The 57,671-nt window shown below is 51.7% G+C and carries 57 protein-coding genes, 1 pseudogene and 1 other annotated feature (2 of these 59 cut by a window edge); of the genes and pseudogenes, 12 read left to right on the plus strand and 46 right to left on the minus strand.

Annotated features, from left to right (window positions below; translation table 11 throughout):
- From O9139_RS05240 to cymR, 5 genes are all read right to left on the minus strand, one after another.
- On the minus strand, positions 1–261 hold the 5' end (the start) of the coding sequence (locus tag O9139_RS05240) for an AI-2E family transporter (protein WP_270878398.1). Its footprint begins 810 nt before the window's first position; 261 of the gene's 1,071 nt are visible here — the first part of the coding sequence; its start codon is at positions 259–261; its stop codon lies beyond the left edge, outside the window.
- Positions 262–535: 274 nt separating this feature from the next.
- Positions 536–739, minus strand: coding sequence for a hypothetical protein (locus O9139_RS05245; RefSeq protein ID WP_270878399.1), 204 nt, complete (start codon positions 737–739; stop codon positions 536–538).
- A 10-nt stretch (positions 740–749) separates the two neighbouring features.
- Positions 750–1,271 (minus strand): PRC-barrel domain-containing protein, encoded by a 522-nt coding sequence (locus O9139_RS05250; RefSeq protein ID WP_270878400.1) that lies wholly within the window; start codon positions 1,269–1,271, stop codon positions 750–752.
- A 28-nt stretch (positions 1,272–1,299) separates the two neighbouring features.
- The gene (locus tag O9139_RS05255; RefSeq protein WP_270878475.1) at positions 1,300–2,448 is read right to left on the minus strand and encodes a cysteine desulfurase family protein; all 1,149 of its coding nucleotides are present in this window, start codon (positions 2,446–2,448) and stop codon (positions 1,300–1,302) included.
- Between the two features lie 9 nt (positions 2,449–2,457).
- A complete protein-coding gene (gene cymR, locus O9139_RS05260) occupies positions 2,458–2,877 on the minus strand; it encodes a cysteine metabolism transcriptional regulator CymR (RefSeq protein ID WP_270878401.1) in 420 nt (139 codons plus the stop codon).
- Positions 2,878–3,117: 240 nt separating this feature from the next.
- Here cymR and mnmA point away from each other — a divergent pair, with 240 nt between their 5' ends.
- Together mnmA and O9139_RS05270 are read left to right on the plus strand one after the other, a co-directional pair.
- Positions 3,118–4,206 carry a tRNA 2-thiouridine(34) synthase MnmA gene (mnmA, locus tag O9139_RS05265; protein WP_270878402.1) on the plus strand — a complete coding sequence of 363 codons (1,089 nt, stop codon included), beginning with the start codon at positions 3,118–3,120 and terminating at the stop codon, positions 4,204–4,206.
- A gap of 34 nt (positions 4,207–4,240) precedes the next feature.
- Positions 4,241–4,927, plus strand: coding sequence for an AlkZ-related protein (locus O9139_RS05270; protein WP_270878403.1), 687 nt, complete (start codon positions 4,241–4,243; stop codon positions 4,925–4,927).
- Positions 4,928–5,143: 216 nt separating this feature from the next.
- On the opposite strand, the gene rpoN is transcribed toward O9139_RS05270, so the two are convergent.
- Positions 5,144–6,445 carry an RNA polymerase factor sigma-54 gene (gene rpoN, locus O9139_RS05275; RefSeq protein ID WP_270878404.1) on the minus strand — a complete coding sequence of 434 codons (1,302 nt, stop codon included), beginning with the start codon at positions 6,443–6,445 and terminating at the stop codon, positions 5,144–5,146.
- Positions 6,446–6,726: 281 nt separating this feature from the next.
- Between rpoN and O9139_RS05280 the strand changes: the two genes are divergently transcribed.
- Positions 6,727–7,104 (plus strand): DUF3889 domain-containing protein, encoded by a 378-nt coding sequence (locus O9139_RS05280; RefSeq protein WP_270878405.1) that lies wholly within the window; start codon positions 6,727–6,729, stop codon positions 7,102–7,104.
- Here the strand turns inward: O9139_RS05280 and O9139_RS05285 are convergent.
- The 5 genes from O9139_RS05285 to O9139_RS05305 form a co-directional block, all read right to left on the minus strand.
- On the minus strand, positions 7,099–8,418 hold the full coding sequence (locus O9139_RS05285) for a replication-associated recombination protein A (RefSeq protein WP_270878406.1): 1,320 nt from the start codon (positions 8,416–8,418) through the stop codon (positions 7,099–7,101). The two genes, O9139_RS05280 and O9139_RS05285, sit on opposite strands and share 6 nt — an antisense overlap.
- Positions 8,419–8,736: 318 nt before the next feature.
- Entirely contained in the window at positions 8,737–9,486 is a 750-nt protein-coding gene (locus tag O9139_RS05290) for a tRNA threonylcarbamoyladenosine dehydratase (RefSeq protein WP_270878407.1), read from the minus strand.
- A 24-nt stretch (positions 9,487–9,510) separates the two neighbouring features.
- Entirely contained in the window at positions 9,511–11,289 is a 1,779-nt protein-coding gene (gene aspS / locus O9139_RS05295) for an aspartate--tRNA ligase (RefSeq protein ID WP_270878476.1), read from the minus strand.
- Positions 11,290–11,325: 36 nt separating this feature from the next.
- Positions 11,326–12,585 carry a histidine--tRNA ligase gene (hisS, locus tag O9139_RS05300; protein WP_270878408.1) on the minus strand — a complete coding sequence of 420 codons (1,260 nt, stop codon included), beginning with the start codon at positions 12,583–12,585 and terminating at the stop codon, positions 11,326–11,328.
- 460 nt (positions 12,586–13,045) lie between these two features.
- Positions 13,046–13,351, minus strand: a complete 306-nt coding sequence (locus O9139_RS05305; protein WP_270878409.1) for a winged helix-turn-helix transcriptional regulator — start codon at positions 13,349–13,351, stop codon at positions 13,046–13,048.
- Positions 13,352–13,464: 113 nt separating this feature from the next.
- On the opposite strand from O9139_RS05305, the gene O9139_RS05310 reads away from it, so the two are divergent.
- Positions 13,465–13,866 (plus strand): DoxX family protein, encoded by a 402-nt coding sequence (locus tag O9139_RS05310; RefSeq protein ID WP_270878410.1) that lies wholly within the window; start codon positions 13,465–13,467, stop codon positions 13,864–13,866.
- Between the two features lie 310 nt (positions 13,867–14,176).
- A complete protein-coding gene (locus tag O9139_RS05315) occupies positions 14,177–14,509 on the plus strand; it encodes a hypothetical protein (protein WP_270878411.1) in 333 nt (110 codons plus the stop codon).
- Positions 14,510–14,591: 82 nt separating this feature from the next.
- Here the strand turns inward: O9139_RS05315 and O9139_RS05320 are convergent, their stop codons facing one another.
- The 5 genes and pseudogenes from O9139_RS05320 to O9139_RS05340 form a co-directional block, all read right to left on the minus strand.
- Positions 14,592–16,532 carry an FAD-dependent oxidoreductase gene (locus O9139_RS05320; protein ID WP_270878412.1) on the minus strand — a complete coding sequence of 647 codons (1,941 nt, stop codon included), beginning with the start codon at positions 16,530–16,532 and terminating at the stop codon, positions 14,592–14,594.
- A gap of 22 nt (positions 16,533–16,554) precedes the next feature.
- Positions 16,555–18,095 (minus strand): annotated as a pseudogene (locus O9139_RS05325) (coproporphyrinogen III oxidase).
- Between the two features lie 157 nt (positions 18,096–18,252).
- A complete protein-coding gene (locus O9139_RS05330) occupies positions 18,253–18,426 on the minus strand; it encodes a hypothetical protein (RefSeq protein ID WP_270878413.1) in 174 nt (57 codons plus the stop codon).
- Positions 18,427–18,496: 70 nt separating this feature from the next.
- A complete protein-coding gene (gene dtd, locus O9139_RS05335) occupies positions 18,497–18,937 on the minus strand; it encodes a D-aminoacyl-tRNA deacylase (protein WP_270878414.1) in 441 nt (146 codons plus the stop codon).
- A gap of 18 nt (positions 18,938–18,955) precedes the next feature.
- Positions 18,956–21,139 (minus strand): RelA/SpoT family protein, encoded by a 2,184-nt coding sequence (locus O9139_RS05340; RefSeq protein WP_270878415.1) that lies wholly within the window; start codon positions 21,137–21,139, stop codon positions 18,956–18,958.
- Positions 21,140–21,370: 231 nt separating this feature from the next.
- On the opposite strand from O9139_RS05340, the gene O9139_RS05345 reads away from it, so the two are divergent.
- The gene (locus O9139_RS05345; RefSeq protein WP_270878416.1) at positions 21,371–21,838 is read left to right on the plus strand and encodes a DinB family protein; all 468 of its coding nucleotides are present in this window, start codon (positions 21,371–21,373) and stop codon (positions 21,836–21,838) included.
- A 71-nt stretch (positions 21,839–21,909) separates the two neighbouring features.
- Here O9139_RS05345 and O9139_RS05350 read toward each other — a convergent pair whose 3' ends face one another.
- From O9139_RS05350 to O9139_RS33170, 6 genes are all read right to left on the minus strand, one after another.
- Positions 21,910–22,422, minus strand: coding sequence for an adenine phosphoribosyltransferase (locus tag O9139_RS05350; protein ID WP_270878417.1), 513 nt, complete (start codon positions 22,420–22,422; stop codon positions 21,910–21,912).
- Complete coding sequence (recJ, locus tag O9139_RS05355; RefSeq protein WP_270878418.1) at positions 22,419–24,866, minus strand: single-stranded-DNA-specific exonuclease RecJ; 2,448 nt, start codon at positions 24,864–24,866, stop codon at positions 22,419–22,421. Before recJ ends, O9139_RS05350 begins: the two co-directional genes overlap by 4 nt.
- Positions 24,867–24,933: 67 nt before the next feature.
- Positions 24,934–25,887 carry a cation diffusion facilitator family transporter gene (locus O9139_RS05360; protein WP_270878419.1) on the minus strand — a complete coding sequence of 318 codons (954 nt, stop codon included), beginning with the start codon at positions 25,885–25,887 and terminating at the stop codon, positions 24,934–24,936.
- A 68-nt stretch (positions 25,888–25,955) separates the two neighbouring features.
- Positions 25,956–26,879 carry a protein translocase subunit SecF gene (gene secF, locus O9139_RS05365; RefSeq protein ID WP_270878420.1) on the minus strand — a complete coding sequence of 308 codons (924 nt, stop codon included), beginning with the start codon at positions 26,877–26,879 and terminating at the stop codon, positions 25,956–25,958.
- Positions 26,869–28,101, minus strand: a complete 1,233-nt coding sequence (gene secD, locus O9139_RS05370) for a protein translocase subunit SecD (RefSeq protein ID WP_270878477.1) — start codon at positions 28,099–28,101, stop codon at positions 26,869–26,871. Before secD ends, secF begins: the two co-directional genes overlap by 11 nt.
- 113 nt (positions 28,102–28,214) lie before the next feature.
- Entirely contained in the window at positions 28,215–28,832 is a 618-nt protein-coding gene (locus O9139_RS33170; protein WP_333742451.1) for a post-transcriptional regulator, read from the minus strand.
- 172 nt (positions 28,833–29,004) lie between these two features.
- Here O9139_RS33170 and spoVB point away from each other — a divergent pair, with 172 nt between their 5' ends.
- Positions 29,005–30,570: a stage V sporulation protein B gene (spoVB, locus tag O9139_RS05380; RefSeq protein ID WP_270878421.1), complete on the plus strand. Its 1,566-nt coding sequence runs from the start codon at positions 29,005–29,007 to the stop codon at positions 30,568–30,570.
- A 3-nt stretch (positions 30,571–30,573) separates the two neighbouring features.
- On the opposite strand, the gene O9139_RS05385 is transcribed toward spoVB, so the two are convergent.
- The gene (locus O9139_RS05385) at positions 30,574–31,254 is read right to left on the minus strand and encodes a DUF421 domain-containing protein (RefSeq protein WP_270878422.1); all 681 of its coding nucleotides are present in this window, start codon (positions 31,252–31,254) and stop codon (positions 30,574–30,576) included.
- 133 nt (positions 31,255–31,387) lie between these two features.
- A complete protein-coding gene (locus O9139_RS05390) occupies positions 31,388–32,740 on the minus strand; it encodes an ArsB/NhaD family transporter (protein ID WP_270878423.1) in 1,353 nt (450 codons plus the stop codon).
- A 97-nt stretch (positions 32,741–32,837) separates the two neighbouring features.
- Here O9139_RS05390 and O9139_RS05395 point away from each other — a divergent pair, with 97 nt between their 5' ends.
- Entirely contained in the window at positions 32,838–33,227 is a 390-nt protein-coding gene (locus O9139_RS05395; protein WP_270878424.1) for a TIGR04086 family membrane protein, read from the plus strand.
- 94 nt (positions 33,228–33,321) lie between these two features.
- Positions 33,322–34,158, plus strand: coding sequence for a phosphatase PAP2 family protein (locus tag O9139_RS05400; RefSeq protein ID WP_270878425.1), 837 nt, complete (start codon positions 33,322–33,324; stop codon positions 34,156–34,158).
- A 59-nt stretch (positions 34,159–34,217) separates the two neighbouring features.
- Here O9139_RS05400 and yajC read toward each other — a convergent pair whose 3' ends face one another.
- The 8 genes from yajC to O9139_RS05440 all read right to left on the minus strand — a co-directional run bounded on the left by yajC (position 34,218) and on the right by O9139_RS05440 (position 42,407).
- A complete protein-coding gene (yajC, locus tag O9139_RS05405) occupies positions 34,218–34,535 on the minus strand; it encodes a preprotein translocase subunit YajC (RefSeq protein ID WP_270878426.1) in 318 nt (105 codons plus the stop codon).
- 15 nt (positions 34,536–34,550) lie between these two features.
- The gene (tgt, locus tag O9139_RS05410; RefSeq protein WP_270878427.1) at positions 34,551–35,690 is read right to left on the minus strand and encodes a tRNA guanosine(34) transglycosylase Tgt; all 1,140 of its coding nucleotides are present in this window, start codon (positions 35,688–35,690) and stop codon (positions 34,551–34,553) included.
- A 17-nt stretch (positions 35,691–35,707) separates the two neighbouring features.
- Positions 35,708–36,784: a tRNA preQ1(34) S-adenosylmethionine ribosyltransferase-isomerase QueA gene (gene queA, locus O9139_RS05415; protein ID WP_270878428.1), complete on the minus strand. Its 1,077-nt coding sequence runs from the start codon at positions 36,782–36,784 to the stop codon at positions 35,708–35,710.
- 9 nt (positions 36,785–36,793) lie between these two features.
- A complete protein-coding gene (locus O9139_RS05420) occupies positions 36,794–39,013 on the minus strand; it encodes a SpoIID/LytB domain-containing protein (RefSeq protein ID WP_270878429.1) in 2,220 nt (739 codons plus the stop codon).
- Between the two features lie 142 nt (positions 39,014–39,155).
- Complete coding sequence (gene ruvB / locus O9139_RS05425; RefSeq protein WP_270878430.1) at positions 39,156–40,163, minus strand: Holliday junction branch migration DNA helicase RuvB; 1,008 nt, start codon at positions 40,161–40,163, stop codon at positions 39,156–39,158.
- 18 nt (positions 40,164–40,181) lie between these two features.
- Positions 40,182–40,811, minus strand: coding sequence for a Holliday junction branch migration protein RuvA (ruvA, locus tag O9139_RS05430; RefSeq protein WP_270878431.1), 630 nt, complete (start codon positions 40,809–40,811; stop codon positions 40,182–40,184).
- Positions 40,808–41,311: a crossover junction endodeoxyribonuclease RuvC gene (gene ruvC / locus O9139_RS05435; RefSeq protein WP_270878432.1), complete on the minus strand. Its 504-nt coding sequence runs from the start codon at positions 41,309–41,311 to the stop codon at positions 40,808–40,810. The genes ruvA and ruvC overlap by 4 nt, the downstream gene beginning before the upstream one ends.
- Positions 41,312–41,726: 415 nt before the next feature.
- A complete protein-coding gene (locus O9139_RS05440) occupies positions 41,727–42,407 on the minus strand; it encodes a BofC C-terminal domain-containing protein (protein ID WP_270878433.1) in 681 nt (226 codons plus the stop codon).
- A gap of 117 nt (positions 42,408–42,524) precedes the next feature.
- On the opposite strand from O9139_RS05440, the gene O9139_RS05445 reads away from it, so the two are divergent.
- Complete coding sequence (locus tag O9139_RS05445; protein WP_270878434.1) at positions 42,525–42,746, plus strand: hypothetical protein; 222 nt, start codon at positions 42,525–42,527, stop codon at positions 42,744–42,746.
- A 122-nt stretch (positions 42,747–42,868) separates the two neighbouring features.
- Positions 42,869–43,480, plus strand: coding sequence for an RNA polymerase sigma factor SigW (gene sigW, locus O9139_RS05450; RefSeq protein ID WP_270878435.1), 612 nt, complete (start codon positions 42,869–42,871; stop codon positions 43,478–43,480).
- A gap of 402 nt (positions 43,481–43,882) precedes the next feature.
- On the opposite strand, the gene O9139_RS05455 is transcribed toward sigW, so the two are convergent.
- The 6 genes from O9139_RS05455 to O9139_RS05480 all read right to left on the minus strand — a co-directional run bounded on the left by O9139_RS05455 (position 43,883) and on the right by O9139_RS05480 (position 50,462).
- Positions 43,883–45,499, minus strand: coding sequence for a LysM peptidoglycan-binding domain-containing protein (locus O9139_RS05455; protein ID WP_270878436.1), 1,617 nt, complete (start codon positions 45,497–45,499; stop codon positions 43,883–43,885).
- Positions 45,500–45,688: 189 nt separating this feature from the next.
- Positions 45,689–46,573, minus strand: a complete 885-nt coding sequence (gene pheA, locus O9139_RS05460) for a prephenate dehydratase (RefSeq protein WP_270878437.1) — start codon at positions 46,571–46,573, stop codon at positions 45,689–45,691.
- Between the two features lie 3 nt (positions 46,574–46,576).
- Positions 46,577–47,569: a homoserine kinase gene (gene thrB / locus O9139_RS05465; RefSeq protein WP_270878438.1), complete on the minus strand. Its 993-nt coding sequence runs from the start codon at positions 47,567–47,569 to the stop codon at positions 46,577–46,579.
- A 7-nt stretch (positions 47,570–47,576) separates the two neighbouring features.
- Positions 47,577–48,641 (minus strand): threonine synthase, encoded by a 1,065-nt coding sequence (gene thrC / locus O9139_RS05470; RefSeq protein WP_270878439.1) that lies wholly within the window; start codon positions 48,639–48,641, stop codon positions 47,577–47,579.
- A gap of 27 nt (positions 48,642–48,668) precedes the next feature.
- Positions 48,669–49,955 (minus strand): homoserine dehydrogenase, encoded by a 1,287-nt coding sequence (locus O9139_RS05475; protein ID WP_270878440.1) that lies wholly within the window; start codon positions 49,953–49,955, stop codon positions 48,669–48,671.
- 24 nt (positions 49,956–49,979) lie between these two features.
- Entirely contained in the window at positions 49,980–50,462 is a 483-nt protein-coding gene (locus O9139_RS05480) for an ACT domain-containing protein (RefSeq protein WP_270878441.1), read from the minus strand.
- Positions 50,463–50,630: 168 nt separating this feature from the next.
- Here O9139_RS05480 and O9139_RS05485 point away from each other — a divergent pair, with 168 nt between their 5' ends.
- Positions 50,631–51,140 carry an NUDIX domain-containing protein gene (locus O9139_RS05485; protein ID WP_270878442.1) on the plus strand — a complete coding sequence of 170 codons (510 nt, stop codon included), beginning with the start codon at positions 50,631–50,633 and terminating at the stop codon, positions 51,138–51,140.
- A 44-nt stretch (positions 51,141–51,184) separates the two neighbouring features.
- Here the strand turns inward: O9139_RS05485 and O9139_RS05490 are convergent, their stop codons facing one another.
- The 8 genes from O9139_RS05490 to O9139_RS05525 all read right to left on the minus strand — a co-directional run.
- Positions 51,185–52,237 (minus strand): C40 family peptidase, encoded by a 1,053-nt coding sequence (locus tag O9139_RS05490; RefSeq protein ID WP_270878443.1) that lies wholly within the window; start codon positions 52,235–52,237, stop codon positions 51,185–51,187.
- A gap of 252 nt (positions 52,238–52,489) precedes the next feature.
- The gene (locus tag O9139_RS05495) at positions 52,490–53,563 is read right to left on the minus strand and encodes an anthranilate phosphoribosyltransferase (protein ID WP_270878444.1); all 1,074 of its coding nucleotides are present in this window, start codon (positions 53,561–53,563) and stop codon (positions 52,490–52,492) included.
- A 223-nt stretch (positions 53,564–53,786) separates the two neighbouring features.
- The gene (gene obgE, locus O9139_RS05500) at positions 53,787–55,088 is read right to left on the minus strand and encodes a GTPase ObgE (protein WP_270878445.1); all 1,302 of its coding nucleotides are present in this window, start codon (positions 55,086–55,088) and stop codon (positions 53,787–53,789) included.
- Between the two features lie 25 nt (positions 55,089–55,113).
- Entirely contained in the window at positions 55,114–55,893 is a 780-nt protein-coding gene (locus tag O9139_RS05505; protein WP_270878446.1) for a Spo0B domain-containing protein, read from the minus strand.
- Between the two features lie 140 nt (positions 55,894–56,033).
- On the minus strand, positions 56,034–56,345 hold the full coding sequence (gene rpmA, locus O9139_RS05510) for a 50S ribosomal protein L27 (protein ID WP_270878447.1): 312 nt from the start codon (positions 56,343–56,345) through the stop codon (positions 56,034–56,036).
- 4 nt (positions 56,346–56,349) lie between these two features.
- Positions 56,350–56,703, minus strand: coding sequence for a ribosomal-processing cysteine protease Prp (locus tag O9139_RS05515; RefSeq protein WP_270878448.1), 354 nt, complete (start codon positions 56,701–56,703; stop codon positions 56,350–56,352).
- A gap of 12 nt (positions 56,704–56,715) precedes the next feature.
- Positions 56,716–57,027, minus strand: coding sequence for a 50S ribosomal protein L21 (gene rplU / locus O9139_RS05520; protein WP_270878449.1), 312 nt, complete (start codon positions 57,025–57,027; stop codon positions 56,716–56,718).
- A gap of 12 nt (positions 57,028–57,039) precedes the next feature.
- Positions 57,040–57,125 (minus strand) — a sequence feature (ribosomal protein L21 leader region).
- A gap of 52 nt (positions 57,126–57,177) precedes the next feature.
- On the minus strand, positions 57,178–57,671 hold the end of the coding sequence (locus O9139_RS05525; protein WP_270878450.1) for an Rne/Rng family ribonuclease. The gene runs 670 nt beyond the window's last position; only the last 494 of its 1,164 coding nucleotides appear in the window; its start codon lies off the right edge, out of view; it ends in the stop codon at positions 57,178–57,180.

A 57,671-nucleotide genomic window follows, 5' to 3' on the forward strand; every position in this document is an offset into this window, starting at 1 on the left:
GACCAATGAGGAGATGAATACGCTATAAATCAGCAAAACCGCGATCGTTCTAGGCACTTTGCGATGATTGAGAATATTGACGATCGGGTTCAAGATGTACGAGATAATGACCGCAATGAAGAAAGGCGTAAGAATTGCTTCCAAGAAGCGGAACACGGCAAGCAAGATCGGTTTGATCTGCAGCAGCATATATAAGGTAAGTAGGCCAAGCAGCGTATAGACAAGCATGACGAACCATTTATTTTTCCATAAGCTTTCCATCAGTTCCCCCTGGTTGTTGGCAGACTCTTGCACTTTCAGTATATGTACAACCAGTGGAAATTAACCCGCAGAGCATGAATCTGCCTTATCTCACAAAACTTTCATGACCCTCGACTGGGTCACAAGCTATGATGAAAATCCCATAGCGTTCGGCAATAAGTGTGCTAACTCGGACTGGAGCGCATGGGGCTGGCCTGGCACTATTTGCACAAAAAAAAGCCATACCCACAACGCTTGTAAACAAGCGCTTGAGCATGGCGTTCTGTCGATGTGATTAATTGGCGTGCAGTTGAGCCTGAGGAATTTCTTCCTCAAAAAATAAATCATCAAGCGAACTCAGCGTTCCGTCTTCCTCCACTTGATACACGGACATTTTATCTCCGTTGACACTTAGCTCGATAAAGCAGCCCCAGCAGTAAAATTGATGGGAACCGATTTTCCCGATATCTTTGGAATTGCAATTTGGACAACGCATCATGTTACTCACCCTATTCTTCTTTGGATACGAAGAGCTCTTCCAGATCCTGAGTACAATGTACAGGCACGATAATGGCATCTTCCCCTTTGGTCGCCGATTCCGGCATGGGCAACCATCTTCGTCCCTCTTTTAAATCAGAGATAAACCCCTCGGACAATTCATAGCCTACTATTTGTTTTCCCCATTCTTGCTCTAAATAAACATCTTCTACCATGCCTAGCTGTTGACCGCCTACCGTGACCACTGGCAAACCTTTGATCTTCTGGCTTCCTTCCAGCAGAGCATACAAGCCTTCAGCTTGTTCCGGCTCTCGAATGACACTGTCGTTCGGTATAGTAACGGCATCGCTCCCGGCCGCCACGATCTCCTCCCACGGTATGTACCGAAGGGAAGAGAACCAATGCTTGGTCTCCAGGGCGATCCCTTGAATGTGCCATGTCGCGTCTAGCAACAAATCCTTGACTTGGCCTACTTGCTTACCGGATTCAACCGTAATGACGGGAAGTCCGATGAGATCGTGCGCCTTGCGCAACGTCAATCCCTCCTAGAACCACCCGGTACTATTTAGTACGTAATCGCTTGACAATAGTTGCAAGTTTGTGGGCAGCTGATTCAATTTGTTCTTTAGAATTCCCCATTCCAAAGCTAAATCGAACCGCGGAGTTTGTGACATTTTCTGGTAGATGCATCGCTTGGAGCACATGCGAAACTTCCAGCGAGCCTGATGTGCAAGCTGAACCGCTGGCTGCAGCAATTCCTTCCAAATCCAGATTCATCAGCAGCGTTTCTGTGGAAACGCCCGGGAAACTGATGTTCAAAATGTTAGGGACGTGCTGTTCCTTGTGACCGTTCACCACAAAGCCATCCCAGCCTAAATGCTGATCTAAAGTGTCTATCATCAATTGACGTAATTCGGCAATCTCAGGTTGCATATTTAGCAAATTTGGTACGCAAATTTCGACAGCTTTGGCAAAACCAGCAATACCCGCCACATTTTCTGTGCCGGCTCTGCGCTTTCTTTCTTGAGCCCCGCCGAACATGTAAGGAGTCAGCATCATATGTTTGGCTACATACAATGCCCCTACACCTTTGGGGCCGTTGATTTTGTGGGCGGAGATGCTCAGCAAATCAATAGGCAGCTCGCTTAAATTCAAAGGCAATTTGCCTAATGCCTGTACGGCATCTACGTGAAAAGGAATGTTATGGCTGCGCGCCAAATGTCCGATCTGCTCAATAGGCTGTATCGTACCCACTTCGTTATTGACATACATAACTGAGATGAGGGCTGTGTCGGGACGAATGGCAGCCTCCACATCTTCCAATTGAATAAGACCGGTCTGACCTACTGGCAGGTATGTCACTTCGTAACCGAGGCTCTCCAGCCGCTCGCACGGATGCAAGACGGCGTGATGCTCGATCTGAGTCGTAATAATATGCTTCTTGCCTTCTTTATTCGCATGAACCGTCCCGAAGATAGCCATGTTGTTGCTTTCCGTTCCGCCGCTTGTATAAATAAGCTGGGCGGGCGGACAGGACAGAGACCGCGCCATCGAATCCCGGAACCGGTTCAGCGCCGTTCGGGTCGTGCGGCCAAAGCTATGCGTGCTCGACGGATTGCCGAAAAAACCTGTATAGTAAGGAAGCATCGCTTCCACGACTTCGGGATGTACCGGCGTAGTTGCCGCGTGATCAAAATAGATGGGATTCATCATTCACCTTTAGATGTAGAACATGTAATTGTCTTGCTTTCCTTGGTCTTGGAAGGAAATGAGCTGTGCCAGCGTCGTAGAATCCAGCACATCCGCGATGCTGTCCCGGATTCGGATCCAAAGATCCCGTTTCGCCGGGTCATCTTCTTCCGTAAAGTCTACGGGACTGATCGGACCTTCCAGAACACGAATAACTTCGCCTGCGGATACTTGTTCAGGCGATTTAGAAAGTATATATCCACCATATGCTCCGCGAATGCTCTTCACCAGGCCAGCATTGCGTAGTGGAGCCACGAGTTGTTCCAAATAATGCTCAGACAGCTGATGTTTTTCCGCGATGCTTTTAAGCGATGTCGGTCCTTCACCGAACCGGTTGGCCAGCTCCATCATAATCGTTAATCCGTAGCGGCCTTTTGTGGAAATTTTCAACAATAACACCTCATTTAACATTTATACCATGTAGGTCGTCCCTATCTTGCTTACAGCGTTTCCATTTTAAGCAAAAACATTCCTATATATCCGTGTATCGAATATATGTTATCACAATTCCTTGTTCTTTTGGGGGAAAACCGTGACATTCTCATGAAATATTTTAATTTTTTACAAGAGACATGTATAATAAGTAGAGTTTCACACAGATTTGCTTGAAAGAAAAGAGGTCATACAGCTATGAGCAAAAAAACACGGGTCATTCTCGGCATGTCCGGCGGTGTCGATTCTTCGGTCGCTGCGCTTTTGCTTAAGGAGCAAGGCTATGAAGTCATCGGCATTTTCATGAAAAATTGGGACGATACCGATGAATTTGGCCATTGTACAGCGGAAGAAGACGCAGAAGATGTCAGACGGGTCTGCGACCAGCTCGACATCCCTTTTTATACAGTCAACTTTGAAAAGCAGTATTACGATAAAGTGTTCGCCTATTTCCTCGACGAATACACGAAGGGCCGCACACCGAATCCCGATGTCATGTGCAATCGCGAGATTAAATTTGGCGAGCTGCTGCAGAAGGTCATCGACCTTGGCGGCGACTACCTCGCGACAGGCCATTACGCGCAAGTAAAAGAACAGAACGGCGAATACGTGCTGCTTCGCGGGAACGACGCCAACAAGGATCAAACTTACTTCTTAAACGCCTTGACGCAGCAGCAGCTTTCCAAAGCGATGTTCCCGATCGGGCATCTGCCGAAGCCGAAGGTGCGCGAAATCGCAGAGGCTGCAGGGCTGGCCACAGCCAAGAAGAAAGACAGCACGGGGATCTGCTTCATCGGGGAGCGCGATTTTAAAACGTTCCTCAGCCAATATCTCCCTGCCAAGCCGGGCAACATGGTCGACATCCGCAATGGTGAGATCAAGGGCAGACATGACGGGCTGATGTACTACACATTAGGCCAAAGGCAAGGTCTGGGCATTGGCGGTTCCGGCTCAGGAGAGCCATGGTTCGTCGTGGATAAGGACCTGGAGAAGAACGAGTTGCTCGTCGTTCAAGGCGAACAGTATCCAGGTCTGTACTCCAAGGGGTTGACTGCCACCGATGTCAACTGGATCAGCCCGCACAAGCCTGCCGGCGCGATCACATGCACGGCGAAGTTCCGCTACCGCCAGCCGGACCAAGGCGTGACGCTTACGCTGAACGACGACGGGACCTGCGAGGTCGTTTTCGACAAGCCGCAAAAAGCGGTGACCCCTGGACAATCGGTCGTGTTCTATGATGGCGACGTCTGCTTAGGCGGCGGCGTGATTCATCGAGTACACAAGTAAGATCAGTGTTATTACCAGGGAGAAGGTTGAAGCGATGACTATACGTCAGGCATATCAAGCTAACACTTATCAGGAAGCTGCAAATGTGCTCCGAGAGGTCGGAATCCTTCCCCTCTCTTCTTTGATCCCGGAGCATCCTTCGCTGGAGTCCATCACCACCAAAGGTCAGTGGCATACTGGGGAATTGACCGACCCCTGGCTATGGCGGGATCGTTTTCCTGCGGAGGGGCTGGGGGCGTATGGGCGCTTCTTTGCGAAAAAGCCTATGCTCATTTCGGCCGAAATGTTTCCTTTAGTCAAAAATTTACTGGAAGATCCTTATACCGTTCAAGAACGGTATGATGACGGGCTGCTCGCGAAATCGGCGGTAGACGTGTATACCGTCATTGCGGCGCAGGAGGGCATTGACACCCGCGAGCTCCGGGCAAAGTCCGGGCTGAAAGCGAAGGAAGCTAAGGCGGAGTTCGACCGGGCGTTAATCGACTTGCAGAGCACGACGGACATCGTCATCGCCGGCATCAGTGACCGCCTGCAAGATAGCGGCGTCAAAAGCGGCTGGAACAGCTCCTGCTATATGACAGCCGCGCATTGGATGGACCTGCATCACCTCCAAGCGGATGCGTCACCGACGCCGGAAGCGAAGAAGAAGATGCGGGCTTATGTGCAGGAACGCTGCAGCGAGGCGGCTGCGGGGTATTTGACGAAAATATTTAAGCTGTAACATATAGAGGTGTCCTAGGAGCCGTGAATCGGCGGCCTGGGGCACCTTTTTCTTGCCCTGAGCTGGTGCAGTCTGATTTGCCCAGATATTAAGGGCATGTGATGACTTACGCTGTCTATAGTCGACTTTGCCCATTTATTTCGGCATTTCTACACCATGAAATGAATCACTCTGCGACCCGCTCTCCAGTTGGACAATCTCCAAATATATTTCTACTTAGGAGCGCAGCCGGGACGAAAGAATATTCATCTCTTCGCGGTATTTCATCACGGTGCGGCGCGAGATTTGGACGCCTTCCTGCTGCAGCAGGCTGGTTAATTGCTGATCCGATAATGGCTGTTGTTTGTCCTCGTCATCCACCAACTGGCGGATCCGCGATTTGATGCTTGCAGCGGAAGCTTCGGCGCCTTCTGCCGTTTTTACGCCGGAGGGGAAGAAAAACTTCAGCTCATACAAGCCTTGCGGCGTTTGCACATATTTGTGCTGGACGGCCCGGCTGATCGTCGACTCGTGCAGCCCCAACTGCTGCGCAACCGCTTTAAGCACCATCGGCTTTAGCCAAGCGACGCCAAGATCGAAAAAAGCTTTCTGCTCGCTGATGATGATTTCGATCACCCGGCGCAGCGTCGTCTTCCGCTGCTCCAGCCCTTTGAGCAGCTGCTGGGCGTCGCGGGCTTGATGCCGGACATAAGCGGCCGTCTCGCCGCCAGCCGCTGATTCGGTTAACGCGGCATAGTAACTTTCATTCAGCGCCACCTTGGGCAAATAAGCGTCCGTCATGATCAGCGCATAGCTGCCCTGCACGCGTTGAATTATCGCATCCGGGCGGATATAGGGGGCCTGCTGCTGGCTGAATGCGAGTCCCGGCCGCGGATTTAAGGAGCGAATGTACGTCAAGGACTGCCAGAGCGTATCCTTGGAAATGCGCAATTTCTCGGCGAGCGGCTTCGTTTTGCCTTCGGCCAACTCCTGCATATAGCCGCTGATGAGTGTTTCAGCCCATGGATCCGGGCTCGGGTCACGGCGAATTTGCAGCAGCAGACACTCCTGCAAGTTCCTCGCGGCAATACCGGCGGGCTCCAAGCGCTGCAAAATTGCAAGCGCATTCAAAACATCGCCTTCCGGTACGCTGCAAACATTCGAAGCTTCCTGGACCGTCATGTCCAGATACCCCGAATCGTTCATATTACCGGCCAAGTAACTTGCGATTTGATAGACGCTTTTCGGTAAGTTCATCATGCGAAGCTGTGCATGCAGCATGGTTTCTATCGTCTCTTCCGCCGCAGTTCCCGGCAAGCTCGACCGGGAACTGCTATACTCAAAACTGCTTATCGCCGATGGTTTCGCTCGACTGAACGTCCATTCAATCTCAAGCAGCGGATTGTCGACGGCTTTGGCTTGCAGAAACTCCGCCAACTCTTCCGCGGACAGCTGCAGCATGTGGATCGACTGCTTTAGGGTTGGCGTTATATTCAAATGGGTTGTCTGTGCAGTTTCAGCTTTTAGATGGATTTGCATGATGAAACCTCCCCATATGTATTCATACTTCATTATAATACGAGATTAGCGATTCAGACTGTAAAAATTCAGCTCGCATACGTGAACAACCTGTGGTCCCGAGGGATCACAAGCTTGGGATTTACAGCTTCAGAGCTTGGGGTAGTCATCTGCCAAGTCGGATTCATCTATCAACTGGCGAAAGTGGGGCTGAATTGTCGAAATTGCTTTTATTTGCCGCCACCTCTACCTGAATGCAGGCTTTGCGGAACGCACATGATAGCGTGGAAGGGTGTGAGTTCATGAACAAAGCAGCCGCCATATTTGTCATTCTATCTGCGTGCTGGTGCGGAAATCCGGCAGATCAAATCAAATTGGATCATGTACCCGTTCTTGCTCCGGCTAAGAAAACGCATGGAACCTCTGTTGAACAGGAATATGCCAAATGGAGCCGGATGGCTTTTCACGAAGCAGGGAAAGTTCATACATTACTTGATTATAAATATTTGGGCCACAGCCATGTGGCGCCTGGGGTCGATCAACAGCAGTTTCGTTTCTGGGCCAAAAAGAACGGCAGCGAATTTCCACTGATCGTGTCAATCCGTTACAACCCGATCACCGGTAAAGTATACGTTTTTCACATGGAACAAGAAAGAAGAGGCGACTTGCGGGACTTATAGCCCGCCGGTCCGACCTCTTCTTTTTTGTTGATTTTGCCTCATTTTCTCTTCCGTTCCTTGCTCGCTTGCCTCAAAAATGACCTGATGACGAATCGCATCCGGCAAATATTGCTGGTCCACATAATGCCCGGGATAATTGTGCGGATACATATAACCTTTATGCCCCAGCTGCTCCGCGCCCTTGTAATGGGTATCCCGCAGATGCAGCGGCACTTCGGCGGATCGAATCTGCTCCATCAACTGCATCGCCTTCTCAATGGCAATCGGGATGGAATCCGACTTGGGACTTTCAACGGCGAAAAGTATTGCCTGGGAAATTACGTATTTTGATTCCGGCCAGCCGATCTTATGGTACGCGTCCATGGCCGTGACAGCCTGAATCATGGCCTGCGGGTTTGCCAGGCCAATGTCCTCACTGCAGGCGACGATCAGGCGGCGCAGGAACGTCATCGGATCCATGCCGAGCTTCTCGACGGCATAGAGGAACCAGAACAGCGCGGCGTCGCTGGAGCCGCGCACGCTCTTGTGGAAAGCGGACAGGACGTCATACTGCGTCGACTCGTCCGCTTTCACGATCGGGCGGCGGATCGACTCTTCCGCCACCTCCAGCGTAATCTGAACCGTGCCATCCGGTTCAGGTGAAGTCGTCAGCGCTGCCAGCTCCAGCGCATTCAGTGAGCGGCGGATGTCGCCTGCGGCCATCCGCGCGATATGCTCCAGCGCCTCCTCGTGCGCTTGGAGGTGCATGAAGCCGAGCCCTTTGACGGGATCGGCGAGCGCTCTTCGCATCGCGATGAGCGCGTGCCCGGCCGTAAGCGGCTCGAGCTGGAACAGCGTGGAGCGCGACAAGAGGGCCCCGTTCACATGGTGGAACGGGTTCTCCGTCGTCGCGCCGATGAAAATAAGGATGCCCTGCTCCACCGCGGGCAGCAGCGCATCTTGCCTGGAGGTGTTGAAGCGGTGCACCTCGTCTAGAAAAAGCGTTGTTTTGCGTCCGTACAACGCTTTGTTCGTCTTCGCTTGCTCAATCACATCGCGAACATCCTTGACCGATGCGTCAACCGCGTTCAGCTTGACGAATTCGCCTTGCGTCCGGTTCGCGATTATATTGGCAAGCGTCGTTTTGCCCGTGCCCGGCGGGCCGTACAGCAGGATCGAAGTGACTTGATCCGCTTCGATTGCCCGCCGCAGCAGCTTGCCAGGCCCGACAATATGTTCCTGTCCTATATATTCGTCCAGCGTGGTCGGCCGCATGCGGTCAGCCAGCAGCTTGCTGGACGGTTCTTGCTGGGAAGCGTAAGTGAATAAGTCCATAGTGATAATTCCTTTTCTTAGCACTAGATTCAAACAGGTCTATTATAACCTGTCCGCGCAGCCGTGTCATGCGGATTTGGCCACCGTGCGCCGCTAACAGGAGCGCCTATCTCTTGCTGCATAGGCTCAGGAGCGCCTGTAGTTTCTTCAAAGCGGCTTTTGGCTTTAGCGCACACTCTCACGCGCCGCTCAGCACCTCCAACTCAACTTTCCCGCCATAGATAAGAATCCGCTAATCGCATGGAGCATCACACCTGCACAAACACAAAAAAGACGTTTCCATCCCACCATCAGGTGGCTATGGAAACGTCTCTGCAATCACTTCTGCGCGTTCTCCAACAAGTCCTTAACCGCGACGCTGACCATAATCAGGCCCGCTACCGGCGGCACAAAAGCGTTGCTGGCCGGCGGCATTTGCGCCTTGCGGATTTCCGGAGCATTCTCGGGAACGATCATCTGCGTGACGTCCTCGCGCGGCTTCATCGGCGGTTCCGTAGAGAACACGACCTTGACGCCTTTCTTAATTCCTTCCTTGCGCAGCTTCGTGCGGATGACGCGGGCAATAGGATCCATCGTCGTTTTCGAAATATCCGCAACTTTAAACTGCGAAGGGTCCATTTTGTTGGCTGCACCCATGCTGGACACGATCGGAATCTTGCGCTCCAAGCACTGTTTGATCAAATGGATTTTATAGGAAATCGTGTCACTCGCATCCAATACATAGTCCAATGGATACTTGAAAATCTCTTCATACGTCTCTTCGGTATAAAACATGCGCAGCGCAATGACGTCGCACTCCGGATTAATAAGCTTAATCCGGTCGCGCATCAAATCCGCCTTCGGCTGGCCTACCGTCGTAGTTAATGCATGAATTTGACGGTTAATGTTCGTGATGTCGACGACATCCTTGTCAATCAGGATGAGTCTGCCCACACCTGTGCGCGCCAAGGCCTCAGCGGCGATAGAGCCTACGCCGCCGATCCCGAGCACAGCTACAGTACTGTTTTTCATCACTTCGAGGCCTTCCGGGCCAATCGCTAATTCCGTCCGTGAAAATTGATGAAGCATGGGACACTTCCTCTTTCTCTGTTGTTAAGCTTTGGCAGCAGGTTGTTTCAAAGCCAAGCGAATGGACAGCTGCTCCAATTGTTTATCGTCAACGGTTCCAGGCGCATCCATCAACAGATCCGTTGCACTCGCTGTTTTCGGGAATGCAATCGTTTCTCTCAAATTCGTGCGGCCTGTAATCAGCATCACCAAACGGTCAAAACCGAAGGCAAAACCGCCATGAGGAGGCGTACCGTATTCAAAAGCATCCAGCAGGAAGCCGAATTTCTCCGCCGCTTCTTCTTTGGAGAAACCAAGCGCTTTGAACATTTGTTCCTGTACTTCACGCTTGTAAATCCGCATCGAACCGCCGCCTACTTCATAGCCGTTCAATACCAAGTCATATGCTTGCGCGCGGATTTGGCCAGGGTCTGTATCGAAGAAGTGGAGGTCCTCTTCTTTCGGACGCGTGAACGGATGGTGCTCCGCAACGTAACGCTTCTCTTCTTCATCGTAGCCAAGCAGCGGGAAGTCTACAACCCAAGCATATTTGAACTTCGAGTCGTCGATCAGACCGAGGTCGCGGCCAATTTTCAAGCGCAGGTTGCCCAGTACATCAGCAACGACTTTCTTCTTATCTGCGGAGAACAGCAGCAAGTCGCCTTCTTCTGCACCGAGACGTTCTCTCAGCGCAGCGATTTCCGTTTCGTTGAAGAACTTCACGATCGGCCCTTTGAACTCGCCGTCTTTCACTTGAATCCAGGCCAAACCTTTCGCACCGTAACGAGCGGCAAAAGGCCCCAGATCATCGATGTCCTTACGGCTCCAAGTGCCGCAGCCTTTGGCGTTCAGCGCTTTGACCTGGCCGCCGTTCTTAATGACGTTGGCAAACACTTGCACGCCGGAGTTCGCCACAAGGTCGGATACGTCTTCAAGTTCCAGACCGAAACGCAGGTCCGGTTTGTCGGAACCGTATTTACCCATTGCATCGGCATAAGTGATCCGTTGGAATGGACGCGGAATATCAACGCCGGCTGTATCTTTCATCAGTTTAACCACAAGCTCTTCCAAAATATCCAGGAGCTGATCCTGCGCCAAGAAAGAAGTCTCGATGTCGACTTGCGTGAATTCCGGTTGACGGTCTGCACGAAGGTCTTCGTCACGGAAGCAGCGCGCGATTTGGTAGTAGCGCTCAAGACCACTAACCATCAGCAATTGCTTGAAAATTTGCGGCGATTGCGGCAGCGCAAAAAATTCGCCTGGATGCACGCGGCTCGGCACCAAATAATCACGGGCGCCTTCCGGTGTGCTTTTCGTCAAGACTGGAGTTTCCACTTCGACGAAGCCTTGCTCATCCAGGAAGTTGCGGAAAATATTCGCCGCTTTGGAGCGCAGCATCAGTGTTCTTTGCATTTCCGGACGGCGCAGGTCCAAATAACGATATTTCAAACGAAGCTGCTCATCGACCTCAATACCGTCTTCGATGAAGAACGGAGGTGTTTTCGCTGCATTCATAATTTCAATTTCGGTTACTTGAATTTCGATTTCGCCTGTCGCCAAGTTTTTGTTCACCGTTTCGGCGTCGCGCTCTACAACTTTACCTTTAACGGCAAGCACGTACTCGCTGCGCGCACGATCTCCGGTAGCCAGCGCATCGCCGGAGAAATCGGGGTTAAATACGATTTGCACGATACCGCTGCGGTCGCGCAGATCAATGAACAAGACGCCGCCAAGGTCGCGTCTGCGTTGCACCCATCCATTTAGTGTAACAGTCTGTCCTACATGGGCTTTCGTAAGCTGCCCGCAATGATGTGTTTTGAGCATCATAATTTGTTAGTCCTCCTTATTGGTAAATGGAATCTAGGCAAAAAGCGTCTTGGCTGCATTCGCGGCCAGGTCCGCCAAGCTTACAGTTAATTGATCGCCGGTGGCCATCTTCTTCAACGTGATTTCACCGCGAGCCAGCTCATCGTCTCCAAGAATGGCGACGTAAGTGGCCTGGAAGCGGTCTGCGGATTTCATCTGCGCTTTAATTTTGCGGCCTTGATAATCTTTCTCGGCGGCGACGCCTTGTTGTCTCAGCTGGTACAACAGCTTCGTGACTTCTTTCTCCGCCGCTTCGCCAAGCCCGATCAAGTATACATCAAGTGGATTCGGCTTCGGCACGTCTACGCCTTGGGCCTGCAGCACGAGCAAGATTCGCTCCACTCCGAGGCCAAACCCGACACCCGGCTGATCGTTACCGCCGATTTGCTCGACGAGGCCGTTGTAACGGCCGCCTCCGCCGATCGTATCGATCGCGCCGATCCCTGCCGCTTTATATTCAAAAGCAGTGTGCGTGTAGTAATCCAGGCCGCGCACAAGGCGAGGATTGATGCGGTATGGAATGTCCATACCGTGCAAGTGCTCCAGCACCGATTGGAAGTACGATGTGGACGCCTCATCGAGGTATTCCAAAATGTCCGGCGCCCCTTCAGTGAATTTCTGATCGGTTTTGCAATCGAGAATTCGCATCGGGTTGCGATCATAGCGGGACTGGCAGTCTTTGCAGAGCAGATGTTTGACAGGCGCGAAAAACTCCTGCAATTTCTGGCGGTACACCGTTCTATCTTCCGGCGTGCCTACGGAGTTGATCTCCACCGTGACTTCCTTGAGTCCGATTTCTTTATAAAAAGAATACCCAAGCGCAATCACTTCCGCGTCCAAGCTTGGATCGACAGATCCGAAGGCTTCGATGCCGAACTGGTGGAATTGGCGGTAGCGGCCTGCTTGCGGCTGCTCATAACGGAACATCGGGCCGATATAGTACAGCTTGCTGACGTCCGGCTCCCCGTACAATTTGTTCTCGACATAGGCTCTAACCACGCCTGCTGTGCCCTCCGGGCGAAGCGAGATGCTGCGGTCCCCTTTGTCCAGAAACGTGTACATTTCCTTCTCGACGATATCCGTCGTTTCGCCGACGCCGCGGGAGAATAATTCGGTGTGCTCGAAGATCGGCGTGCGAATTTCTTTGTAGTTAAACTTCCGGCAAATCTCTCTGGCCTTGGACTCGACGTACTGCCATTTCTCGACGTCACCCGGCAGAAGATCCTGCGTACCTTTCGGCTTTTGAATACTCATCTTGGTTCAGCCCCTTTGTCATACCTCATCATTCTTCATGCTATAAGCAAAAAATCCCCCGCCCCGGCTGTCAAGCCTGGGACGAGGGATTCAATAAACGATCACCCGTGGTACCACCCACATTCAGGATAGGTTTATCATCGGCAACCCGCTGAAAACTTATCCACTCTACGGTTAACGCCCGTCACACGCCCAACAACTACTAAGCATTCGACTTCTTCACACGAATTGCCGATTGCCTTTCCCTGCAGGTTCTCGGGGAGGTCTTTCGTTCGCTCATCATAAGGAAGCTTACAGCCTGGACTTCCCTCTCTGCTTATGTGGGGGCGAATTACTTTATCCCTTCATCGAATCACAGAAATATCGAAATACATTATGGTTTATTGTAATCATTGCCAGCTGCAAAGTCAAGTATGAGTAGCGGAGACACATCGGGATCCTCCGCTATCATATTGAACTATTAATAATGGTCAGCCCATTTCTGCAATTCATCCATAACAGGCTGTAGACCTTTCCCCTTTTCCGTTAACTCGTACTCTATGCGCACAGGCGTTTCCGGGTATACGTGACGGATAATGATTTCAGCTGCCTCGAGCTCTTTGAACCTCTCGGACAACATCCGGTCGCTCATCGTCGGGATGAGTTCGGAAATATCTTTAAACCGCTTAGGTCCGGTCATCAGCACATGAATGATAAGCCCTGTCCATCGTTTGCCCAGCAATTCAAAAGCATGCTCGAATTTGGGACACAATTGATAGTCTTCCATATGAATCATCTCCTTAAAATCAATTTTATCATAGTTGCTTGACAAAAGTAAGTGATTCGTAATAATATACTTACATAAAGTAAGTTATTAAATAAAATTTATCTTATAGGGAGATGTTAGCAATGGCATTAGGTTTACTTATTATTCGTTTATTTGTTGGGTTGGCGATCGCCGCCCACGGTTCTCAGAAGGTTTTTGGCTGGTTCGGCGGTTACGGCCCTAAGGGAACAGGCGGCTTCTTCGAATCCATCGGCATTAAGCCAGGCGTCATGATGGCGGTTCTTGCCGGTTTGGCCGAAATCATCGGCGGATTGCTCTTTGCAGCAGGACTTTGGACTTCTGTCGGTGCTGCGCTGATCGTTCTAATCATGCTGGGAGCTATCTTTAAAGTCCACGGCAAGAACGGCTTCTGGGTCACTTCGAACGGTTACGAGTTCAACTTGTTCCTGATTGTAGTCGCCATTGGCGTTGCATTGATCGGCGCCGGAGCGTATTCCATTGACGCATTATTATAATATGATTGTTCTAGCCGCGACAGCTACAGCTGTTCGCGGTTTTCTTTTATTTCTGTCAGTTTACCCAAGAAAATAGCCTGCAACACACCGGTTGCAGGCCTCAAAGTCGATCTATATTTTAAAGGGGGTCGAAGATTATTATATCCAAGCTTGATTAATGCTACATGAAGTTTAAATTACAATTCGATTACAAACTTTTACCCATCTTCATACATTTTTCATGATATTGTCCCCGTATATTCAGCCTCTTTTCACATATACATGTACAACAAGGCAACGACCTTGAATCCTAATCAGGAGGCTGTATACGATGACAACACAAAACGAGTTTCAAGAAGAACGGCAAGATCTGTTGGTGCTCTTCTCCGAAGAAGCCGAAGACGAAGTTGCTGAAGTAGCTGAAGAAGCGGATGAAGAAGCAGCCGAAGACGAGGCTGTAGAAGAAGCAGCGGAGGACGAGGCTGCCGAAGAAGCTTCAGAAGAGGCCGATGATGAGGTCGAGGCGGAAGATGATGGGGACGCGGAAGAGGAAGCAGCAGACGAGGACGAAGAAGAAGCAGTAGAGGAATCCGAAGCGGACAGTGAAGAGGTTGAAGAGGAATCCGCTGAAGCTGAAGCGGATGCCCCAGATACGGCCGAATAAATGTAAGCGCAAACACCCCCATCTAACAAAAAGCTAAGAGCCTTGCTACCTTCTTGACCGGTAGTAAGGCTCTTATTCATCATTATGGTTTGCCCGTCAGACCTGCTTGTAAATCTTTAATCATCATGTAGGTGTCGGCATTCGTTAACTTTTGCTTATCGACGATAAGATTGAGCGACGCGTCTGTCAGCAGCTTATTAGTCACCAAAGTCTGCTGCGCTTGTTGAACAGCCGCCGGCATCCCCAAGGCTTGCGTAATCGTGTAGCTGGCCTGATCGATCGTCAGCGCGATTTTATCCGCGCCTTCCAGCTTCGCAATCGCCGCGCTGGCGTCACCTTTGAAGGCATCCGGCTTCATTTTCTTCGATCCGAGAATCAAATTCACCATGCGCTTCGGATTCGATTGCACATCCAACTGGAAGTTGTTATCGTAAGCGCCTGAGGCCAAGCCCAGCATCATGGCAGCTTTCAAGCCTTCGTACTCCTTATGCTCCATAAAAGCAGCAGGCTTGAGCGTCATCGGCTGCACCTCCATGCCCTGCTTATTCAGCTGCGCCTGCAGCTTCGCAACGGCGTCTTTGGAGGCCGACAGCTGTCTGAACGTCACCTTGTCATCCAGTGCAATCTTGGCTGCTGCGCCAGCCGCTTCGCCTTCAGCCATGCCCGTTGGAATAACGCGGGCGCTGCCGTGCGGAAGCGTATCGTAGCTGGCCGCGCGGCCGACGACGAGCAGGCCGTCAACCTTCTGCGGCACCAGGCTGCGGAACGGGATGGCATACTGCGTCGGATGACAGACGACGTTGCCGTTATCCGTTGGCGATGTCCGCTGGATATCGACAGGGTACGAACCGAATCCGATCCGATCCCATTGATCCGCATTGGAACATACGTCCACGATGTTCAAGCGGTATTCCCCTTGCATATGGCGGGTTTCCCGCACATACAGCTCAGAGGCGGTTCCAGCCAGCTCCACATTCGCCAGCTCAGGGAACGTTGTCTTCATGTAAGCCACGACATTAGGCAGCTCTTTATTGGCAATCTCGAACGCTTCTTGAACCGATTGCGGGTTGAATGTATCTACATTGAAAATTTGCAATGAATTGATAAGGACAGTGTCGTCATTCTCGCGGCCGACGTTGAGGCCTCTCATTTTGGCCCGTTCTTTGTTCACCGGCGGGTAATTGCTCATATCCCTATAGCCCCAAATGCTGACATCATTGGCGCCGCCGCCCGGCTCTGTCTTGGCGCGTGCTGACATCTTGTCCCACACGTCAGGGGTTACGTGCTTCAGGCGGAATACGACGGTGACCGCCATTCTCGATTTCGGATCACCCAGATCTTGACGTCCAAACGTGAACGGCACGCCTGCCGCAGCTGCGAAGTCGCCATCTTGGGTGGCATCAATGACAGAGGAAGCTTGGACCGCTTGCTTGCTGCCGTCCGCTAGGGTGATCTCTGCTCCCTGCACCGCGCTGCCGCCTGCTTTCACGAGTGGATCGATCTTTTGCGCTTTGAGCAGCACGTCGATATTCTTCTCGCCCCGCACCAGATCGTAGAACGCATTGGCCGCCGTATTGACGTCAAAAGAATCGCCTTCCAGCTTGGCATACCATTCAGAGAAAAAACCTTTGTTGAACACTTCCGGCCTCCCTAGCGGGTTCGTTTTTGGCGCATAATTCATATCGATCGTATTCAGCTCACCAAGCGTCATCAGACCGCCGAGACGGTCCCGATTGCGGCCGTCCACGAGCAAGGTCGATAGACCATTGCGCGCCGCGGATACAGCTGCCGCAACGCCTTCAGGATCCGTACCGACAACGATAACGTCGTAAGAGTCCTTCGGCTTTTTCACCGATTTCACTTCTTCTATGCTTTGTTTCTTCGCACTATGCCCGCTATAGGCCGGATGCTGAGTCTGGTAATACAGCGCCGCCGCACCGGCTGCCACAGCAAGCAGGATTAGCGCCCACATCAGGACTAGCCAGCCTTTGGAATTAGATTGGTTACGTCTGGAACTGCTCATGAATTAAAAACACCCGCCTCGTTTACTTCTGCTCCTGCAGCTTACCTATTAGGGGTTGATAAGCTTCATCCAACAGTTTGATTTTTTTCTCGATATACGCCATATACGCTTGATTGTACACACTCGGTTCCTTCGGATTAGGGAAGCGCTCGATACGCACTGGCTCTTGCTCTCCCGCCGCGTCACTCTCGGCGCGTTGCTAAAAGATTTTGCTTACCGCACCGCAGCCCAGCCCAATGATCGTCTGACGCTCTTCCATCATCAAAATGTTATACAAGCACTCGCGGCCTTCGAGGGCATATCCAACATTTTCTAAATTACCAAGAATGTTTTTCTGCCTGTACAAATAGTAAGGCACATACGCGTGCTCTTCGGTCCAGGCAATCGCCCGTTCCATCATGTCCGCGATTTCATCCCGCTCAGCCACCTCATACTGGTCGCGGTTCTTCGTCATCTTCGACGCCCGCTTGAACGATAAGGTGTGCACGGTCAACGACTCCGGCATCAGCTTATCGGTTTCGTTCAGCGAATGCTCAAGCTCCTTCATGCCTTCATTCGGCAAGCCGATGATGAGGTCCATGTTGATGTTATCCAGGCCCATCTCCCGCGCCAGCTTGAATTTCTCCACGGTGTGGTGGCGCCCGATGGCATCCAGCGTCTCCTGCGTGAAGCTCTGCGGGTGATGCTGATACGGTCCACGCTCCACTTCTTCATCACTTCGATTTTGTCCGGCGTAATCGTATCCGGCCTACCCGCTTCTACGGTCAGCTCACGCATCGCGCTCATCCGCGGGAACGATTCGTGCATCGTCACAAACAGCGCATCCATCTCTTCCGCCGTAATGCTGGTCGGCGTACCGCCGCCCCAATAAATCGTCGTAATTTTAAGTCCTGCATCTTTCATCCACTGCCCCATGATCCGCAGCTCTTCATGAAGCCCGTGCAGGAACGAATGAACCGAACCATTATTGCCTCGGATATCGAAAGCCGGGAACGTGCAATACGCACATTTGGTTGGGCAGAAGGGAATGCCGATATAGACGCTGACTTCATGCTCCAGATGAAAAAGATCCGGAATGACCCGCAGCTGCCGTTCGGCTACGTCTAACAGCAGGTTAGCCTTCTCCTCATTGACCAGATACTGCTCGCGCAAAATGTCAAAGCACTCCGTCCGATCATGCTTTTGCAGCAAATTATGCATGAGCTTGGTCGGGCGCACGCCCGTCAAAATGCCCCATGGCTGCTCCAGCCCCGTCATCTCCTGCAGTGCTTGCAGCAGCGCCGTGCATACGGAACGGCGGATCGCCGCTTTGCGCGCCAGCGCATCGCTTCTGTCCGCGATTCTGACGTTGCTTCCCGTCCACGTTGCACCGTGCTTCATATCCTTTACGCAAACGGTCGCCGTGACGTTTCGCTCTTCTTGCTGCAGCTCGATCTCCATACGTAAATACGCCGCTTCCAGCGGGGAATATTGAATATCCACATCTTCAAAAAACAATCGGCTTATATGAAAAATTTCCGTTGTCAGCTCGCTAAAGCCTATACGGTTTACTTCAATTTGCAAGTATAACCCTCCATTACTCCCTGTTCAGCCATTACCTTGATGTAAAATGCCAAAGTTAAGTTTACCACATTTTCAAAAGCTAGAGAAATGAATGGCTTGGCCGTAAGCGAAATAAAAGCCCCGCAATTCTGCTTTGGCGCAGATTGCGAGGCTTTGCTTAACGGTACGTTTTTTTCGGAATACTTCTTAGCTTCTCCTGAACGGAAGTAAACTCCGCGCTCATTTCCACATCGGACAGCATTGGCGTCTGGCTCATGCGCTCTGCCATTGTTCCATGCAGCAGCTGCTGTTCTGGTGATGTCATCGCTTTGTGTTTGATCGATTGCCGCATCTGGATGCTCCTAACTGGGTGAATTATACACCACTAGGATATCCAAGAAATGAAATCTATAAACACCAATTTACACGCTGTCTACGATCAAGGTCACCGGTCCCCAGTTGACGAGCTGCACGTCCATCATGGCGCCGAATACCCCGGTCTCCACGTGCAGGCCTTGCGCGCGAAGCAGCTCATTAAACTTCTCGTACAACGGCTCTGCCTGCTCGGGTCTGGCCGCAGCCATGAAGTTCGGCCGTTTGCCTTTGCGGCAGTCTCCGTACAGCGTGAATTGCGATACGGATAAAATTTGTCCGCCCGTCTCCAGAACGGATAGATTCATTTTGCCTGCTTCGTCTTCAAAAATGCGCAAGCCGGACACTTTGTCCGCCAAATACTTGGCGTCCTGCTCCGTATCCTCGTGCGTGATGCCGACGAGCAGCATCAGTCCTTGACCAATGCGGCCGACGACTTCATGATTGACCGTCACATCGGCCTGCTTGCAGCGTTGAACGACTACTCTCATGTGTAACTCCTTCTCCGCTTAGGTCTGCATGATCCGATGCACGGAATACACGTCTTTGACCCGTTTGATCTTCTCGACGACAGCTTGCAGATGCTCAATGTTTTTGATCACAATGGTCATATGAATGGTCGCCATTTTATTCTTATCCGAACGGCCGGACACCGCCGAAATCATCGTTTTGCTCTCGGATACCGCTTGGAGCACTTCGTTCAGGAAGCCACGGCGGTCATGCCCCGTAATCTCAATCTCCACATTGAAGTTGGACTCGACGACATCCGCCCAATCGACTTCAATCACGCGCTCTTCTTCGCCCATGCTCGTCGGGATGTTCGTACAATCCGCGCGATGGACGGATACGCCCCGCCCGCGCGTGATATAGCCGATAATGTCATCGCCCGGCACCGGATTGCAACAGCGCGCAAAACGAACCAACAGATTATCGACGCCCTTGACGCGCACACCATTCGTCGGGCGGCTCTTGCGCTCCGGCAGCGGCGCCTTGACTTCCTTCACTTCGCTGGTCAGCTGCAGCACTTGCGCTTCTTCCGCTTCCTTGCGCAGCTTCTCGGTCAGTTTCGTGCAGATTTGCGCAGCGGTGATGCCGCCAAACCCGACAGCGGACAGCATGTCTTCAATGTCGTTAAAATTGAACTTCTTCGCCGCTTCCAGCAGCTTGTCGTCGCTCATAAGCGTCGGCGGATCGATCGCTAAGCGCTTCAGCTCGCGCTCGATCGCTTCCCGGCCCTTCTCGACGTTCTCCTCGCGCTTCTCTTTCTTGAACCACTGCTTAATCTTGCTTCGCGCATGCGAAGATTGGGCAATTTTGATCCAATCCTGACTTGGTCCATAGGAATGCTTGGAAGTGAGAATCTCGATAATGTCCCCGGTTTTCAACTTGTGATCGAGCGGTACGATCCGGGAATTGACTTTGGCCCCGATCGTCCGGTTGCCAACCTCCGTATGAATCCGGTAAGCGAAATCGAGCGGCACTGAACCTGCAGGCAGCTCGATCACTTCCCCTTTCGGCGTAAAGACGAAAACAAGGTCGGAGAAGAAATCCATCTTCATGGATTCCATGAATTCGGAGGCGTCGTTCGTCTCCTGCTGCAGTTCCAGAATCTCCCGGAACCAGGTCATTTTATCCTCAAATGTGCCAGACGGCACAACGGAACCGCCTTCTTTGTAAGCCCAGTGCGCGGCGATACCGAACTCCGAGGTCTTGTGCATCTCCCACGTGCGGATTTGCACTTCGAGCGGCTCGCCCTTCGGTCCGATCACTGTCGTATGCAGCGACTGGTACATGTTCGGCTTCGGCATGGCGATATAATCTTTGAACCTGCCAGGCATCGGCTTCCACAACGTATGAATGATTCCAAGCGATGCATAGCAGTCCTTAATATTGTCCACAATCACGCGCAGCGCCATAAGATCGTAAATCTCGTTAAACTGCTTGCCGCGTGAGCTCATTTTTTTATAAATGCTGTATAAATGCTTAGGCCGGCCGGAAATATCGCCTTGAATGCCCATTTCTTCCAGCTTATCTTTGATGCTTTGAATCACATCTTCGATATATTGCTCGCGCTCGGCGCGTTTCTTCTGCATCAAGTTCACAATCCGGTAGTATTGCTGCGGATTCAAGTAGCGGAGGGCAATATCTTCCATCTCCCACTTGATGGTAGAAATACCGAGGCGGTGTGCGATCGGACAAAAAATCTCCAGCGTCTCTTCCGCAATGCGGCGCTGGCTTTCCTCCGATTGATATTTCAGCGTACGCATGTTGTGCAAACGGTCGGCCAGCTTGATCAGAATGACGCGGATGTCCTGGGCCATCGCCACGAACATTTTGCGATAATTCTCGTTCTGCTGCTCTTCCTTGGATTTGAACTTAATTCTCTCCAGTTTGGTGAGACCGTCAACTAGCATCGCGCAAACTTTGCCAAATTTATCGTTTACGGCTTCAAGTGAAACCGTTGTATCTTCGACGACATCGTGCAGCAAGGCAGCAATCACCGAGGTGACATCCATTTGCATGTTCACCAGTATGTCGGCAACAGCTAAGGGATGCAGAATATAAGGTTCCCCTGATTTGCGCACTTGGCCTTCATGGGCTTTGTCGGCAAAATCATAGGCCTCCCTAATCCGTTGCAAGTCATTTTCTTTTAGATAGGTGGCGGCCTTCTCCAGCAGCTGCTCTATACCCATGCATCTACCCATTCCCTTTAGTCGATTTTTATTCATTATGCCTTCAAGGCAGGCTCCGCGTCAACTGCCCGTATACTGTCATTCGACAAATTTTACGTTTTTTCCCGCGCAATAGAAGAAATTTTACTAGTATAATCCATTATTTTACTTCATAATCGCGTTCCTCTTCTCAAAACTATCTCAATGCCTGTACAATAAAATGGAATAATTGCCCAAAGGAGCCGTATGGACATGATCCTTAAAACCGAATTCATTCAACGCATGGAGCCTTATCTTGATTTTGTACAATCACTCGAAACTATTGCCGAAGGTGCGTGGACATCCCCGCTTGCCGAAGGCAAGTGGCGGGTGTGCGATGTCATCAGCCACATGATGTTGTGGGACCGCAGATTCATGGAAATGACCATTGAACCGATTGCCCTAGGCACACCGCTAACCTACAAGAGCACGGATTTTCATGCTTTCAACCGTAGCGCAGCCGTCTATGCATCCCAGGTGAGCAAAGACCAGCTTCTTGGGGAGGCCCTGCGCGTTAGAGAGCAGATCCTCGCTTACCTGCGCGATATCCCCGAAGCCAAATACGCGGAGTCATTCCTCGATGGCGACGGACATCCTTTCACACTCCCCGCTTATGTTGAGGATTTTGCCGAGCACGACCACCACCATAGCGAACAAATCCGCCAGCTGCTGAACTTATAACCCAAGTCTTCATACTAGAAAAAAAGGGCAATCCCGGTCATGACGACCTGATGGGAATGCCCTTTGAATCATTAATATTTAACGAGCGAAACGACGTCCATGCCGTCCAGCTTATCTTTTCCATCCAAATAGGAAAGCTCAATCAAGAATGCAGCACCTACGATGTCGCCTCCGAGACGCTTAATCAGCTCGATCGAAGTTTGGATCGTGCCGCCTGTTGCGAGCAGGTCATCGGCAATCAGCACCTTTTGGCCCGGTTTGATCGCGTCTTTGTGCATCGCCAGCTTATCTTTGCCGTATTCAAGCGCATAGTCGGCTTCGATCGTTTCGCCAGGCAGCTTGCCGCTCTTGCGGATCGGCACAAAGCCAACCCCCAACGAATAAGCGAGGGGCGCCCCTACAACAAAGCCACGGGCTTCCGGTCCGGCAATGACGTCGATTTCTTTTTCCTTCACCATTTCACGGAGTTCATCAATAGCTTGTTTGTAAACGGCTCCGTCTTGAAGCAAGGTCGTAATATCTTTGAAACGGATTCCTGGTTGCGGGAAGTCCGGGATTACGCGAATATAGTCTTTGAAATTCATACAATTTCCTCCATCACTTGGTTTTGTGGTTTGATCTGACTGGTGATCCATTGCTCCAGCTCTTTGGCCGATGAATACATCACAACCGATTCAACTTCCTGGAGCTGCAATCTATCTTGATACTTGCGTGAGGTCGTTAAATCCCGCTTGGCCGGCGCAGCTTGAAGCTTCACAACCGCGCCCAGCCGCTCGATAAAGCCTAACTCTTCAAATACCGATATGATGAATTGTATCATAGCTGGAGATAAACCTGAACGCCGGCTCCACGCTTGCATCAGACGAGTATCCTGAAGATTGAGCGAACCTTCTTTTTGCAGCGTGCCGTACAACAGCTTGAACATATCCCGTGACGGCATCGTCGTATCGCTGCCCGTTCCTAGATCCGTAAAGACCGTGTAGCAGCGCATCATGCCCGCAGCCAGCCGCAAGATACACTGGAGTGCTGCGAGGTTCCGCGGGACCGTGTAGAGCACGATATCCGTCATGGCGGCAAAATCAAGCCTGTGCGCAGACGGATTACCCGGCAGCAGTTCTCCGGATTCTTGCAGAATCCAGTAAGGCTGCGCTTCGCCCAGCTGCAAAGCGGTGGACGCGAAGGGGCGGTCATCCGCGTCGTGGAACAGCACGATCGCGGGCTCCCGCGATGCGCCCGCTGTTCCTGCCGCCAGCGCCTCCTTGAGCGCTGCCAGCTTTATCTGCAGCTGCGGGGCGCCGCGCCAATCGAACAGCTGCACATGATTGATCCGCAAATCCTGCATCATGATTTGCGGCTTACGCACGCCGTTCCATTCGTTGATGGACAGCTCACCCAGCACATCCAGGCGCGAAGCCGGCGCGATCAGCCCCGCAAGGCCGCCTCGGCCGAAGCCGACCGCTTCCACGGTGCAGCTCACCTCGTTCAGCGCTTGCGTCAGCGCGAGCTTCAGGTGCTGCTTCTCTTTGCCCATCGTCCGGACTTCGTTCAGCGACAAGTCCGTGAACACGAACCTCGGCGCCGGATTGCCCATACCGAACGGCGCCAGCTTCTCCAGCTGCTCGATGCAAGAGATCGGTACCTCGGACAAACTGCATGCCGCATCCGCCTTCAGCAGCGGGATGTAATCCTCCGCTGTCAGCGTCATAGCGGCGAGTTCATTCAGCTTCAGCGTGAATGCCTCCAGATGGCTGCGGTCCAGGCTCATGCCGGCCGCTGCCTGGTGGCCGCCGTAATGGTCCAGCCACGCCTTGCATTCGGTCAACGCTTTGTACAAATCGAAACCCGCGATGGAACGTGCCGATCCTTTGGCCATTCCAGTTTGGGGGTCAATACTCATCACCAATGTTGGACGGTAATATTTTTCCACAATTTTGGAAGCTACAATACCGACAACCCCAACATTCCATTCTTCCTTGGCAACAACGATGACTTTATCCAGTCCTTTGGCGATTTGCAGTTCAGCCAACTCCATGGCTTCCTTCGCCATTTCTTCCACGATGCGCTGCCGCTCTTTGTTTAGCATATCCAGTTCGAAAGCAATTTGATCCGCTTCCTGTTCATCTGTTGTCGTCAACAGCCTGACGGCATCGTCGGCACATTCCAACCTCCCGCTGGCATTGATGCGGGGGGCGAGGGAAAAACCGATGTGCCCGGCGGTGACTTCCTTCCGCTCTATGCCCGCCACGCCGATCAAGGCGCGGAATCCCGGATATGCGGATGATTGCATCCGGATCAGCCCCTGCTTAACGATAAGCCGATTCTCGCCGGTTAACGGCATCAGATCGGCCACTGTGCCGAGCGCTGCAAACTCCAGCAGCTCTTCAGGCAAGCGGCCCAACAGCGCGTGCGCCAGCTTCAGGGCTACGCCTACGCCTGCAAGATGCTTGAAGGGATAAGGACAGCCCGGCTTCTTCGGATTGATGACGGCGAGCGCATCCGGCAATACTTCCGGCGGTTCGTGGTGATCCGTCACAATAACGTCCATGCCGAGCTCTTGAATATACTGAACTTCCTTAACCGCACTGATACCGGTATCCACGGTGATGATCAGACTTGCGCCCTGCTCCTTGGCCAACTCGATGGCGCCCAGATTCAGTCCGTAGCCTTCACGAATCCGGTGCGGGATATAGGTATCAAAGCGCGCGCCCAAACCACGCAGCAAATGCGCCATCAACGACGTGCTGCTGACGCCGTCGGCGTCATAGTCGCCGTAGATGCGGATATGCTCGCCACGTTCCAGCGCTTGACGAATGCGTTCCACGGCCGGCTGCATTCCATCCAGCAGAAACGGATCATGAAATTGATCCGCTCCGCCTTGCAGAAATTGCTCCGCCTCGTGAACCGTGTGAATATCGCGGAGAACGAGCATCTTGGCGACCAGCGGGTCGAGCTGCAAATCGCGTACGAATGTCTCGACTAGGGTTTCATCCGCTTGGCCAATGCTCCATCTTGCCTTAGGGGATAACACCTGCTGTGTCCTCCTTCATGTTTTCCGGTAGGAAACCTGCTTCCTTATTTTCGTAACTGCAATCCGTTTAGTGGAAAATGCTCGGAACATCCAACAGCTCCGAATCCGCATTACTCTTATAGGGATACCCGCCATCATAGGGGTTCACATGGACGAAAACGTCCGAGACATGCTGGAATCGTTTCATGAGCTGCTGTTTGACGCTTTTGGCAATTTCATGGCCTTCATAGACCGAAATTCTCGGGTTGACGCTAATTTTAATATCAACAATCACATAATGGCCATGTTCTCTGGCACGCAGGTCGTCGACCGTAATGACACCTTTGATGTTCTGCACGGCCGCGATCAGATCCGCCGCATCTTCCTTATGCAGCACATGATCCATCGTCGTATGTATGGCCTCTTTGACCAGCTTATAGCCCATTTTCAAAACGAGGACCGATACAAACAGCCCTGCGATCGGATCCATATAATAGAGCAGTGGAATGCCCAAATAATCGCCTAATATCGCTCCAAAAATGCCGGCAAGAGCCGCAATAGAAGAGTATACATCGGAACGGTGTTCCCATGCATTGGTAATTAATGCCTGCGACTTCAGGCGCTTGCCCAACCTGTATTTATATTGAAACATCGCTTCTTTGACAATTAAAGAAATAACAACTGCAATAAGTGCGTAAGCTCTGGGAGCTGTTTCAACCCCGCGCCATATGGATTTTACGGCCGAAATGCCGATTTCCACACCAACCACTAACAAAAGCACCGAAACGACGATGGAGGCGATGGACTCCGCCTTGCCATGGCCGTAAGGATGATCGGCATCCGGCGGCTTTGCCGCTGCCCGCAGCCCAATCAGCACTGCAATGGAGCCAGCCACGTCAGATGCGGAGTGCGCACTGTCGGCGAGCAGCGCTTTACTTTGCGCCATGAAACCGATAACGCCCTTGAGAAGCGCAAGAGCGAGATTGCCAATAATGCCTACCCAGGCAGCGAACTCGGCCTTTTCGAAACGCTCTTCATTCACGTATTGCCCACTCCCCCTGAACCGATACAAAGGCCGCGTTAGCATCACGCGGCCGGTTATTATGGTTATTACGCTGCAGCTTTCTTTTTAGAACTTAAAGATTTACGTTTGAGTAAATACCAGAGCGAGCAAGCGATAAAGATCGAAGAGTACGCTCCGCTTGTCAAACCGACCAGTTTCGCCAGGGCGAACAGCTTGATCGACTCACTGCCGAAAATAAAGAGACATCCCGCGGCCAGCAAGACGACGAGAACTGTATTAACGTTCCGCGCCATCGTTTGCCAGATACTGTCGTTCACCAACGCCACAAGATCCTCGTCCGTTTTGAGCTTGCTAAAGCGCAAGTTTTCGCGGATCCGGTCAAAAATAACGATCTTATCGTTAATGGAATAACCGATTGTCGTCAATACCGCTGCCAGGAACGGCAGATTCACTTCCAGTCGGAAGATGGAGAAGATCGCAATAACGATCCAAGCGTCATGCAAGATCGCAATGATCGCGGCAATCGCGAAGCGCCATTCGAAGCGGATGCTGACATAAACACAGATCAGCACGCTGGCAATTCCGACGGCGTAAACCGCCTTCATGAGCAATTCTTTAGCCAGCTGAGGGTCAACGGTGTTGACCTCTTTCGAAACGGTTGCGCTATAAGCCGTTGCAAAGGCATTTTGAATCTTATTGATCACATCGTCCGTCAATACGTCGTCAAAACGGATGGATACCCGATCGCTGTTGGTGCCGCCGATTGTCGGCTCGGCAAAGCGGGATTTCAAATCTCCGCTGGACTTCAGCCCGTTCATAATTTCATCGACTTTAGCCTTGTCCATCTGTTTGCCGACGACGAGGTCAATGTTCGTTCCTGCTTTGAAATCGACCCCGAAGTTCATACCTGCGAACAACATCACAGCCAAACCCGCGATGCAGACGAGAATCGAAATCGCAAAAAAGGTATTGCGGTTCTTAACAAAACTATATTGTCTCTTAGAGAGCACGAATGTCTGCCTCCTTCACACCAAAATAACTTGGCTTTTTCAGCAAGTTGCCCCGTATGATCAGATGCAGCAGCCATCTGGATAAGATCACGTTCGTCAGGATACTGATGATGATACTCATCATCGTAATTACGGCGAATCCGCGAATCGCGCCATTTCCGACATAGTACAGAACAATACCGGCGATTAAGTTCGTCACGTTGGCATCCATAATCGTCCGGAAGGAATGCTTGGATCCTGCCTTCAATGCGGACAGAACGCTCTTGCCCGCACGAATCTCCTCGCGGATCCGCTCGTAGGTGATAATATTCGCATCGACGGCCATCCCGGCGCCAAGCACAAGGGCGGCAATACCCGGCAGCGTCAACGTTGCATTCATGAAATCAAATACGGCAAGAAGTACCCAAATATATGTAATCAGTGTAAAAGCAGCGACCAGTCCAGGCACGCGATAATAAATGACCATGAACAGGAAGATCAAAATGGAAGCGATCAGCCCCGCTCTCGCGGTTTGATGCAAGGACGCAGTACCCAGCGTCGCGTCTACGCGTTGGATATATTTCTCCGTCAGTTTAAGCGGCATTGCGCCGAGGTTGATCAATTTGACCGTTTTGGTCGCTTCATTGACATTCGTTTGGCTGATGATCGCCGAATCGCTATCGATCGGATAGTTCACTGCAGCAGACGATTGCAGCTGGTCATCCAAATAAATGGACAGCGTGCTGCCTGTCAGTTTCGTCGTTACATCTTTGAATTTCTGTCTATCCTTCAGCTTGATCTCAACGATTGGCTGTTTCGTATTCGGATCGTAGCTTAATTTCGCCGCGTTCTCTACGAAATCCGTACCGTTCAAATAGATCGTGCCATCTGGACCTCTAAATGTAAGTACAGCTGGTTTGGACATCAGGCTTCTTACTTCTTCTTCATTCTGAACGCCAGCAAGACGTACGCGGATACGATCCGTACCCTCCGTGCTCACTTCAGGCTCAGCAACGCCAAGGCTGTCCGCACGTTTGGCAAGGCTGTCTGCCGCTTGCGTAAGCGTTTCCTTCGTTAGGGGCTGTCCGGCTGTCAAAGGTTCTGCGGTATACAAAATTTCAAATCCACCTTTTAGGTCCAGCCCAAGCTTAATTCGTTCCACCAGTTTCGGACTCGTTGCCGCAATACTGCCCAACACAACGATGACCGTTAGAAAAAAGAACGAAATTCTTTTCCAATCCAGCATCTCTTGCTTGTCTCCCTTCCATACTCAATATTCCTATTATACTCAGGCGTGAAAATCGAGTCAATTTACGTCATATCCTGTAATTTGCCATAAAAAAATAAGCCCTATTCTTAGAATTGGGCTCCTTTATAAACACTGAGGGTCATCCAGTTCATAAACTGCGTAGATTTAAGCGATAAAATGTCATTGACAACTTGATACAACGGCGGAACTCCTTTTTTCTGATACTTATCACTGACGCATTCCCATATGTCTTTGCCGGTCACCTGCCTGTATCCGAGCATCACGAACTCCTCCGCTTTACTGGAGCATAAGACCTCAATCATTTCATTGAGCTCTTGTTCCGTGAGCTCATGGCTCTCCTCCATGGCGTCGTCCCCGGTAAAAACCATTGTCTCCTCCTCGAAGACATGGTCTGTGACCGCTTCGTGCTCTTGTATGCCATAGGTTGCCATAGCGCCCTCCACGGTAGCTTCCATGACAGCTTCCAGGGCATTGGCCTCGGGGGGGGCTGTTAGGCTTTCCGTGGAGCTTTCCCCGGAGCTTTCCAGCGTTGTCTCCACGACAGTTTCCAGCGCAGCAGCCTCCTCGGCCAGGAGCTCGGCCTGGGTTACTTCGGTCCGTATGCTTTCCTCAGCCTCGTCTTCGGCAATGGACTCCTCGGCAGCAGGCACGCTGCCATCAGCTTCAGGAACCTGATTTCTTCGTTCGTTTTCTTCTTCATTCATGGGAGTCCCTCCTTCGCGTTTTCCTGAGGAAAACACTTTTCATCCGTGCATCTATTCGCTGCCGCTCCATCATTTTCCTGCCTGCCGCTAACATGTCCATAAAATGTTAGCATGAGCTTGGACGATCCCTGCATATCCATAAAGTATATAAGTATGGGAAGAGGGAATCGCATTGACCAAGCAGTCATTTATCCGGGGTACGATGATTCTGTTGGCCGCTGGCATTATCAACCGCATTCTCGGCTTCATTCCGCGAATTACGCTTCCGCGCGTCATCGGGCCGGAGGGCATCGGGCTGTATCAAATGGGATGGCCTTTCCTCTCTGTCATCCTGACGATTGTTACAGGCGGAATCCCCGTTGCCATAGCCAAGCTGATCGCTGAAGCCGAAGCCGAGAATAATGAATCCCGCGTACGCAGCATATTGCGGATATCACTAGCACTCACGATCGGGCTCAGTTTGATATTTACAGCTGTCTGTGTGCTCGGCGCCTCCTGGATTACCAGTCATCTGCTGACGGATTCACGGGTCTACTACACGTTTCTTTGCATGAGTCCTTTAATTCCTGTCATTGGCCTCTCCGCGGTGTTTCGCGGCTATTTCCAAGGCAGACAGAACATGATCCCGACCGCGACTTCACAGACGGTAGAAACGCTGATCCGCATCGTCATGGTGCTGGTCTGCTCATATCTCATGCTTCCATATGGGATCGAATATGCAGCGGCTGGAGCGATGATCGGTGTGCTGGCTGGCGAAATTGGAGGGCTGCTCTTACTTGCCTTACATTTCAAGTTGAATAAACAAACGCCGTTAACGATGGACAAAGTACAAATCGGCATCCACAAAACCAGTGGCAGATTGTCCAACCTGCGGCGCATTCTGCGCATCTCAGTCCCAGTAACCGGGAGCAAGCTGATCGGGGCCGGCTCCTACTTGTTTGAATCGATTCTAATTGCCCAAAGCTTAGCCATAGCCGGCATCTCCGTGTCCATGGCAACATCGCAATACGGAGCGCTGCAGGGCATGGTCATTCCCATTATTTTGCTGCCCAGCGCCTTAACGATGTCCTTGTCGGTATCCTTGGTTCCTTCGCTGAGCGAGGCGCTCGCCCGCAAGGATATGAAAACCATCCATATGCGGCTGCACCAGTCCTTGCGGCTCGCACTTGTTACCGGCGCGCCATTTGCGGTGTTGATGTTCGTCCTCGCCGAACCGATTTGCCGGTATATGTACAATCAGCCTGATGTCGGCGTCATGCTGAAGATCATGGCCCCAATTGCGCTGTTCATTTATTTCCAGGCTCCGCTCCAATCAGCGCTTCAAGCATTGAACAAGCCTGGGGCCGCCTTGATCAACACTTTGATCGGTTCAACGGTCAAACTGACGCTCATCTACTTTCTGGCGAGCAGACCAGAGCTGGGCATACGCGGCGCGATTTTTGCCATCAATGTAAACATCGTTCTCGTCACGCTGCTGCACTGGAACAGTGTCGTCCGTTTATTGAAATTCCGCATGGAAGGCAGTGACTTCGGCAAAATTATCGCGGCTATGGCCCTTACTGGAGTTTGCATCTACGCCGCGATGTACATGCCCTGGTCAGAGACCGAGTGGCTGCGCTTCAGCACTGCCTGCTTGATCGGCATCCTCATGTACTTGTTATTCATCGTCTGGTTCAAGCTGATCAATCAGGACGACCTGCTACGTGTATTCCGCATCGGCAAAAAAATCATTCGCTAGCCGTCAGCGCTTCTTGTCGATGAAGAATCGGCCCCGGTGGTCAATTGAACAGTAGAACACTTCTTTAAAATCCTTGAGGCCTTTCGCTTGCAGCTGATTTTTTAGCCAGAAACGGGTCTTGCCAATTTTATCTAAATTATCATCTTGAACCTTTCCGTCCATAATGAGAGGCAGCGGCAGCCCTTCGTACCTGATCGTCCCTTTCGGAAGATCGTGCTGGCCCGCCGTCTCTTTCCCTTCTTTTTCCACCACACTCAACTTGCCCGAAGGCTCCAAAATCGCGAATTCCACATCCGCCACATTCATGACTCGGTTCTGTCTCAATTGCAGCATCAAATCGTCCAGGTTGTACCGGTGCTTCTTCATCTCCTCCCGGTTGATCTCCCCGTTTTTAATCAAGACACTCGGTTCCCCATCGAACAGCACGCGAATCGTTCTGCTTTTGAGCGTAATATAGGCGAGAACGACTTGGATCAAGACAAGCGTAGCCATCGGAATGATCCCGTCCATTAACGGTTTTCTCGAGTCCTCGAGCACAAACACGGCAATTTCCGCAATCATAATCGAGATGACTAAATCAAAGAGCGATAGCTTCCCTATCTCACGTTTCCCCATGATGCGGAGCATGAGAAACACCACGAAATAAATCAGCACAGTACGCAAAAAAATGGTCAGAATATCCATTGGATCTAGCCTCCCCAAGCGTATGCTTACGATGCTAGCTTTCCGGTAGAAAGCCTTACTTCTCGGAGTTCAATGGTATTCTGACCGCTGATGTACTTGATCATGCAGTTTTTACTTATTCAATTGTTGGCAATTACAGCAGAAATAAGTTGACATAAATCGTAGCGACGATGATGAGCAAGAGCGCAATCGGTGCGGCGATCACCATATAATCCCGCTGCGAGAAGCGCGCTTCGTGATGTGCCGCGAGTCCCGCAGCCAGCATGCCCGCAGCCGAGCCTAGAAGCGTCGCGCCGCCTCCAACTGCAGCGCCGATCAAGAGCGACCACCATAGTGGCGTCACTGAGACTGGGGCCGAGCCGGAACTGGCCAGCATCAGCATCCCCTGCATGTGCTGCAGCACAGGCGTGATGGCGGCCACATACGGGACATTGTCCAACATGGCCGAGCCGAAGCCTGTTAACCACAACACGAGCATGGACATGAACGTAATGCTGCCTTGCCCGATCTCAAGCCCTCTGGCCGCTATGTATCCGCTCACGCCTGCGTGCGCAAGTCCCCCTGCCATGATGAACAGGCCGAGGAAGAAGAACAGCTGCGAGTCCAGCAGGAGATTCGCCGCGCTGCGATAATCTTTGCTCCGCGCCAGCGTTACGATTTCCTTGTAATTCAGCGCAAGCATGACTACAGCCCCGCCTAGGGCAATATAAGCGGCACTCCAGCCGAGCAGGCCCTGCAGGATGAATAAAATCAAGGTGACAGCTGCTGCTATGCTGCTGCCGATAAGCAGTACGCGATCTTTGGTCAGATAGGATGAGGGCTGCAGGTTCGATAAATCCTTTTTATAAGATTCAGCGGGAACAAGCTTTTTGCCATAGATCAGCCACATGATCACATAAATGACGACGAGCATGACAATGACGAGCGGTGTCAGCACGAGAAGGAACTGCGCCATCGTCAGCGGCGCTGCCAAGCCGACCATGCGATTCGGCATATGGCCAAGCATTGTCGCCGCACCGCCGATATTAGCCGATAAGATCAGCGAGATCAGAAACGGAACCGGGGACAGCTTCATTGATTTCGATAAACTGAGTACGGCAGGAACGATAATGGCAATAGCCAGCAGGCTATCCAGCAAAGCCGAGACGACGGCCGTCAGCAGAGATAAACCTATTAAAATCGTAAATGGCTGAAACCGGTATTTTTGGATCACCGAACTGGCGGCGTATGCGATCAGCCCTGTTTTCTGAAAAACCCCGGAAATCGCGAATAAGCTCACGATGAACAGGATCGTCTGCCAGTTGGCATAAGACGACAAGGCTTGGCCGACCGGAACGTTGCCCAGCACGATCATAAGCAAAGCCCCGCCTAATGCGGTATAAGTTCGGTTCCATTTTTCAATCAACAGACAAACGTAAGCGGCGGCGAATATGACGATCGCCATCATCGCCTGCCATAAGACAGGCCCTTGTGAAAATTCAGACATCCTCACATCTCCCTTCCAACAGTTTGTACTAATTCTATGTTTGGCCCCATACAATGATGTTAACGGAAAAATTGAATATAAGAAAGGAAAGATGCCTATGAACCCCATCAAAACGGTTAGCCAGGTTCGCGTTACATCTCCTTTAATGTCCGGCCTTGTTTATGCATTTATTATGACAACGATCGGAACGCTAGTCACATCCTTGTTCTTGCTGCTATCCAACGCACAAGAGAGCTCCTTACATACGTTAACGACAATTATTCATGCCGTTTCCCTGTTTATCGGCGGATGGGTATCCGGCAAACGGGCTGGCAACCGCGGCTGGTACTATGGCGGCATGGTCGGGCTCGTGTATTTCATCCTGATCTTCCTGGTTGGCTTTCTCGCTTTTGATGCCGGTTTCAACCTGCAATCTCTGCAGCTTCTGGGGATTCTCTTCGCAGCTGGCGCGCTTGGCGGCATGCTGGGTGTGAATACCCGCAAATAAGACGTTTCCGTGAAGTTAACACCATCCTCCATAAATTATGGTATAATGTCATAGTCCTTCACAAACCATTTCCAATTTTTAGGGGGAAACCATCATGAATCCCTTCGGGTCTATGACACATGCAACAGTTTACATTGTCATAACCGTCTGTGCCTTCCTCATACTAGCGGTACGCGCCAATCCTTTTACCATAGCCGGCAGCTTTGTTCAAGAGATATTCACTTCCCGTAAATATCTGCTTCATTTCACTGCGATGATCACCATACTCTTCTTTAATAAACTAGAGATGTGGGTCGAGAAAGGCATGAAATACCGCGCCGATTTCACAGGGGCGATCTACCGTATTGAAGGTAATTTTGTCGCCAACATTCAACACTGGTTCCACCAAGATCTTTTGACTTATGTCAGCAGTTATTTCTACGTGGTCGTTTTTCCCGCAGTCATGATTACATCGATTGCTCTATATACGTATCAGAAAAACTATAAGCTCTTCTATGCCATTTGCTATGCGATTATGTTTAATTATATGATTGCGATTCCGTTCTATCTGTTCTTCCCGGTTAACGAAGTCTGGTCGTTCCACCCGAACGTGAAGCTGCTTATCCTCGATGTCTTTCCTACGTTCGAACAGGATTACAGACCGTTGTCCGGGCTCGATAACTGCTTCCCGAGCCTGCATACGTCGATCTCGGTTTCCATGGCCGTCATTGCCGTTCAAAGCCGTAATAAGTTCTGGAAGTATTTTGTTCCCTGCTCTTCGGCTTTCATTATCTTCACAATCTTCTACCTCGGCATCCACTGGTTATCGGATATGTGCGCCGGCGTCATTCTAGGTGTGGTGGCTGCGAGAGTCGCTCTCCGGATCGCCGAAGATCGCCTCGTGCTTGGCGAGCACGCACTGATGCAGCCATTTAACAAAAATGAATATTAACTAAGCCAAACAAAAAGCGAGAACCTGAGTGAAGGATCTCGCTTTTTGTTGTTATCGGACTATTCCTTAGCCGCAGCACTCTGTGTAACAGAGTTAATCGCAGATCGGTCAAACGTCATTTTCGTTGCATCGTTGACGCGAAGCACGCAAGTGTCTTCAGTGATCTCCATAATCGTGCCATGAAGACCTCCAATCGTCACGACCTTATCGCCCTTTTTCAACGCGCCAAGCATCTGGCTACGAGTCTTTTGTCTTTTTTGCTGTGGACGGATAAGTAAGAAGTAAAGAACGACAAACATCAGCACCAGCGGGCCGTATGTATACAAATAACCTACTGCGCCAGTATTTGTTGTAGCAGCATCAGCCAATAGAAACATGGGTTCCCTCCTTTCTTAAAATCCTCTTTCATTATCATTCAGCCCATATGATTCGAAGAAGGCATCACGGAAATCGAGCAGACGATCATCCATAATGGCTTGTCTCACATCGCGCATGAGCTGTAGCAGAAAGTGAAGGTTATGATAAGTCGTCAGTCTAATGCCAAAAGTTTCATCCGCTTTTATTAAGTGCCGAATATACGCCCGGCTGTAGTTCTGGCAGGTATAGCAGGAACAATTAGGATCAAGCGGCCCGAAATCCTCCGCATACTTCGCATTGCGAACCACCAGACGGCCTTGGCTCGTCATACAGGTTCCGTTACGGGCGATGCGCGTTGGCAGCACACAGTCGAACATGTCAATACCACGGATCGCTCCCTCAATCAAGGCATCCGGTGAACCGACTCCCATTAGGTAACGGGGCTTGTTCGCTGGAAGCAGAGGCGTCGTGTAATCCAGCACTTCGTACATCAAGTGCTTAGGTTCACCGACACTTAGTCCACCAATAGCATACCCCGGGAAATCCATGGAAGTCAACTGTTCCGCGCTCAAACGGCGCAAATCTTCGTGCATGCCGCCTTGGACGATAGCGAACAAACCTTGATCATGCGGCCTTGCATGAGCGTTGAGGCAGCGCTCCGCCCAGCGGGACGTGCGCTCCAGCGAATTTTTCAAATAGCTGTACTCAGCCGGATACGGCGGGCACTCGTCAAAGGCCATCATAATATCGGAACCGAGCGCGTTCTGAATCTCCATCGCCTTCTCCGGCGACAAGAACAGCTTGTCCCCATTCAAGTGCGATTTGAATTGTACACCTTCTTCCGTAATTTTGCGGATATCGCTTAAGCTGAACACTTGGAAACCGCCGCTGTCTGTCAGGATTGGACGATCCCAGTTCATGAACTTATGCAGGCCGCCGGCCGCTTTCACCAGCTCATGACCAGGGCGCAGGAAGAGATGATACGTATTGCTCAAAATGATATGAGCGTCCATCGTTTTTAATTCCTCAGGGCTCATCGTTTTCACTGTTGCTTGCGTGCCTACCGGCATGAATGCCGGCGTTTCGATCACGCCGTGCGGCGTATGCACGCGTCCGAGACGCGCACCGGACTGCTTGCATGTTTTGATCGCTTCGTAAGTTACTGCTGGTGCCACTATCTTCACTTCCTATTCTAGTAAATAAACATTGCATCGCCGAAGCTGAAGAACCGGTATTGCTCTTCGACCGCCTGGCGGTAAGCCTCCATCACATGCTCCTTGCCGGCTAATGCGCTGATCAGCATCAGCAGCGTTGACTTCGGCAGATGGAAATTGGTGAGCAGCGCATCGACAACCTGAAACTGGTAGCCGGGATAAATGAAAATGCTGGTCCAGCCGGATGCAGGCTTGATGACTAGCGGACCGTCGCTTGCTCCAGACGACTCCCTGCTCAAACCGGCGACTGTCTCCAACGTCCGGCACGAGGTAGTGCCTACGGCAACGACCCGCTTCCCGCTCGCTTTCGTACGGTTGATCAGCTCCGCCGTCTCCGCTGTTAATTCAAAGTATTCCGCGTGCATTTGATGCTCTTCGACCTTATCAACAGACACAGGACGGAATGTTCCGAGACCCACGTGCAGCGTCACAAAGGCAATCTGCACGCCCTTGGCGCGCAGCCGCTCCAGATATGCTTCCGTAAAATGCAGCCCAGCCGTCGGTGCAGCCGCAGAGCCTTCGTGCTTCGCATAGACAGTCTGATAGCGCTCTTTCTCTGGGAGCTGCTCCTTAATATAAGGCGGCAGCGGCATTGTTCCCAGCTTATCCAAAATTTCATTGAAGATACCGCTGTAGCGGAATTGCAGCACCCTCGCGCCCATCTCGCCTTCCTCCAGCACTTCGGCAGAGAGGAGAGGCTCCGCATCCGATCCGGCATCCGTGCCGAACACGACGACAGCTCCCTGTTTCATCCGTTTGCCGGGTTTCACCAGCGCTTCCCAACGGTCATCGCCTAACGGTTTGAGCAGCAAAATCTCAACCTTGGCGCCGGTATCCTTCTTCAAGCCAAAAAGCCGGGCTGGAATGACTCGCGTATCGTTCATCACGAGCAAATCCCCGGCTTCCAAATATTCAGCCAAATGCTCAAACATGCGGTGCTCAATCGCCCCCGTCTGTTTGTTGAGGGTGAGCAGCCTGGACGCCGTCCGCTCGAGCAGCGGCGTCTGGGCTATTAACAACTCTGGCAAATCAAAATCAAATGCATGTACATCCATCTTGTCTATTCATTCCTTAGTTATGTTGACTCCAGCATAATAAGTCTGAAGTATCTTTTGATAGGTATAGCCTAATTCTGCGTACCCTTTAGCTCCCCACTGAGACATGCCCAAGCCGTGTCCATTACCGGTTCCCCGGAAAATAAACGATCCGCCTTGTACGGGGCCTGTCGATTCCGGCATGCTTGTTCCCGGTGTTGTCGTCGCCTGAGGCTGAGCCGTTCCAGAAGCGCCTAGCGCGGTGAGATCGCTTGGCTTCAATGTAGCAGGCTGGCTTTGCCCGCCGGATAACACATAGATGGTCTCCGCAGACTGGCCGCTGCCCGTTGTTTGTCCCGCTCCGGCAATAGCAAGGCCGTCCGATGCAGACGATGGTGCCGAAGTATTGCCGACAGAATTACCAGTACCAGTATAACTTCCTGCCACTTCAATTTCAAACCGCGTGCTTGGCAGCCCGCCCAGGGCAGACCTGAGAGCATCCGGATAAGGCACTTTCACGACGACGCCGTTCGCTTTCAGTTCCGTGACCCTTCCCGACGGGCCTCGTTTGGAAATTTCCAACGATTTCAAGTCGCCGTTCACCGTCACGCCAGCCGCTGTGAGCTTGCTTTTAATGTCAGCCGCATTGTAAGGTCCGCGTATCCAGGAATACGCATTGGACTCCGTCTCCTGGCCGAGCACGACCACACGCTCCTTGGCTGCTAACTGGTCAATCGCCGGGTTGGCACTATTATCGACGTAAGGAGCGAGCCGGACATTCACATTCGCTTCTGTCGCTTCAAAGTAAGCTGCGCCATCTTTGTTTTTAGCGCCGGTATCCTTCAAATAAACCGCCGACACATAACCGGTCCGGCCATCTGCAAGCATGACGCGATTCCAGACGGCTTTGCCTTTCTCTGCACCCTGATCAGGGCTTGATACACTTCGCAAATAAGCGACCGGGTTGCCCCATACCTCGGAAGGATCGGCAGTCATGCCGCCTGCATTCGATCCGAAAACAGGCTCAATCAGCGCGTTATTGTAGGTCAGCACTTCGCCTTTCGTCGTATCAACGGCTTGAATCCCGTTGGCGAACTCGCGCTGCATGCCATAATAAGCCTGATCCAGCGTCGTATCGGATACTTGCGCGATCTCATATTTATTACCCTGCTTGAGCGCAAAGGTGCGCGCTGCCACCGCCTGGGCTTTGAGCGCTTCCGCCGGCCACCCGGAGCTGAGCTCCGAGCCCAGTACGCTGTACAAATACTGTTCAAGCGGGAGCTCATTGATCAGAGCCAGCTTGTCATGGTAAGCGCTCATCTCCATATCCCCGCGATAACTGCGATCCGCGCGTTCCTTGACGGAGATGCCGGCCGCCTTCGGGTGAATCCACGTTTTCTGATTGGCAGCGCCGCCAGCAAAATGTGGCATCGCGTCTGTGCCATTCGTGGACAAGGTCACGTCCGACCTCTTCAACAAATAAGGAAGCTGCGTATTCGCTTCCACTAGCGAGACCCCGGCAGCCGCCTTCAGCGCCGCTTGTTTGACCGCATTCAGCTGGTCAGCGGTCGCTTCACTGCCGACCCACACCGTGTAGGTCAGCCTGCCGTTGGCGTCCTCTTGCAAAGCCACATCCGCGCTCAGCCCAGCTTGCTGATAAACGCCGGCTTGCGCAGCCGCAGCCGCTTCCGAACCGAATGCGCCCGTTGTCCAGTGAAGCGGACCGGTTAGAACCGGCGCAGCCGCCATTGTCTGCGCTGCCACAGTCGTATCTTTCAACGCTTGAGCTTTGGCGCTCTCCGCTGCTTCTTTCGTCGGATAACTGCCGTAAAATACTTGGTACACCGTATTCCCCTGTTTCGGCCTGCTCAGGATATAGCTGTCGCCCGCCATCGTGGCCAGCTTCCCATATAACGCGCGCGCGGCAGCAAAATCAGGTGTTTCCAGCATCATCACGCTGAACTGGTCCAAAGAAACGCGCGCCGATGCGCTGACCGTTGTCCAGATGTGGGCTTCATCCGTTCCGGCAGTACGCACGCCGATGTCGAGTCCACTGGCAGAGGACAGAGTGACAACCGGTTCTACCAGTTTATACTTATTTGAATCTATAAAAAGAGCGACGCGAATTTGATCCGTATGTATAGCTGCATCCGCATAAGCATGGGGCTGTAGCGTAAGCGCGCCCAGCGTTAGAGCGGCCGTAGTAAGCATAAGTATGGTCTGCGGTGCGGTCCGTTTAGTCCGTTTCATTCGACAAAAATTCCCCTCTTTCGTTACGTTTCTAGTAGTATAGACTCTATGAAAGGCAAGAAGTTTTGTTTACTAGCTAATAAAAAAACAAAAAAAATCTCTTGCCCGCCTTCGTTCCAGCAGAGGCAAGAGATTTCCTGGGTTATTTGGGTTCCGGCATCGGCAGGCCGAGATGCTGATAAGCTAAGGGCGTTACCATCCGGCCGCGCGGGGTCCGCTGCAAAAATCCGATCTGCAGCAAATACGGCTCATAGACGTCTTCGATCGTCTGACCTTCCTCGCCGATCGTCGCCGCAATCGTCTCCAGGCCGACAGGACCGCCCTGGAAGCTCTGAATGATCGCACGCAGCATCTTGTGGTCGATCTCATCAAGACCAAGATCATCGACCTGGATGAGCTTCAGCGCAATCTTGGCAATATCCACGGTGATGATGCCGTCGCCTTTCACCTGAGCAAAATCGCGCACCCGCTTCAACAAGCGGTTGGCGATACGCGGTGTCCCGCGCGAGCGCATGCCGATCTCGCGGGCGGCTTCGCCGACGATGCCGACCTGCAGGATGTCGGCAGTCCGGCTGACGATATAGGTGAGCTCATCCACCGTATAGAACTCCAGCCGGCTGACGACCCCGAAACGGTCGCGCAGCGGCGCCGACAGCAGGCCGACACGCGTCGTCGCGCCGACCAGCGTGAACGCCGGCAGGTCCAGACGCACCGAGCGCGCGCTTGGGCCCTTGCCGATGATAATGTCAAGGGCATAGTCTTCCATCGCAGGATATAACACCTCTTCCACGGTACGGTGGAGACGATGGATCTCGTCGATGAAGAGCACGTCGCCTTCCTGCAGATTCGTCAGGATGGCGGCCAAATCCCCCGGCCGTTCAATCGCGGGGCCGGAGGTCGTTCTTATATTAACGCCAAGCTCATTGGCGATGATGTTGGACAAGGTCGTCTTGCCAAGACCTGGAGGCCCGTACAGCAGCACGTGATCGAGCGCTTCTTTGCGCATCTTGGCTGCTTCGATGTAGACTTTCAGATTTTCCTTGGCCTGCTGCTGGCCGATATATTCGGCCAAATAACGGGGACGCAGGCTGTACTCGATCACTGAATCCTCCATCATTAAATTCGCCGAAATAATTCGGTCATTTTCCATTGGGGTGCCTCCTAAACATTACATCGTATACAAAGCTTGCAACGCGAGCTTCATCAACACATCGACAGAATCGTACGGCTGGGCCTTCGGCTTCACCTGCAGCCAAGCTTTGTCTGCTTCCGCCTCCGTATAGCCGAGCGCCATCAGCGCTTCCTTCGCTTCCGTCCAAGCGTTGCCGTGCTCGCTAACTTGCGTGGCGCCGACTACACTTAACGCTACAGCCGCTTCCGGACTCGTTAAGCTGACAGAGCCCAGCTTGTCTCGCAGATCCAAAATAATGCGCTGCGCTGTCTTCTTGCCGATTCCCGGCAGCTTGGTCAAAAACGCCAAATTTTCCTGGCTGATCGCAGCCACGACATTCTCCGGCCTTCCCCCGCCTGCAAGCACGCCCAGCGCCACCTTCGGACCGATACCGGATACATCCAATAACAGCCTGAACAACGACTGCTCATCACGCGTCATAAAACCGAATAATAAATGCGCATCTTCCCTGACGTGATAGTGGATGAACATGGTGATCTCCTCGCTCGTTTTATGAGCAAGCGCATAGGGATTCGGGCAAAACACCCGGTAGCCTACACCGTGCACATCCAGCACCGCATACTCGCTCTCGCAATGAACCACTTTGCCTCTTAGAAAATCGATCATTTTTTCACAACCTCATTTATTTTCGTTTGCATCGTAGAAGAATGGGCATGACAAATGGCAACCGCCAGCGCATCGGCGACATCGTCAGGCTTCGGCACTTTGGCCAGCTTGAGAAAAATTTTGACCATCTCCTGTACTTGCTGCTTCTCCGCTTTCCCATAGCCGACAACGGCCTGCTTCACTTGAAGCGGTGTATATTCGGCCACCGGCAGCCCGGCTTGAACGCCAGCCAGGATGATGACGCCGCGTGCTTGTGCAACCGTAAACGCCGTTGTGACATTGCGGTTAAAAAACAATTTCTCTATCGCCAACGCATCTGGCTTATACTTCTCTATTAATTGTGTCGTAGCATCGTAGACATCTTTAAGACGCACAGATGGGTCTGTATGGGCTTCAGTCTGGATCGAGCCATACTGCACTGGCGTGAGCTTGCTGCCTATTTTATCGATGAATCCGAAACCAACAATAGCAATACCTGGATCGATACCCAGAATTCGCACACGATATCTCTCCCATCCAAAAAAGCGAACATATGTAGTCATTTCATTATAGCAGATCAGCAAAAAAAAGATAGACTCGATTGGTACGATGAGTCGAATTTGAAAATAATTCCAGTCACAACTGTGCATGTCGCGCTGTGCATGCAGCGGCAGAGGTAAGCTGTGCGGTTTGCTTGGCGCTTTGCGGTGGCATGGCTAATGCGGGCTGCGAGCTAGCTCGCGAATCTAACGCGGGTTTTTCGCACTAGGACGACCTCAGCACCCCTTGGACCGAGCCTCTAAAGCGGATTTTCAAGCTCTAGAGCTGTTGGCAACTACCAGCTATTCGCCCACGCTAACACTTCCCGCCCCCTCGCCAGCCCAATAAAAAAAAAAGGCCATCCCGCCAAAATCTGCGGGACAGCCTCGTATTATTTTACTTCATGATTACGGCGTCGTCATTGCGCTCGGAATCTTGAATCGCATACTCGCTAAAGGTAGACAGCACACTGTAATATTCGTCTACGTCAGAGATCCGTATGCCATGCTGCAGCTGCTTCACGGTTTCAACCGGCAGGCTGCTCTCCAAATATTTGATGTTCAACTGGAAAAAGGTGCGGATCACATGATCCTTGCCTAGCGTCCCGTTAAACAGCGACAGATTACCGTTGTCATCAATGCCGAAGACAGCCTTCAGTTTGCATTCCGGCGATAAATCTTCGATCTCATCAGTGAACGTAACCTCGCCGCCTGCTCCCACGCTTAGCGTCCACTCCGGATGCTTTGTTTGCTCGCTCAAGAGCTGGCTCGGTGTCTTAAGGCCCAATCCCTGCCTTTCTTCGCCGCATAAATATGATTTAAGCAGATAGGTTTCTCTGCTGTCGGTAATACCTTTTAATGTGGCTATCGCTTCATTGAACCGGTTCTGATCCGTTGGCGTCTGATTAGCAAAGGTTTCTTTAACAGGCTTGCCGAATCTCGCAGCCTCGGGCAGATAGCCAGCTGTATGCAGCAGCCAACCCGTTGTGCAAATAGCCAGCCACGCGCCAAATGTAACCCACCCCCGTCTCCACCGCAGCTTTCGCTTCAAATGTCTCAAAAAGCTCTGTACATTCACGGAAATCCCCTTCTATTCTTGTTTTTTCCGTATTGTTACCATTTGCGTTGTGCGCTATACATCATTTACCATAAGGGTAATGGCGCAAAGCTAATCAAGACGGACGGTGATGTAAGCATGAAGGGAAACAAACGAATCCGGCCTACAACTCTCCTCATCATCGGCGCGATTGTTTTGTGGGGGGTTGTCGCCCTCTGGAACGAAGTGCAGCGAACGGAAACAGGGCTCCCTGCGGTGCAACCGACGACAGCGGTCCACATGAAGAGCGGCCCATCAGCCAATTCCAACCAAATCGCCATTAATCCTGGCGGAGACAGTGCGAATTTGGGTTCACCTTAGCTGAAACATTTGACTGTGGCCACAGAAATGATATAGTCGAAGTAGACGAATTTTTTCATACTATTCAAGCAGCACGATATAGATAGTTATAAGGATATGGCACTCTAAGGAGGGGAAACAGCATGAACGTAGCAGAACTGCAATTGATACAGTTATCACGCCGGGGTGACCGTAACGCTTTCGTGGAATTAGTAGAACTTTATCGGAGCAAAATTCAAAGGCTTGCTTATCGGATGCTCCACAATCGGCCGGATTCAGAGGATATCGTGCAAGAGACCTTCATCCGCGTCTACTTAAACCTGAATCATTACGATGAGAGCCAAAACTTCTCCACCTGGATCTACCGCATCGGCAAGAATGTAGCGATCGATCTGCTCCGTAAGAAACGGCCGGTGCAGTCTTTGGATGCCGAGTTGTCCGATCAGGATGATGACTACAGCTACTACAGCAAACTAGCCAGCCAAGATCAGTCACCGGAGCATGCTGTTCTTCAAACCGAGATCCAGGAGCATATGCATACGTCCATCAACAAATTGGCGGATAAATATAAAAGCGTCATTACGCTATATTATCTTGAGGAACTGTCCCTCCAAGAAATTAGCGATAAGCTGAATTTACCGATTACTACGGTCAAAACGCGTCTCCACCGCGGACGTGAGCTCCTGCGCAAGAAATGGGGCATGAATTTCGTTGTCGGTTTAATGGTGTTTTTTACCATCGGCATGTTGGCCTAAGCGAAGTGATCCATAATGAAGCAGTACTTTCCCATCAACATGGGGAGGTGCTGCTTTTTTTATGAAATTAGGTCTTCAGTGATGCAAGTGGCAGCTTGGAAAATCATGACTACTACCGCTCAGCACCGGTACCGCCCAATTTAGTTGGGCTCATTCGGAATCCAGCCCACACCGCCACTTGGCGCAACATACTGTAGAGCGGTTAAGCCCTCTTGCAGCAGATCAAGGCTTGCCCATACGCGTGCCACTCCGATTTTGCCGACTTAGTTGCCGAATGCGATGGAATGTTCATCATAGCCTGTGACCCGAATCGATGGTCATGAAAGTTTTTGTACAAACAAAAAACCCCCATCCTGCCGGATGAGAGTTCTATGGCACTTTTGCGCCGTATGAGGGCTGTTATTATACATTGATCCAAGGCAGATTAGGTCTTGGCGCAGGCTCTTCAACTTGAGACTGCTGTTTACGCAAATAATTGCTAACGATATCCGCATTGGAAGGTTTAGCTTTCCGAGTTGCGCCGTTCTTTGCCGATTTCTTCTTGGAACGAATATCGATGTCGACGACTGATTCCGTATCCGTCATTTCTTTCAGCTCATGTGTCTGAACTTGCGGAAGAATCGGAGATTCGTAAGGGGCTGCAAATGGCATCGAATAAGGCGTCATCAAGTCATGCTGCGGCATCATACCATATGGCATCATATTATGGGGCGCCATCATATCGCCTTGCGGCATCATTCCCTGGAACGGCATCATATCACCCTGTGGCATCATCCCCTGGAACGGCATCATATCAGCCTGTGGCATCATTCCTTGGAACGGCATCACATCACCTTGTGGCATCATTCCCTGAAATGGCATTACATCACCTTGTGGCATCATACCATGCTGCGGCATCAAATCGCCTTGTGGCATCATGCCATGCTGCGGCATCAAATCGCCTTGTGGCATCATACCATGCTGCGGCATCATGCCATGCTGCGGCATCATCCCCTGGAACGGCATTGCTCCTTGCGGATGTGTCGCATATAATTCCGGCCCAACCGGATAGCAAGGATCCTGCGGCATGTCGAATAATGGGGCCAATTGCGCCGGGGATTGTTGCGGATAAAAACCCGGCATCGACGGCATCCCATGCGGGAACGTCTGCCATGGCAGTTCCGCTGCCGGCATCGGCGTACCGCCACAGCCACAGCCGCCATCGCTTACAGGGAATTGAGCCTGCATAGGCTGCTCATGCTCCCACGGCGCCTGCGGGAACTGCGAGAAAACCGGATGCGCAGCATTGTCTTCCTCTTCCGCGGGCTGCAAAATGACTTCAGTTGCCTTGATGTGGAACTGATGGAACGGGTGAACAGCCGGCTGCTGCATGTACGGCTGATTCAAATCGCCCGCTTCTTGTACGGGAGCTTGCGGTTGTGTTTCAATCGGCATGTTCCAGCTTGGCATTTCCTGCACTGGCGGCATGCTGCCAATCGGTGATGGCGTTATCTCCTGCACAAGCGGCATGGTTGGCTGCGGAAGCGGAGCCGGAGTCGGAGCCGGAGCCGTCCCGACCGGCATTTCAGGCATTGTGGGTGCCGCAGGTGCTGACGGCTGCTCAATTGGCAGCATCGGCGCGATCGGTGCCGCATTTGTCTTGTAGTTATGACCTGGCAGCGGCGTTTGCGGCGTCTGTTCGCCATGCGCCTTCGGCACATACACGACTTCGCCGGTCATCAGCACGTTCGGATTTTTCAGCTGCGGGTTGGCTTGAATCATAGCCTGCAGCGGCACATCCCAAGCTTTGCCCAGCTTCCAGAGGCTGTCTCCCTGTTGGACTACATGTTTATACACATAGTCGGTCGCAGGGGGTTCGACGGGTTTGGGTCTGGATGGAATTTTCACTTTTTCGCCGATCGACAGCACGTTCGGATCTGAAATTTGAGGATTCAAAGCGATGATCTGATCCAGCTCGACATGGTATTTTTTTGCCAGCTCGTACAGGGAGTCGCCTTTTTTGACAATATGGATCTTCAAAATCTAAAACCTCCTTGTAAAGAGTTTTCCTGAAAAAGACATGCCATGTAAGTACATGTTGCAGTGGTTCTGGCACCCTATCCGGCAGCCCATTCACAATGACATTACAGTTTATGCAGGCAACTAGGCTTTTGACCTCCTTGCGGACAAAAAAATCCCTGACGCTTTCACGCCAGGGATCAAAAAGCTTTATTTGATTGGGAATTCGCCCATTTCAAACGAATAGCTGGGATAGCATCCTAATATTCGCACTTGGCAGCCGATGGCCTCAATTTCCTGGATGGCTGCAGGCAGCAGCACAGAATCCAACGACCCTACGAGATCGATATAAAAATAATAGGTCCCTAATTTTTTCTTCGTCGGTCTGGATTCAATCTTCGACAGATTGATTCTCCGCCAGGCAAAAGCCGAAAGCACCTGATGCAGGGCACCAGGAAAGTCTTCAGGCAGCGTGACGAGAATCGTCGTCTTGATCTGCTCCGAAGCCTCAAGTTCAGGAGCTTCCTGGCCGACAAGGAGAAAGCGGGTCATATTATCCTTATGATTTTGGATCTCTCTTTGCAGTACCGGCACTCCGTAATTGACCGAAGCAATTAACGGCCCAATAGCGGCAACCGTCGGGTCTTGGAGGGTAGCGGCCAGCCGCACACCTTCCGCCGTACTGCTGACCGGCTCGAACTCGGCACCGGACAAATACTGCTTCATGAAGCGGCTGCACTGCGCCGGCACCACGTGATGCGACATCACTTTGCGGATATGTGCGAACGGATTGCCTTCTTCGACCAGCCCCTCCGGCGCAGCGAAACCGATCAAGTTCATATCGATCGGGAATACCCACTCCGCGCGAATCGGCAGATCGACTTCATGCACGAGCCAATCCACATGCAGGTGGACAGAGCCTTCCAGCGTATTCTCAATCGGGATGACACCGAGCTCAGTTTCACCCGCCGCCGTGGCGTTAAAAACATCGGAAATTAATTTATAAGGCACATATTCAAAACGTTCATTTCCCAAAAAATGCCGGGTCGATTCTTCAGAAAACGTACTTGGGCCTAAGATGGCGATTTTCTTCACGCCTTACACCCCCTTAGCGCTTTCCTCAGCGATGAGGACCTCGCTCACCTGATCCAGCCACCCGGCCAAATCGGCATCCTCTTCGCCTAAAGCCTTTGCCGTAACGCCTTCACCGCTCGGCTTCAGCCACAGCGTCTGCGCGCTGACGCCTTCTCGGCGCAGCGTCTCCTTCAAGAACGCTTCCAGCTCCTCCTTGCGGTCGCTGCGCGCGTCTACCAGCGCAAGCATCGTCGGGCCAGCGCCACTCAGCGCCACGCCCAGTGCGCCATGCTGGTCAGCTTGCGCCAAAATTGTCGCCATGCCCGGAATGAGCGGAGCCCTGTATGGCTGATGCAGCGCATCCTTCATGGCGTGGCGGATCATGCCCAAGTTGCCGGTCGCCAGAGCGGCAACGAGCAGCGAAGAATGGCTGAGATTGAACACCGCATCCTTCATCGCCACTTCCTTCGGCATCACGCTGCGCGCCTTCTCCGTGGACAGCTGGAAGTCTGGTATGGCCACCAGAACTTCCAGGTTTTGGTCGGGCTCCAGCCGAATCGCTTCGGCGCGCAGCCCGTCCCAAAAGGCAACCACAATCCCGCCGAACAGGCTCGCCCCCACATTGTCAGGGTGCTTCTCCAGGCGGGAAGCGATTTGGAACAACTCATCCTGCGTGAGTTTGTTCCCGATCAGCGCATTGGCGCCGGCCAGCGCGCCAACGATCGCCGACGCGCTGCTGCCAAGGCCGCGCGTCAAAGGGATGTCGCTGTACATGGCAATGTACAGCTCCGGGTGCGACACGCCCGCCTGGTCAAAGACCATCTGGGCGACCGTATAAATAAGATTCGACTTATCTGTCGGAATGCCGTTCATTTGATCGCCGATCAACTGAATGGTCGTCTTATCCGCAATAGCCATGTCGATATAAGCATATAAATTCAAAGCCATGCCCAGCGCGTCGAATCCTGGTCCGAGATTCGCCGTGCTGGCCGGCACTTTCACTCTTACTTTAGCCATGGAGAGATCACCCCTCCAATTTGCGAATGGCTTCCATCACCGCTTGCTCGGAATCTTGTACGACTAGCGGATCCCCGCCAGACACGCTCTTGATGGCGATATTCGGATCCTTGAGGCCGTGGCCGGTCAAGACGCAAACGACGCTCTCGCCGCCTTTGAAGTAGCCTTCTGCTTTCAGCTTCATGACGCCGGCAATCGATGCCGCTGACGCCGGCTCGGCGAAAATGCCCTCTTTGGCCGCGAGTGTGCGGTATGCGTGCAAAATTTGCTCATCCGTCACATAGTTGATTTGTCCGTCGGACTCGTTCGCCGCATTCACCGCGCTGTCCCAGCTCGCCGGGTTGCCGATGCGAATCGCTGTAGCGACGGTTTCCGGATCGCGGATCGGTTCGCCTTTGACAATCGCCATTGCGCCTTCGGCTTCAAAGCCGATCATCTTCGGCAAGGAGCTGATTTTGCCTTGCGCATGATATTCTTTAAAACCTTTCCAGTACGCCGTGATGTTGCCTGCGTTACCGACAGGAATCGCCAGGAAGTCCGGCGCTTTGCCGAGCTGGTCGCTCACTTCGAAAGCGGCCGTTTTCTGCCCTTCAATGCGGTACGGGTTCACGGAGTTTACCAGTGTGATCGGATGCTTGGCCGTAATTTCACGGACAATTTCCAGCGCGCGGTCAAAGTTGCCCTCGATGGCAATAACCTTAGCGCCGTAAATGATCGCCTGTGCCAGCTTGCCAAGCGCAATATTATTGTTTGGGATGAGGACGATACAATTCAGGTTACCGCGTGCCGCATAGGCCGCTGCTGCCGCTGACGTATTGCCTGTCGACGCGCACATGATCGTGCGGCTGCCTTCTTCCATGGCTTTGGCAACCGCCATCACCATGCCGCGGTCTTTGAAAGAACCTGTCGGATTCAAGCCTTCATATTTGAAATAAATGTCCAAATCAAGCTCATCAGACAGCTTTTCAGCGCGAATGAGCGGCGTATTGCCTTCTTGCAGGGTAAGCAGCGGCGTATTCTCGTTTACAGGTAGGTACTCTTTATAAGTTTGCAATAGGCCCATATATCTCATCTTGGTCAGCGTCCTCTTTTCTATAGTTTAGCCTTCTACGCGGTAGTGGCTTTTGATTTTGTTAATAACATCCATGGATTCAAATTCTTTCAGCACGCTTTTCATGCTCGCTCTGTTGGCATCATGCGTAATAATAATGATTTCCGCCTTCGGATTGCTCGCATTCGGATGTTGGAAAACAGATTCCAGGCTGACTTCGTACTTGGCAAAAATTTGGGTAATCTGCGCAAGCACACCCGCTTTATCTTCCACATGCAATAGAATGAAGTTTTTCGAAGCGATTTGCTCATCCGTTTTAAGCTTCTTCTCTTTATAAGGCGTTAGCACCGTTCTGCCGTTCACGCCCAGCTTGAGATTGCGAATGACCGCCACCAAATCCGCAACGACCGATGTCGCAGTCGGCAGCTCACCGGCGCCAGGGCCGTAGAACATCGTTTCGCCAACAGCTTCGCCCGTTACATAGACAGCGTTGAAAACGCCGTTGACCGCTGCCAGCGGATGCGAGCTTTTGACCATCGTAGGCTGAACGCTTACGGAAATATGGCCGTCATGGCTCTCGGCAATGCCCAGCAGCTTCACTTCATAGCCAAGCTTCTTGCCGTACTGGATATCTTCCTTGCTGACCTGGGAGATGCCTTTCACTTCGACATCATTAAGCGCAATATTGGCATGGAAGCCAAGTGTCGACAAAATCGTCATTTTGCGCGCTGCATCCAGCCCTTCCACATCGGAAGTCGGATCTGCTTCGGCATAGCCGAGCTCTTGCGCTTCTTTTAACACATCGGCATAAGCTGCGCCTTCCTGGCTCATTTTCGTCAAGATGTAATTCGTCGTTCCATTCACGATCCCCATGATCTTCGTAATGCGGTCGGACGAAAACCCTTCGACTAACGTGCGAATAATCGGAATACCGCCGGCCACACTCGCCTCATAGAACACATCGCAGCCCTTTTCGGCGGCTCTTTCCAAAATCTCCGCCCCATACAAGGCCATCAAATCTTTATTCGCAGTTACGATATGTTTGCCGTTGTTCAACGCCGTTAAAATATGCTCTTTCGTCGTTTCCACACCGCCCATAACCTCGACGATCACATCGATTTCGCTGTCATTGATCACGTCCCATGCGTTCTCTGTCAGCTTATCCGGATCTACGGAAATATTGCGGCTTTTCGCTTTGTCTTGCACCAATATTTTTGCAATTTCAATCGGGGAACCTGTCTGACGCAGCAAATCCTCTTGATGCCCTTCCACGATGCGGACAACGCCTGTCCCAACAGTTCCAAGTCCAAGTAATCCTACCTTGATTGGTTTCATTCCATATACCCTCCTAAATTCGTCTTAACTGCCTTGACCGATAATAATGGCGCGCTTGACGCCTTCCATCGCTTGAAGCCGGTCCAACAACTGGCTCACTTCTTCGCCTAAGGACGTCGTCTCCACGGAAACAACGACATTGGCCATACCCTGCAGCGGGATCGTCTGATGGATCGTGAGCACATTGCCTTCGAGAATAGCGATCAGCGCTAGCACCTTGGACAAAATGCCCGAGCGATGTTCTAAATCCATCGAAATCGTAATGATGCGCTCGCGCTCCAACTTGCTCAAGGGATGGATGCCATCCTTGTATTTATAAAAAGCGCTTCGGCTTAAGCCCACCTGCTCGACGGCGTCATGAATCGTCTTCACTTCTCCCCGCGCAAGCAGTTCTTTCGCCTGCACCGTCTTAAGCACTCCTTCGGGTAAAATATCCTCCCGAATCAAATAATACTTTTCAGGCCCTGCATGCTTAATAGAGTGATAAAACCCTTTGTCTTCCGGCACGGTATATCCGTCCTCCCTAGAAAGACTCTTGTTTCTTTATAGTGGACATTATATCGAAATGCGCCGAATGAAGCAATAGGCAATTTCCTTTCAAGTCTGCGCAAACTTTGCTGTTCCGGCTCAAGCTATGTTAAAGTGATAGAATCCCTGAATGAAGGAGACCGATACATGATAACTTTACGCATGATGTCGACGGCATTGCTATGGAACAGCCGTGACGAATTGCTGATGATGAAACGCTCGATGAGCCGCAAGCTGTCTCCCGGCTTATGGGCTGCGGTCGGCGGTCATTTGGAGCCGGATGAGCTGAATAATCCGCGCGCCGCTTGCTTGCGGGAAATCTACGAGGAAACTGGGATTGAATACGATGAGATTGAAGGATTGCGCATGCAATACGTATTGCTGCGACTGAACGGTGATGAAGTGCGGCAGCAATTTTTCTATATAGGCAATACCGATGTCAATCCACGAATCGAGACAAGCGAAGGCTCCCTGCACTGGATCCATCGCGAAGATATACTGGAACGTCCCTTGCCCTACATCTTCCGAGCGCTGCTCGAGCATTACTTCACCGTCGGGCTAACGCCGCATCCTTGGGTCGGCTCTGCCGGCTTACATCCTGAGAGCGGATTACCTACGATTCATTGGCACCCGCTCGTTGATCCCGAGCAAGTATAAAAAAAGGACAAGCCTCGACCGATCGTCGAGCCTGTCCTTTTTTGCTATAGTGCGCTTCCGCCAAACAAGAAACGGTACTCCCAGTGTTTCCCAGCAAAGCTGTCGATCCGCACGCCACCGCTTTCTTTCGAATAAGTGGAAAGAATTTGGCCATTCCCCAGGTAGATCGCCACGTGGGTAATGGTTTGCGTGGCTTTATTCACACCGCTGTAATTCGAAGCCGCCGTTCCCCGGTACTCCATAAAGAACATCAGGTCACCTGGCTGCAAATCATGCCAATCTGTCTTCGCGTTGCCTTTCGCTTTCACGTAATCGCCTTGACCACGGGAGTCGCTAGGCAGCTTCAAGCCGATGCCGTCAAGGAACGCCTGACGGACGAAGTCCGAGCAGTCAAACGTGCTAGTATCGTTGCGGCTGGAGCCGTATTCGTATGGCGTGCCCAAATATTTTTTACCGGCGGCAATCACTTTTTGCACTTGCTCACTCACGGTGCCGCCACTGGAACCACTGTTAGAACCACCGCTGGAATTGTTGCCCGATCCGCTGCCGGATGAACCGTCGGAAACCGTTCCGCTTGTCTGTATGTATTTCGAACTCGTGCTTATGTAACCTTCTCGGCCATCGGATGCTTTAACTTTATACCAGTAGGCGTTCACCTTCAGAAGGATTTGCACCGTTTCTCCAACCTTCAAGTAACGAATGCGGGTGGAGTTCTCGTTCGCTGCTGTTCTAAAGCTGACACTTGCGACAATACGTCCTGTTCCAGAAGCTGGTTGACTCGGCGTCGGCGCTGGTGCTGGAGTAGTTATCGAACCGGATTCCTTAATATATTTATCGCTTGTAGAGACGTAACCGACTTTTCCGCTCTGGTCTTGTACCTTGTACCACCAGCTGTTGACTTTCTCCAAAATCGTCACTTTCTCGCCGGCTTTCAAATAACGAATGCGGGTGGAATTCTCGTTCGCCGCTGTTCTAAAGCTGACACTGCTGACAATTTGACCGGCTGTTGCAGCCGAAGCTTGTTGAGGAAGTGGGACTGTGACAGCGCCAAACGCAATGGCAGGCACGAGTAGAAAGGTCAATAGTTGTTTTTTCATGCTGTAGCCTCCTAATGGTTTTTCGTCAGATAAATGACTTCGTAAGCGTTGATTTTGTCGAAACCATAATCCTTACAATCTTTCGTATGTACAGGCCCGTTTGGGTGGGTGGATAGAAGATTGGAAATCTATTAATCTTTCGACTATTAGATGGTAACACATCCAATTCAGAGGGGTAAAGCTGTAATTATTCCCTGAACATTAAAAGAAGGACGATCCTCATCGCAGCTTCCTGCGCTAAAAGGTTCGCCCTTAACCTGATGACTCTGACTGATGATCATCAACCTGCCGTTCCTGACTCCGCCATTTTTGACTCAAATCCGCCCATCGCCGCATGACCTTGTGCGCTTCTTTTCTGCTCAGCAAATCTTCCGCCAGTTGAAAACCTTCCTCATAGCTGCCAACCTTGTCAAACCAGGTCAAACGCAGGCCCGCATTAAAAATAACATGATCCCGTTCCCTCTTCAGTTCATCTGACGCTTCTCCATCCATGACACGCTGCAGGATGGTGAATTGGTCTTCGATATCGAGAGGCGGGAGTGGTTCACTGGAAAAGCCGAACTTCTGCGGTTCAATCAGCCGGGATTCATCCCCCCAGGGGGTGACAATTCGGATCAGGCTGTTCTGATGCAGCGGCAAGTCCGCTGTCCCCTCCAAGCCATGGATGAAATACACTTGCTGAAAGCCCGAGCGCATCGCCACCGGAATCATCGTTTCTGCCAAAGACGAGCTTTGCACACCGACGATCATCTGGGAGGAATTTACCGGATTGATGACTTGCTCGATCAGGTCGATAATCGTCCTTACGCCCAACTGCTCGCGTATCGGCTTCAGTCTGCCAATCGCTGGACAAAGCGCATCCGTTTGCAAAAAACCGATGTGCAGTTGTTGCGCCATAGCGCCCCAGGCTTTCGCAGATAGCTCGTGAGCGACACCAAATCGCGCCAAAAGTTCGCTCCAGCAGGCACCCCGCCGAGGTCGTTGCGACTCTCCACCGTGCAGCACCTGAGGAAACCCGGCGGATGCAAGCAGCAAGCTAACCGGCAGCGATACGGGAAACAAGCGGTGTCCCTCCGCTGAACAAGCGCAGGTCAACGCATCAGTCAAGGCAGGGTACGGCAGTGAGCAACTGCGAAAAGCATCGATGAACGCCGACAGCTCATCTTCTACCGCCCCTTTCATGCTTAGCGCCATCAAAAAAGCGGCACTACCAGCTTCCGTCACTTCCCCATGTGCCAGTTCAAGCGCTGCCTCGACCGCTTCTTCATAGGATAAGTGTCGGGGACGATCACCTAAGCCGCCTATCACCTGGATCCAATGCTTCAACCGCTCGCCTCCTTTGCACTGCCATATCACGATATTTATATGTCATATTTAATAACATATTATTGATCCAATAATAAAATCGTAATGATAAATATAATTAATGTCAAGTTTTATGACACTATATAGTTACCGTGACGAAATATCGGTATGCCATGCTAAAAAAACATAAAAAGCCTCCCTTCCATAGATTCATCTACTTCGGGGAAGCTCAATATATTGTCGTTTACTCTTTTTCAACAAATTCAAATTCGAAGTCAGCTATGCGGATCGTTTGACCGTCGACAGCACCGCGGCTGCGCAGCTCTTTATCGATCCCCATATTGCGTAAAATCCGTGCAAAACGCATAACGCCATCATGCGTGCTGAAGTTCGTCCGCTTGATCAGCCGCTCGATCGAAGGGCTTTCCACGACGAACACATCGTTGTCCCGCGTAATCGTGAAGTCTTGTTCCTCACGCTTCTCTAAGCGGTACACTTTGCGCTCTTCAACCTCAGCAACTTCTTCCAATTCCGGCGCATCCGGGATGCTGTCCAGAACGTCTGCGATCTTATAGAGCAACTCCTGGATACCGCCGCGTGTCAAAGCCGAGATCGGATAAATCGTCACTTCGCGGCCGTCTTCCGCCAGCTGCTCCTTGAACAAGGTCAGGTTGTCCTCCGCATCCGGCATGTCCATCTTGTTGGCCACCACGATCTGCGGGCGCTGCTCCAGCTTCGCATTGTACAGCTTGATTTCCTCATTGATCTTGAGGAAATCTTCATAAGGATCGCGGCCGTCTGTGGCAGACATGTCCACGACGTGCACGATCACCCGCGTCCGCTCCACGTGACGCAGGAATTCATGGCCGAGCCCTACGCCTTCATGGGCGCCCTCAATCAACCCCGGCAGGTCCGCCATCACGAAGCTGCGGCCCTCGCCGACATCCACGACCCCAAGGTTCGGGGTGAGGGTCGTGAAGTGGTACGCCGCGATCTTCGGTTTCGCGGCGGATACCACCGATAACAGCGTGGATTTGCCCACGCTGGGGAAACCGACAAGGCCGACGTCGGCCATCACTTTCAGCTCCAGCGTCACCCAGCGCTCCTGCCCTTCTTCGCCGTTCTCGGCGATTTCGGGCGCGGTGTTCTGGGTGGTGGCGAAGCGAATGTTCCCGCGGCCTCCGCGGCCGCCTTTGGCCACAACCACTTCCTGACCATGGCGCACCAGGTCAGCGACAACTTCCTGCGTGTCGTCATCGACAACGGTCGTGCCCGGTGGGACACGCACGATCATGTCGTCAGCATTCGCGCCGTGCTGTGACTTATTGCGGCCCTTCTCACCGCGGTCCGCCTTAAAATGCTTCTGATAGCGGAAATCCATCAGCGTCCGCAATCCCTCGTCAACACGGAACACGACGTCGCCGCCATTGCCGCCGTCACCGCCGGCCGGTCCACCTTCCGGTACGTATTTCTCACGCCGGAATGCCACGAGACCGTCGCCGCCGTCGCCGCCTTTTACAAATATTTTCGCTTTATCTACAAACATACTTACACCTCAGTAAAAAGAGACTTTAGCCGCCTGCGGCTAATAGACCTCGATGTGATCGAAAGGGCAGCCGTATCGTCACGACCGCTTCCTCGTCTTGCCAATCCTGCTGATCGAGCGAAACATCCTTCGACTCACTCAGCGCTTCTCGTACAGCCACTTCCATTCCAGCCTGATCATACGGACCTTGATAGGCAAAGTCAAGCAGCAGAGCCTCCTCTTGCACATCGAAGGCCAAGCTCAACACACCATGCTCATCACCGTTACCCGCCGCGTATTGCTCAAATAGCCCCAGCATTTTACGCACCAAGCTCTCGACGAGCCCTTCGCGTAAAGAAAGCTGACCCAGATTGACCTCTTGGTCCAGCTCCACTTCCAGCTGAAGCAATTTGGACTTTACCCGAAACGAAATGATAAATGCAATCAAAGACGGAATCCCCAGCTTGGACAAATTGCTTTCCTGCTGCATATTCTCTTTTATTTTTTCCATATATGGCCGTAAATTATCAAATTTCTTCAGCTGAATATAACCGAAAAAAATTTGCATATCGTTCATCCAATCATGACGCAGCCGATTTACGATATGCAGCACATTCACCACGTGCCGCTGCTCCTCAAGCTGGAGTTTCTCACTCCACAACTCTTGCACCCTGCTGGCTTCCAACTTAAAAGCGGTATAACCCAAGAGTACGATAATCAAGATCAAGGCCAGCCTGATTACCCATGGATCCACAAACATCAAACCCGTCAATCCGATCAGCACGAGTACCAAAAGATAAACTTGTACACTGCCCGTTTGCTTCATTGCCGCTTCGCTCCGTTCTCGCCTGCATGATAACCGTTCCTACAGTATAGCATGTCAGATGGGAAATTTCACCAAGGACTTCTAAATTATGTATAAAAAGAAAAACCCCAGCGAACTTATCGCTCGCCGGGGATTGCTTCTTAAACTTCTACAGCAGCAGCTACAGGAGCTACATCAACTGGGTATACGCTCACTTTTTTGCGATCGCGACCCCAACGTTCGAACTTCACTACGCCTTGTACCAAAGCGAACAGTGTATCGTCCGAACCGATGCCGACATTGTTTCCTGGGTGAATTTTCGTTCCGCGTTGACGAACGAGAATGCTGCCCGCAGTAACCGTTTGACCGTCTGCACGCTTCACGCCAAGGCGCTTCGCGATGCTATCACGACCGTTCTTTGTGGAACCCACTCCCTTTTTGGAAGCGAATAACTGAAGATTCAATTGCAACATGGTGTCATCCTCCTTTGCGATAAGTAGTTTCAATGGTTATATAGTCACCGTAATTAACTTCAATGGTTTGTAACATGACGAGCATAGATTCGAGAATCAACTGAACCTGACTCCATGTTTCAGCGACAGCTTGCGCTTGCTCTGGAAATGTAACATCCAGCAGCCCGGGCTCCATCTCATGAATCGGAATCACGCCGGTTATAGATTCAATCGAATTGCATGTACCTACGGTAATCGCAGATACCGCCGCGCAGACCAAGTCTTTGCCAGGCACGTCATATTCAGCATGGCCTTCCACCACAAAAGATGAAATTTGAGGTGAATCCAATGAGAGCCGTTCTATGGTCACATAGATCATAGGACTTGTCTCTTACGCTTGGATTTTCTCAACGACAACTTTCGTGTACGGTTGACGATGACCTTGCTTTTTGTGGTAGTTCTTTTTAGGTTTGTATTTGTATACGATAACCTTCGCGCCTTTGCCGTGTTTTTCCACTTTCGCGGAAACAGCAGCACCAGCAACCAATGGAGCACCTACAACCAGACCGCTCTCTTTGGAAACTGCAAGCACGCGATCAAAAGAAACAACTTCACCTTCAGCTGCGTTCAATTTCTCGATGTACAGAACATCGCCCTCTTGAACTTTGTACTGCTTACCACCTGTTTCAATAATTGCGTACATTCTCATTACCTCCTCATGTCTCAGACTCGCCTTATCCAGGTGACGGCTGGCGTTATGCTTGCCGTTCTTCGACCCGATTCGTGCGGTTACAGCATGCCTAAACAACACACTTCGAGTATTATATCACAAGACATTTACCTATGCAATGCTCTATTTGCGCTTACGAGTCATCTCCAGCAAACCCAGTTTGGTCCAACCGACGATGACTGTTTTGGAGCGGTCTTTGCGCACCGCTTGCGTGATATGATCCATCACGGCGAAACGGTTCACTTCCAGATTCATATCGATAAAATCAACGATAATAATGCCGCGTGTATTACGCAATCGAAGCAGCCGTGGAATTTCAATCGCCGCTTCGCGGTTAATGTCAAACACCGTTTGCTCCAAATCTATGGAGCCCGTATACCTGCCTGTGTTGACATCAATGACCGTCAGCGCCTCGGTTTGGTCGATAACCAGGTAGCCGCCGCTTGGCAGCCATATTTTCCTTCTGAAGCTCCTGCTTAATTCCTCTGTCACGCCAAATTGGTCGAACAAGGGCACCTTGCGGTCGTAATAAACAACCCGCCCCCGCCAGCTTGGGTTCATTCTGCGCAGCAGCTGCTTCATTTCCTCATAGACCTTGGCGTCGTTGATCCAGACTT

The sequence above is a fragment of the Paenibacillus aestuarii genome, from assembly GCF_027789125.1.
Lineage (GTDB): Bacteria > Bacillota > Bacilli > Paenibacillales > NBRC-103111 > Paenibacillus_E > Paenibacillus_E aestuarii.

Excerpts from the sequence above, each read along its gene's own strand:
- sigW (WP_270878435.1), top strand. The coding sequence starts at position 42,869 with ATGAACGTAGCAGAACTGCAATTGATACAGTTATCACGCCGGGGTGAC.
- ruvA (WP_270878431.1), bottom strand. The coding sequence starts at position 40,811 with ATGATCGATTTTCTAAGAGGCAAAGTGGTTCATTGCGAGAGCGAGTAT.
- O9139_RS05320 (WP_270878412.1), bottom strand. The coding sequence starts at position 16,532 with ATGAGCAGTTCCAGACGTAACCAATCTAATTCCAAAGGCTGGCTAGTC.
- queA (WP_270878428.1), bottom strand. The coding sequence starts at position 36,784 with ATGGATGTACATGCATTTGATTTTGATTTGCCAGAGTTGTTAATAGCC.
- O9139_RS05390 (WP_270878423.1), bottom strand. The coding sequence starts at position 32,740 with ATGTCTGAATTTTCACAAGGGCCTGTCTTATGGCAGGCGATGATGGCG.
- O9139_RS05285 (WP_270878406.1), bottom strand. The coding sequence starts at position 8,418 with ATGGACTTATTCACTTACGCTTCCCAGCAAGAACCGTCCAGCAAGCTG.
- rpmA (WP_270878447.1), bottom strand. The coding sequence starts at position 56,345 with ATGTTGCAATTGAATCTTCAGTTATTCGCTTCCAAAAAGGGAGTGGGT.
- mnmA (WP_270878402.1), top strand. The coding sequence starts at position 3,118 with ATGAGCAAAAAAACACGGGTCATTCTCGGCATGTCCGGCGGTGTCGAT.
- O9139_RS33170 (WP_333742451.1), bottom strand. The coding sequence starts at position 28,832 with ATGAATGAAGAAGAAAACGAACGAAGAAATCAGGTTCCTGAAGCTGAT.
- rpoN (WP_270878404.1), bottom strand. The coding sequence starts at position 6,445 with ATGCAAATCCATCTAAAAGCTGAAACTGCACAGACAACCCATTTGAAT.
- ruvB (WP_270878430.1), bottom strand. The coding sequence starts at position 40,163 with ATGGAAAATGACCGAATTATTTCGGCGAATTTAATGATGGAGGATTCA.
- O9139_RS05270 (WP_270878403.1), top strand. The coding sequence starts at position 4,241 with ATGACTATACGTCAGGCATATCAAGCTAACACTTATCAGGAAGCTGCA.
- obgE (WP_270878445.1), bottom strand. The coding sequence starts at position 55,088 with ATGTTTGTAGATAAAGCGAAAATATTTGTAAAAGGCGGCGACGGCGGC.
- O9139_RS05475 (WP_270878440.1), bottom strand. The coding sequence starts at position 49,955 with ATGAAACCAATCAAGGTAGGATTACTTGGACTTGGAACTGTTGGGACA.
- O9139_RS05315 (WP_270878411.1), top strand. The coding sequence starts at position 14,177 with ATGACAACACAAAACGAGTTTCAAGAAGAACGGCAAGATCTGTTGGTG.
- O9139_RS05305 (WP_270878409.1), bottom strand. The coding sequence starts at position 13,351 with ATGGAAGACTATCAATTGTGTCCCAAATTCGAGCATGCTTTTGAATTG.
- O9139_RS05340 (WP_270878415.1), bottom strand. The coding sequence starts at position 21,139 with ATGGGTATAGAGCAGCTGCTGGAGAAGGCCGCCACCTATCTAAAAGAA.
- O9139_RS05245 (WP_270878399.1), bottom strand. The coding sequence starts at position 739 with ATGATGCGTTGTCCAAATTGCAATTCCAAAGATATCGGGAAAATCGGT.
- O9139_RS05290 (WP_270878407.1), bottom strand. The coding sequence starts at position 9,486 with ATGCTTCATCAATTTTCACGGACGGAATTAGCGATTGGCCCGGAAGGC.
- O9139_RS05505 (WP_270878446.1), bottom strand. The coding sequence starts at position 55,893 with ATGAAGCAAACGGGCAGTGTACAAGTTTATCTTTTGGTACTCGTGCTG.
- O9139_RS05490 (WP_270878443.1), bottom strand. The coding sequence starts at position 52,237 with ATGAAAAAACAACTATTGACCTTTCTACTCGTGCCTGCCATTGCGTTT.
- O9139_RS05310 (WP_270878410.1), top strand. The coding sequence starts at position 13,465 with ATGTTAGCAATGGCATTAGGTTTACTTATTATTCGTTTATTTGTTGGG.
- O9139_RS05395 (WP_270878424.1), top strand. The coding sequence starts at position 32,838 with ATGAACCCCATCAAAACGGTTAGCCAGGTTCGCGTTACATCTCCTTTA.
- O9139_RS05330 (WP_270878413.1), bottom strand. The coding sequence starts at position 18,426 with ATGCGGCAATCGATCAAACACAAAGCGATGACATCACCAGAACAGCAG.
- yajC (WP_270878426.1), bottom strand. The coding sequence starts at position 34,535 with ATGTTTCTATTGGCTGATGCTGCTACAACAAATACTGGCGCAGTAGGT.
- O9139_RS05515 (WP_270878448.1), bottom strand. The coding sequence starts at position 56,703 with ATGATCTATGTGACCATAGAACGGCTCTCATTGGATTCACCTCAAATT.
- O9139_RS05445 (WP_270878434.1), top strand. The coding sequence starts at position 42,525 with ATGAAGGGAAACAAACGAATCCGGCCTACAACTCTCCTCATCATCGGC.
- O9139_RS05255 (WP_270878475.1), bottom strand. The coding sequence starts at position 2,448 with ATGAATCCCATCTATTTTGATCACGCGGCAACTACGCCGGTACATCCC.
- aspS (WP_270878476.1), bottom strand. The coding sequence starts at position 11,289 with ATGCTCAAAACACATCATTGCGGGCAGCTTACGAAAGCCCATGTAGGA.
- O9139_RS05420 (WP_270878429.1), bottom strand. The coding sequence starts at position 39,013 with ATGAAACGGACTAAACGGACCGCACCGCAGACCATACTTATGCTTACT.
- O9139_RS05485 (WP_270878442.1), top strand. The coding sequence starts at position 50,631 with ATGATAACTTTACGCATGATGTCGACGGCATTGCTATGGAACAGCCGT.
- O9139_RS05350 (WP_270878417.1), bottom strand. The coding sequence starts at position 22,422 with ATGAATTTCAAAGACTATATTCGCGTAATCCCGGACTTCCCGCAACCA.
- dtd (WP_270878414.1), bottom strand. The coding sequence starts at position 18,937 with ATGAGAGTAGTCGTTCAACGCTGCAAGCAGGCCGATGTGACGGTCAAT.
- O9139_RS05345 (WP_270878416.1), top strand. The coding sequence starts at position 21,371 with ATGATCCTTAAAACCGAATTCATTCAACGCATGGAGCCTTATCTTGAT.
- O9139_RS05400 (WP_270878425.1), top strand. The coding sequence starts at position 33,322 with ATGAATCCCTTCGGGTCTATGACACATGCAACAGTTTACATTGTCATA.
- rplU (WP_270878449.1), bottom strand. The coding sequence starts at position 57,027 with ATGTACGCAATTATTGAAACAGGTGGTAAGCAGTACAAAGTTCAAGAG.
- O9139_RS05385 (WP_270878422.1), bottom strand. The coding sequence starts at position 31,254 with ATGGATATTCTGACCATTTTTTTGCGTACTGTGCTGATTTATTTCGTG.
- hisS (WP_270878408.1), bottom strand. The coding sequence starts at position 12,585 with ATGAGTATTCAAAAGCCGAAAGGTACGCAGGATCTTCTGCCGGGTGAC.
- thrB (WP_270878438.1), bottom strand. The coding sequence starts at position 47,569 with ATGGCTAAAGTAAGAGTGAAAGTGCCGGCCAGCACGGCGAATCTCGGA.
- thrC (WP_270878439.1), bottom strand. The coding sequence starts at position 48,641 with ATGAGATATATGGGCCTATTGCAAACTTATAAAGAGTACCTACCTGTA.
- O9139_RS05280 (WP_270878405.1), top strand. The coding sequence starts at position 6,727 with ATGAACAAAGCAGCCGCCATATTTGTCATTCTATCTGCGTGCTGGTGC.